At 67.6% G+C, this 41967-nt stretch carries 29 protein-coding genes; 17 read left to right on the top strand and 12 right to left on the bottom strand.

The annotated features are described in order from the left end of the window. The 3 genes from tssA to tssD form a co-directional block, all read left to right on the top strand. A partial coding sequence (gene tssA / locus DB30_RS27970) for a type VI secretion system protein TssA (RefSeq protein WP_052554561.1) occupies window positions 1-2432 on the top strand: 2432 nt, incomplete at its 5' end. Between the two features lie 327 nt (window positions 2433-2759). Then, window positions 2760-4502 carry a type VI secretion system contractile sheath domain-containing protein gene (locus DB30_RS27965; protein WP_052554559.1) on the top strand — a complete coding sequence of 581 codons (1743 nt, stop codon included), beginning with the start codon at window positions 2760-2762 and terminating at the stop codon, window positions 4500-4502. A 99-nt stretch (window positions 4503-4601) separates the two neighbouring features. Then, complete coding sequence (gene tssD, locus DB30_RS27960; RefSeq protein ID WP_052554556.1) at window positions 4602-5096, top strand: type VI secretion system tube protein TssD; 495 nt, start codon at window positions 4602-4604, stop codon at window positions 5094-5096. Window positions 5097-5175: 79 nt separating this feature from the next. On the opposite strand, the gene DB30_RS27955 is transcribed toward tssD, so the two are convergent. Continuing rightward, on the bottom strand, window positions 5176-6717 hold the full coding sequence (locus DB30_RS27955; protein ID WP_052554553.1) for a hypothetical protein: 1542 nt from the start codon (window positions 6715-6717) through the stop codon (window positions 5176-5178). A gap of 20 nt (window positions 6718-6737) precedes the next feature. Here DB30_RS27955 and DB30_RS27950 point away from each other — a divergent pair, with 20 nt between their 5' ends. From DB30_RS27950 to DB30_RS27940, 3 genes are all read left to right on the top strand, one after another. Then, on the top strand, window positions 6738-7715 hold the full coding sequence (locus DB30_RS27950) for an AEC family transporter (protein ID WP_052554550.1): 978 nt from the start codon (window positions 6738-6740) through the stop codon (window positions 7713-7715). A 73-nt stretch (window positions 7716-7788) separates the two neighbouring features. Continuing rightward, window positions 7789-8334: an aspartyl/asparaginyl beta-hydroxylase domain-containing protein gene (locus DB30_RS27945; protein ID WP_052554547.1), complete on the top strand. Its 546-nt coding sequence runs from the start codon at window positions 7789-7791 to the stop codon at window positions 8332-8334. 39 nt (window positions 8335-8373) lie between these two features. Then, window positions 8374-9456 carry a hypothetical protein gene (locus DB30_RS27940; protein WP_146660934.1) on the top strand — a complete coding sequence of 361 codons (1083 nt, stop codon included), beginning with the start codon at window positions 8374-8376 and terminating at the stop codon, window positions 9454-9456. A 4-nt stretch (window positions 9457-9460) separates the two neighbouring features. Here the strand turns inward: DB30_RS27940 and DB30_RS27935 are convergent, their stop codons facing one another. Continuing rightward, window positions 9461-10411: a TauD/TfdA family dioxygenase gene (locus DB30_RS27935; RefSeq protein WP_146660932.1), complete on the bottom strand. Its 951-nt coding sequence runs from the start codon at window positions 10409-10411 to the stop codon at window positions 9461-9463. A 22-nt stretch (window positions 10412-10433) separates the two neighbouring features. Then, a complete protein-coding gene (locus DB30_RS27930) occupies window positions 10434-12224 on the bottom strand; it encodes an ABC transporter ATP-binding protein (protein WP_052554540.1) in 1791 nt (596 codons plus the stop codon). Window positions 12225-12540: 316 nt separating this feature from the next. Between DB30_RS27930 and DB30_RS27925 the strand changes: the two genes are divergently transcribed. From DB30_RS27925 to DB30_RS27895, 7 genes are all read left to right on the top strand, one after another. Next, the gene (locus tag DB30_RS27925) at window positions 12541-12861 is read left to right on the top strand and encodes a hypothetical protein (RefSeq protein WP_052554538.1); all 321 of its coding nucleotides are present in this window, start codon (window positions 12541-12543) and stop codon (window positions 12859-12861) included. Window positions 12862-12936: 75 nt separating this feature from the next. Further along, window positions 12937-13761 (top strand): MbnB/TglH/ChrH family RiPP precursor modification enzyme, encoded by an 825-nt coding sequence (locus DB30_RS27920; protein ID WP_052554536.1) that lies wholly within the window; start codon window positions 12937-12939, stop codon window positions 13759-13761. Window positions 13762-13763: 2 nt separating this feature from the next. Continuing rightward, the gene (locus DB30_RS27915) at window positions 13764-14459 is read left to right on the top strand and encodes a hypothetical protein (RefSeq protein ID WP_052554533.1); all 696 of its coding nucleotides are present in this window, start codon (window positions 13764-13766) and stop codon (window positions 14457-14459) included. 2 nt (window positions 14460-14461) lie between these two features. Then, on the top strand, window positions 14462-15328 hold the full coding sequence (locus DB30_RS27910; protein ID WP_052554531.1) for a cupin-like domain-containing protein: 867 nt from the start codon (window positions 14462-14464) through the stop codon (window positions 15326-15328). Further along, window positions 15325-16311, top strand: coding sequence for a sulfotransferase (locus DB30_RS27905; protein WP_052554528.1), 987 nt, complete (start codon window positions 15325-15327; stop codon window positions 16309-16311). Before DB30_RS27910 ends, DB30_RS27905 begins: the two co-directional genes overlap by 4 nt. Further along, window positions 16253-17260, top strand: a complete 1008-nt coding sequence (locus tag DB30_RS27900) for an NmrA family NAD(P)-binding protein (protein ID WP_477181446.1) — start codon at window positions 16253-16255, stop codon at window positions 17258-17260. The genes DB30_RS27905 and DB30_RS27900 overlap by 59 nt, the downstream gene beginning before the upstream one ends. Before the next feature lie 15 nt (window positions 17261-17275). Beyond that, window positions 17276-18412 (top strand): FAD-binding oxidoreductase, encoded by a 1137-nt coding sequence (locus DB30_RS27895; RefSeq protein WP_052554524.1) that lies wholly within the window; start codon window positions 17276-17278, stop codon window positions 18410-18412. Between the two features lie 80 nt (window positions 18413-18492). Here the strand turns inward: DB30_RS27895 and DB30_RS27890 are convergent, their stop codons facing one another. Beyond that, the gene (locus DB30_RS27890; protein WP_052554522.1) at window positions 18493-26931 is read right to left on the bottom strand and encodes an RHS repeat domain-containing protein; all 8439 of its coding nucleotides are present in this window, start codon (window positions 26929-26931) and stop codon (window positions 18493-18495) included. A gap of 127 nt (window positions 26932-27058) precedes the next feature. Further along, window positions 27059-27970 (bottom strand): hypothetical protein, encoded by a 912-nt coding sequence (locus DB30_RS27885; protein WP_146660928.1) that lies wholly within the window; start codon window positions 27968-27970, stop codon window positions 27059-27061. A 234-nt stretch (window positions 27971-28204) separates the two neighbouring features. Here DB30_RS27885 and DB30_RS27880 point away from each other — a divergent pair, with 234 nt between their 5' ends. Further along, entirely contained in the window at window positions 28205-29647 is a 1443-nt protein-coding gene (locus tag DB30_RS27880; RefSeq protein ID WP_052554518.1) for a sigma 54-dependent Fis family transcriptional regulator, read from the top strand. Window positions 29648-29785: 138 nt separating this feature from the next. Here the strand turns inward: DB30_RS27880 and DB30_RS27875 are convergent, their stop codons facing one another. Continuing rightward, window positions 29786-30889, bottom strand: a complete 1104-nt coding sequence (locus DB30_RS27875; RefSeq protein ID WP_052554515.1) for a sialidase family protein — start codon at window positions 30887-30889, stop codon at window positions 29786-29788. Window positions 30890-31369: 480 nt separating this feature from the next. Between DB30_RS27875 and DB30_RS27870 the strand changes: the two genes are divergently transcribed. After that, window positions 31370-33886: a pyruvate formate lyase family protein gene (locus DB30_RS27870; protein WP_165703984.1), complete on the top strand. Its 2517-nt coding sequence runs from the start codon at window positions 31370-31372 to the stop codon at window positions 33884-33886. After that, window positions 33883-34809: a glycyl-radical enzyme activating protein gene (locus DB30_RS27865; protein WP_052554511.1), complete on the top strand. Its 927-nt coding sequence runs from the start codon at window positions 33883-33885 to the stop codon at window positions 34807-34809. Before DB30_RS27870 ends, DB30_RS27865 begins: the two co-directional genes overlap by 4 nt. A gap of 119 nt (window positions 34810-34928) precedes the next feature. Here the strand turns inward: DB30_RS27865 and DB30_RS27860 are convergent, their stop codons facing one another. From DB30_RS27860 to DB30_RS27835, 6 genes are all read right to left on the bottom strand, one after another. Further along, window positions 34929-36821 carry an exo-alpha-sialidase gene (locus tag DB30_RS27860; RefSeq protein ID WP_052554509.1) on the bottom strand — a complete coding sequence of 631 codons (1893 nt, stop codon included), beginning with the start codon at window positions 36819-36821 and terminating at the stop codon, window positions 34929-34931. Between the two features lie 147 nt (window positions 36822-36968). Then, the gene (locus tag DB30_RS27855; RefSeq protein WP_052554507.1) at window positions 36969-37547 is read right to left on the bottom strand and encodes a CobW family GTP-binding protein; all 579 of its coding nucleotides are present in this window, start codon (window positions 37545-37547) and stop codon (window positions 36969-36971) included. Beyond that, the gene (locus DB30_RS27850) at window positions 37544-37957 is read right to left on the bottom strand and encodes a MerC domain-containing protein (RefSeq protein WP_165703983.1); all 414 of its coding nucleotides are present in this window, start codon (window positions 37955-37957) and stop codon (window positions 37544-37546) included. Before DB30_RS27850 ends, DB30_RS27855 begins: the two co-directional genes overlap by 4 nt. Before the next feature lie 515 nt (window positions 37958-38472). Continuing rightward, window positions 38473-39240, bottom strand: a complete 768-nt coding sequence (locus DB30_RS27845) for a phosphotransferase (protein ID WP_052554504.1) — start codon at window positions 39238-39240, stop codon at window positions 38473-38475. 2 nt (window positions 39241-39242) lie between these two features. Then, on the bottom strand, window positions 39243-40127 hold the full coding sequence (locus DB30_RS27840; protein WP_052554503.1) for a GNAT family protein: 885 nt from the start codon (window positions 40125-40127) through the stop codon (window positions 39243-39245). Continuing rightward, window positions 40124-41326: a DegT/DnrJ/EryC1/StrS family aminotransferase gene (locus DB30_RS27835; protein ID WP_052554501.1), complete on the bottom strand. Its 1203-nt coding sequence runs from the start codon at window positions 41324-41326 to the stop codon at window positions 40124-40126. Before DB30_RS27835 ends, DB30_RS27840 begins: the two co-directional genes overlap by 4 nt. A 101-nt stretch (window positions 41327-41427) precedes the next feature. On the opposite strand from DB30_RS27835, the gene DB30_RS27830 reads away from it, so the two are divergent. Next, window positions 41428-41967 (top strand): YncE family protein, encoded by a 540-nt coding sequence (locus DB30_RS27830; protein ID WP_052554496.1) that lies wholly within the window; start codon window positions 41428-41430, stop codon window positions 41965-41967.

The following is a 41967-nucleotide window of genomic DNA, read 5'->3' as shown; positions in this document are numbered from 1 at the left end:
TCCCCGCACCCGAGCCGGCAGCCGTCGAGCCCCCCGCACCCGCAGCCGTCGAGCCCCCCGCACCCGCAGCAGTCGAGCCCACCCCGCCGCCACCAGCCGTCGAGCAACCCAAGAGCGAGTGGGCCACCCGCGCCGCCAAGTGGCTCACGCCGATCCCCGGACCCAAGCCAGCCGGCGAGGACACGCGCTACGATCTCGAGCACTCAGCGGTCCGCGTCGAAGTAGAGAAGCTCGAGTCGGTGACCTCGGGTCCGCCCGATTGGATGCTGGTCAAGCGCAGCTGTGATCAGCTGCTGCGCGAGAAGACCAAGGACTTGACGCTTGCGTCGTACCTCGCGCGGGCGCTCTACGAGCTCGACGGCCTCGACGGTCTGGTCACCGGCTTCGCCTTGATCGCCGAGCTGTCCAACAGCTTCTGGGACGGGATGCATCCGCCCAAGAAAAAGGAGCGACGCCGGGCCAACGCGGTCACCTGGCTGTTCGAACCGGTCGAGCGCGCGCTCGCAGACATGCAGCCAACCGCGAAAGATGCCCGCGCGCTGTATGAGCTCGACAAGGTCGCCAAGCACCTGTTTGGGGTGATCGGCGACAAGTATCAAACCCACGCGCCGGCGACCCGGGGCATTCGCGACGCGCTGGCCCGCGCGAAGATGTCGGCACCCGAGCCGCCGCCGGAGCCCAAGCCCGAGCCCAAAGCGGAGCCCCAACCACAGCCGGCCGCGGGCGCTACGAGCACCAGCCAAGCGAGCGCGAGCCCAGCCCCGGCCCCACAACAACAACAAGCTGCTTCAGCGCCCGCCGAGCCCGAGCGACCCAGCTTCGACGCGGCCGCGCTCGCGGCCAAGTGGACCGCACCGATCCCCGGCAGCAACCCCGTTGGTGAAGACGCGCGCTACGAGCCTGCGCACGAGAGCGTCCGCACCGAAGTTGGCAAGCTCGAGTCGGTGACCGGCGGCGAGGTCGACTGGGACATGGTCAAGCGCGAGGCGACGACGATCCTGGTCGAGAAGAACAAGGACTTGCTGATCGCCTCGTACCTCGCTCGGGCGCTGCACGTGCAGGGCGGGTTCAAGGGGTTGGTTCAGGGCATGGCGCTGCTGTCCGAGACCTGTGAGCGCTACTGGGACGGCATGCAGCCGCCCAAGAAAAAGGAGAAGCGCCGGGCGAACGCGCTCAGCTGGCTGTTTGACCAGCTCGAGCGCGAGCTCGGCGACTACAAGCCCGAGGCCAAAGAGGCCGCCGACATCGAGCTGCTCGAGCTGGCCAACAAGCACCTGCTCGGGGTCATCGGGCAAAAATTCGAGACCCACTCACCCGGCACCCGAGGGCTGCGCGATGCGATCTCGCGCCTGAAGATGTCGGTGCCGAAGCCAGAGCCCAAGCCAGAGCCGAAGCCCGAACCCAAGCCCGAACCCAAGCCCGAGCCAGCTCAGACCCAAGCCGCCGCGCCGCCGCCCGCAGCTGCGCCCGCCCCCGCGGCTGCGCCCAGCTCTGGCGCCGCGATCAGTGCACCCGCGACCCAGGCCGCGCCGGCCAGCGCCGCGCAGATCGTCGACTATCTGCGCAAGGTTGGTGACGATTTCGTGTCAGCGGCGGCCAAGCTGCGCGAGGCCAACCTCGCCGATCCGCTGCCCTACAGGATCATGCGGATCGCGTTGTTCTTGCACATCAGCAACCCGCCGCCGTCCGGGCCCGATGGCAACCTCAAGCTGCCGCCGCCGCCGCCCGACGTGCTCAAGCGTCTGGATCTGATGCGCGCCAACGCCAAGTGGGCCGGGATCATCGAAGAGTGCGAGGGCTCGCTCAAGCGGTTCCGGTTCAGCATCGATCTGCATCAACGCTCGGCGCAGGCGCTCGCCGGTCTTGGTCACGCCGAGGCCCAAGAGGCGGTCGTGGATGGCGTGCGCTCGCTGCTCGGCCGAATGCCCACGCTGTTGGGCCTTGGCTTTCGCGACGGCACGCCCTTGTGCGGCCCGGAGGCGCGGGCGTGGATCAACGATGAGGTCCTAGCCGACAGCGGTGGGGGTGGCGGTGGGGGACCGGGCGGTCTGCCCGAGGCGATCCAAGAACGGATCGCCGAAGCCAAGAAGACCGCGGCAGGCGGCAAGTTTGCCGAGGCCGCCGCGGACATGCAAAAGGCGATCGACGAGGCCGGGACCGCACGCAATCGGTTCTTGGCGCGGATGGCCCTGGCCGAGATGGCCTCCGCTGGCGCGGGGCGGGTGGCCTTGGGGCTGTACTCCGGTCTCGCGCGCGAGGCAGAGGCGCTCGGGATCGACCAGTGGGAGCCCGAGCTCGCGGCGCGCTGCCTGCAAGGACTGTGTCGTGCCCAAGCCGACGCTGCCAAGGCGAAGCCGCCGGTGAGCATCAACCCCGCGTTCGAGCGCTTGTGTCGGATCGATCCCGCCACTGCAGCCAGCCTCAAGGAGTGACCCCGTGAAGGTGCTGTGACTGCGGTGGGTGGGTGATCGGCCCCATCTGCTCCAACAGGCCGCCGTGACCCCACACAAGCGGGTTTGTGGAGGGGGCAGCTTGGGCGAGGTGTGGGGCAGGGACTCGCTTCCTCATTTCGCGCAGCGCAGCCGAGGACATTTCCAAGTGGAGTGTTGACCGCTTTTTCGCTACGCTGCGAGCGGTGCCAACGACTGCGTTGCGGGTGGACTGAACCTTCGATCGATCTGTGATCGATCGAACTTCCGATTGCACTCCCAGATGGTTTGGGACTGCCCCTTCGCTTCGAACCCTCGCCCAATCTTCTCATGACCAGCTCTGACGCTCGCGAGTCATCCCATGTCCACTGGCTGCTGCTCGGGTCGTTGTCGACCGCTGGCGGTGGCGGTCCGAGCGGGCGTCGGTTCGCGCTCGACACGGACAGCTTCGCCGAGGCGTTCCGCGCCGCGCAGTTGAGCGCCAAGGTCGACATCGGTCCTGCGCTGGGTAGCGCGGGCGCCCACGAGGTCGAGCTCCGCTTCGAGCAACTCAAGCAGTACAGCATGAAGCACGTGCTCGCCTCGGTGCCCGTGCTCGAGCCGCTGCGCAAGCTCGCCGATGATCTTGGTGGCCCGTCGTCACGGCGTCCATCCAACGAGGCCGCGATCGCCAAGGTCGTCGAGCTCGTGGGTGACGGCCCGCTCGCCGCCGAGCTGCGCAAGGCCTTCGCTGGCGCGGCGTCCGAAGCCTCAGCGGCAACCGAGTCCGCGCCAGCGCCCGCACCAAGCAACCAGCAGGGCAACCAGAGCGAGGGCGCCAACGAAGCGCTGGTCGACGAGCTGCTCGAGCAGCACGAGACCAAGAAGGTCGACACCAAGCGCGCCGTGGATTCCTTCATCGCAGCGGTTCGCGGCAAGAAGCCCAGCACCGGCGGGACCCCGCAGCCCGCCAACCGTCGCGCGCGCGAGCTGGTCGAGACCGCGGTGTTCGGCGCGGTCTCGGCGATCCTCACCGACGACGCCGTGACCCAGCCCGAGGCCCTGTGGCGTGGGCTGCAGCTCGTGGTCAAGCAGGCGCCCAAGCGCGCGGCGATGCTCGTGGAGATCGTCGACGTTGGCCCCGACGGGATCGAGGCCGCGCTCCGCGAGTGCCTGGACGACGAGCCAATGAACCGGCCCGACGCCTTCTTCTGCTTCGACCGCATCGAAGATCCAGCGCGCCTGGCCGAGCTGGCCTCGGCCGCCGAAGACATGCACGCGCCGATCGTGGTCGGTGTTGGACCGGCGGTGTTCGGCGTCAAAGAGCCCGAGCAGGTCATGCAGGCGCTGCGCGACGCCAAGCCCGACGCGGCCGCGGCCATGGTCGAGGGCTGGGCCGAGCTACGTGCCGACGAGGTGTCACGCTGGCTGAGCGTCACCACGAACGACGTGGTGGTCGCCAGCGAGGGCGCAGGTGCGGCGCGGCGAACCGTGCTCGGCAGCTCCGTGTTCGCGGTCGCGGCGATGATCGCGGCCAGCTACCGTCATACTGGTGGGTTCGCTCGCATCACGGGCAAAGACGGGTCACTCAAATCGCCGGGTCTTCATGAGGTCGCATCCGGCCGCGAAGCCGGATCTGCGATTCCGACCGCCGCGTTCTTTTCGATCCGCGCTCAGGGCGAGCTCGCCGATGTGGGTGTGATTGGCCTCGGTAGTGGACGGAATACGGACATGATCGCGCTCTCGAACGTGCCAACGGTCCGAGGATCGAAAGATGCAGTGCCTTTGCCTGCACAGATCCTGACCGGGCGGCTGGTGCGCTTTGCCCGTTGGGTGTGCGATCAGGTCCCTGCGGGCCAAACCCGCGAAGAGGTCGTGAAGCTGTTCAAAGACGCTGCGACAGTGTTCTTGTTTCCAGGTCTGAGCGGGGCAGAAGGCGGGGGCGCGCAGCTTCACGCAGGCGTCGTCGATCAGGATGGAGACGCAGGTGGGACACCAGCCATCAGGTTGGTGGCGAACGTGCACCCACGCCTGGCCGGCATTCCCTTCGAGGTTGGCTTCGACCTCCCTCTTGGGGTGGCGCTCGCCGATTGAGCGACGTTGAGCTTGACATCATACGCATTGCAGACCTAACGTCTCCGCGCATCGGGAGACGACGACCGAAACCGGGAAGTAGCGAATAGGAACCGAAAAATGGCTGAGACAGTACACCTCTACCTGAAGTCAAACGGCAGCGATATCCAAGGACAGTCCACCCAGACGAGCCTCGGTCGTGCGGACTCGATCGAGTGCCTCTATTTCGAGGACTCCGTTCGGACGGCGCGCGAGAAGGGCTCCGGCCTGGCAACTGGGCGCCGGACCTACGAGCCGATCCGCATCCTCAAGCGGATCGACAAGTGCTCGCCTTTGCTGGCGAAGTCGTTGTGCAACAATGAGAAGGTCGACGGGATCTTCAAGTTCTTCCGGCCCAACGAAGACACCGGCGAGACCGAGCACTTCTTCACCGTGGAGTTCGAGAAGGGGCGGCTCGGCAGCATCAAGCGTGTCTCGCCGAACGTCATCGATCCCGCGGCCGGTGCAGATCCACCAACCGAAGAGGTCACCTTCGTGTTTCACACGATCACGTGGACCTTCGAGGATGGCGGCATCCAGCACAGGGATACCTGGTCACAAGGCGGCGACGGCTGAGCTCTACCGCTCAACTGCGAACACAAAGAGGTCACCTTCGGGTGGCCTCTTTCATTTAATTTGTCCGTCGCTGGGCCACTCACTCATCCTCGAATGGCCAGCCCATCGGATCCGTGACGAACAGCTGACCTGGGCGGCGACCGAACCACCACGCGCCGTAGAGCTCCCACGCCGCACCCAGCACGACCAGCAGCGGAAACCAGGGTCGCTTGGCCCCGCCGCCAAACACGATCGCCACCAGCACGAGCGGCAGCCAGTCGACGGCGAAGCGATACGAGAACTGCAGCTGCCCGCTATTTTGGTAGAGCAGCGAGGGCAGGGCGACCGCGAGCGCGCTGAGCAGCAGCCCCCAGCGCTGTGGGCAGCGCTCGCGCGCCATCCCCAGCGCGACCACCCACGGCGCGCCCAGCAGCAGGTTCGAGCCGTGTATCGACACCCGCGGGCCAAGCCCGTCCCACGGTCCGTCGCGCCACACCGGCATCAGCGAGAACAGGCAGCGGAGGTTGCGGCCGAAGTACTCGGTCGAGAACATCCCGACCTCTTGCATGCGCTGCTGCCAGCGGATGTCGAGGAAGCGGTGACCGAACTCCATTGGATCTTCGAAGCGCGCGTAGTTGTGGGCCATGAGCGCCGCGCCGATCACCACGAGCGGCGCGGCGAAGCGCAGGGCCGCCACACCGCGCGCGCGACCGCTGGTCTCGCGCCACCACTCGCCCACGAACAACGGCAAGGCGAACGCCAGGTGTGGACGGCACGACACCGCCAGCGCCAGGAACAGCCCAGCCAGCGCGGGCCGCCGACAATTCCAGCTCATCGAGATGTACAGACACAGACACAGCGCCCCGCAGATCTGCGCGGTGAACCATACCCGCCCGTGCGCGCCCACGAAGGCCGCCGGGCTAGCGAAGGTCCACGCCGCGATCGCCCACAGGTGCTCGCGCCCGGGCCCGCGGCCCCAGCCGTTCGCGGTGCCGCGCTCGCGGTCGAACAACCGCAACAACACCACGGGGATCAACGCCGCGAAGATGCAGGTCAACAGCACGTCGCGGGTTGCGAGCCCGCGCAGCGCGACGACGGGCAGCATCGCCAGCGCCGGCCCCGGCGGGAAGCTGACGTACCAGGTCTCGTCGCGCGAGACGATGTCGCGGCGGTTCACTTCGCGCAGCTCGTGGTCGACACCCAGCAGCAACCACGCCTCTGTTCCGGTGCGCGCGAGTGCCTGGCAGTCGCGGGTCTTGCAGGGGAACCCGCGCAGCTGGGTGCCGTCGCGCAGCTCGAGGGTCCACACCCGCGCCCAGTCGTCGTAGCTGTGGTGCTTGCACTTCTTGGCGCGGCGCAGCTCTGGCGTGCAGTAGCCGGCTGGCTTGCCTTCGTGGCTGAGCTGGCCGTCTAGCCACGAGCTGGCCAGGTGCACGTAGTGGTTGTCGTGGCTGGGCTTGGCGAGGCGCTCGGGCCCGGCCAGGAAGCACAAGCCCACCAGCGCGATCAAGAATGCAGCGAGCGGGCCGAGATATTTGCGGTCGAGCAGCTTGGTTACGAGCTGCGTGCTCGCGCCGAGCCCTCCGGTAGGCGGCTTGGTCTTGGGTTGCCCGCCCGCAGGCAACTCGGGTCGCTCGCGCACCGCGGTGGTTTTAGCTGGTTGTGTGGCGCTCTGGTAGCTTGGCGATCGTGCTCGCGGCCGCCTCGCCTCTGCTCCTCGCGCTCGCGGCGGGGTTTGTGTTCGGGCTGACAAAGCTGTTCGAGCGGCCCGAGCACGCGATCGCGGCGCTCAATCGCTTCTGTCTGTACCTGGCGTTCCCGGCCCTGATCTTCGCCAACGTGTACACCGCCGAGTTTGCGATGCGCGAGCTGGCCGGCTTCACGGCGGCGACGATCGTGCCAACGCTGGTCTTGCTGCTGCTGCTCGGCGCGAGCACCCGGCGGCTCGAGCCCCACGCGCGCGGGGCGATGGGGCTGGGCGCGGGCCTGGGCAACATCGCGTACTTGGGCATCCCCTCGTGCGCCGCTGTGCTCGGACCGCAGGTGGTCGGGCTGGCGTCGCTGTCGGCTGCGCTGCACATCGTGGTGACGATCCCGCTGGGGACCTGGCTGCTGCTGCGCTGGGGTCCGCGGGCGAGCACCCAGACGCGGGCGCGGCCGCTGTCCGGGCCGCTGGCGCGGGCGCTTCGACAGCCGCTGGTGTGGGCGCCGATCCTCGCGCTGCTCGCTCGCGCTGCGCCCGAGGCATGGCTCGTGCCGGTCATTGGGCCCATGCAGTGGATCGGAGGCGCCGCCAGCCCGGTCGCGCTGTTCATGATCGGCCTGTACTTGCACGCGCAGCGCCGCGAGCTGCTGCGCCTGCGCTGGACCGACGCGATGATGATCGCCGCGAAGCTCTTCGTGTTGCCAGCGCTGGCGCTCGCGTGTGTGCTCGCGTGTCTGGAGCTCGACGCGATCAGCCTCGAGGCGGGGAAGGTCGTGCTGATTCAGGCCAGCATGCCCACGGCGATCACCACCTTTGCGCTGGCCGAGGAGTATGGGATCGGACGCGAGACGATCGTGCGGGGGATAGTCGGGAGCACGATCGTGTTCATGCTGAGCTTTCCGTTGCTGGCGCCGCTGTTGCTGGCGCGGCTGTGACCACGCGTGATCCAAACGTGGGCCGGAATATGCTGTACACGCCAAACAGAACGTGGCATGAGGTGGGTGCGCCGTGAGCTACGATCCAAATCCGTACGCCTTCACTGACATGCTGGCGCAGCGCTGGACCGACATTCGGGACGAGTACCTGGGCTTGGATCAGCAGCTGCTTGGCCAGCAAAACCTGGCCTCTGTCAAAGGCTGGCGGGGGGTGGCGCTGTACTTCCTCGGGGGCAAGAAGCTCCAGAATTGTCTGCATGCGCCGCTGACCACGAAGATCGCCGAGGAGGTCCCGTTCATGACCTCGGCTGGTTTCGCGGTGCTCGACGACGGAGCTCACTATGCGCCCCATATCGACAAATATCCGCCGCACTTCGAGGCGCTCCTCGACGCGCGCTGGGGCGCCTCGCTCACGGAGCTTCGCCGGGTTCATCTGCCCCTCATCGCCGCGCCGGGCAGCCGCATGCGAGTGGGCGAGGAAACCCGGGAGTTCGTGCCAGGCGAGGTGTTGATATTCCAGAATAGCGCCATGACGCACGAGGTCTTCAACGACAGCGGAAAGCCGCGCGTGATCATGCTGATAGACTTTCTCACCCGCGCCCCCCATCGCGCGGGCTGACTCTGGACCCTCGACGAGCGCTCGTGATAGTAGATGACGGTGGACACGGTGGACGACTCGCGGCTTGGAGCTCTGCTCGCCATCGCGCTCGGGCCCCTGCGCGAGGCGGGGCTAATTGACGAAGCGCAGCGCGCAAACCTCGTCACCCACGCGAAGGGCTTCCCGCCGGCGTCCCGTCACAAGCTGTTCTTCGAATTCGAGCTGGTCGATGGGGCGCTCGAGCTGGCCGGTTATGGACACGGCTTCCGGCCCCAGGCGCTGGCCCAGCTGCTCGCCGACGGGTCCAGCTTTGCAACCAGCAAGCTCGGTCGAGACGTGCTCGCTACATTGTGCACGGATCCCTTCGACCCGACAGGGCAGCGTTCGCGACGCTCGCAAGATGGCGAGATCGAGTGGTTCGAGTACGATGTCGATGGGGCTACCATCGCTGAGCGGCCTGGCTTGTTCTTCGCGCTGCCGCCCCACTTGCGCCGGCTCTACAATTCGGGCCAGCTGCGCGAGCTGCTCGACGAGCTCGCCGCCCGCGTGCCGTCACTGCACAACCGCGGCGAGCTCGACGACCCCCGCAGCTTCGAGGGCTTCCTCGATCAGCTCGGCGCGCGCGAGTTTGCCGTCGACAACCCGTTGCGGACCTATCGGATCGGTCTGAGCGAGAACCGTGCGCCGGGTTGGCTGCGGCTGGTGATCGGCGGGCTCCGAGTGGAGAGCCTCGACGAGCTAGCTGCCCGCGCCCTCGAAGGCCCCTACCTCGGCGAAGTTCCCCGACGCACCGCGGCGCTGTTTACTGGCGACGAGCGCAGCAAGCTCTCGGGCTCGGTCGACGTGGTCCACGGGCGGCTGAGGGCCATCGATCTCGAGGGCCCCTACCTGTTTCATATTCGCGATACAGCCAGGCGGATCGAGCTTGGTCGGCGGTTCTGCGCGCGCCTGCGTGATGACGGGGTGCTCGCGCCGGATATCGCTGAGGTGATCAGCGAGCTGCTCGTGCGCGAGATCCCTGTGGGTCGGACTGCCGGCGATGCCCCACGTGATCCGGCGCGCTTGCTGCTCAATCACTTCAAGTTTGGTGTGGCCGGGCGTCACCGCGGTCGAGTGAAGCTCTACTTCGAGCTCCTGGTGTAGGGCCTCAGGACCAGGCCCACAACAGCGACCGAACGGGGGCCCGGTCTGGCGGTCGCAGCCAGTCGGCGTAGCCGAAGCACGCGTCGATCTCCCGCGCACCCACGAACGCGCGGCGACCATGCAAGACAGACCAATTGTCGGCGATCAGGACGTCGCCCGGGCGCCAGCGGTGCGCCACCGCGAGGCGCTCGCCGTGATCGCGCAGCACCGCGTGGCGCAGGCTGTCGTCAACGACCGAGCCATCGGCGAAGCGCAGCCACGTGTGCTTGCCCGGCCGGGTCCGGTCGGGGGTCGGGGGAAAGCCCACGCTGGTCGCGAACGCCCGGCCCCGAGCCCGCGGGACGATCGCCGGGCCTTGGTAGCGAAACCACAAGGTCGCGTCGCGGCCGATGCGATAGCGCAGCTGCTCGCGGCCGCCCCGAGCCGCGAACAGCTCGATCATCGCGTCGAGCTTGGCGGCGAGCTGGCTTGGGTCCTCGATGCCGAACATCCGTTGCCAGCCGATCGCAGGCACCTCGTTGTCGTGGGTCAGGTCCTGAGCTTCGAAGTCCGCCCGGGCTTGGGGCGCGAGCGCGTCGAGCAGCGCGACGCCGTCAACGAGCGTCGTCTCGCCGGCGCGCGTCGGAGCCTCGGTACAGTGAAACGCGGCGAGGTCGGGGCGGAAGGGGGTATAGGCATACTCGCAGTGCGGTGCGATCTCTCGCTCGCCTGGGTCGACGGTCTGGACGGCGTCGCTGATCCCGGTTCGCGGCCGGCGACCCCCGTGGATCATCGGCGCGTCGAACAGGCCGCGACACAGGGCCTCAAACCCCACGCGGTCGGCCGCGGGGGCACGAACGAGCACCCACCCCTTCGCCTCGATGGCTGCGCGCAGGCGCCCACAGTCGAGGCTGTCGAGCGCCAAGCTGGCGACCTCGAACACGCGATCCTCGAGCCGTTGTTCTAGTGTTGCCATGCCAGGGTCTTCACGCGCTCGGTCACGACGCGATGCGCTCGGTCTCCGCGGCCGCCTGCCGAGCGACGAGCTTGGCGTAGGTGCCCCCGAGCTCCATGAGCGCGTCGTGCTTGCCCTGCTCCACGACCCGACCGTGGTCGAGCACGACGATGCGATCGGCCTCGCGGATCGTGCTGAGCCGATGGGCGATGACGATGGTGGTGCGACCCCGCTGCAGCTGCTCGAGCGCGGCCTGAACCGCGTACTCACTCTCGCTGTCGAGGGCTGAGGTCGCCTCGTCGAGCAGCAGGACCCTTGGATCGCGGAGGATCGCGCGGGCGATCGCCACGCGCTGACGCTGACCGCCGCTGAGCTTGACCCCGCGCTCGCCCACGACCGTGGCGTAGCCCTCGGGGAACTCGCAGATGAAGTCGTGAGCGTTGGCCGCGTGGGCGGCTGCCTCGACCTCGTCGTCGGCGGCGTCGAGCCGACCGTAGCGAATGTTCTCGCGGATCGAGCCGGTGAACAGCACCGGGTCCTGCGAGACCTCGGCCATGGCCCCGCGCAGCGACGCCAAGCTGAGCTCGCGCAGATCGAGACCGTCGAAGTAGATCTGGCCCGCCTGCGGATCCCAGAACCGAAGCAGCAAGCGGCCGATCGTGGTCTTGCCAGACCCGCTCGAACCAACCAGCGCGCAGACCTCTCCGGGAGCGATCTTCAGGTCGAAGTCGCTGATGACCTCTGTGTCGCGGTCGTCATAGCTGAAGCTCACTTGCGAAAAATGGAGAGCCCCGTGGGGTTGGGCCAGCTCGACCGCGTCTGGACGATCCGCGACGCTGGGCTGAAGGTCGAGGATCTCGAACAGCCGCGACGTCGCGCCAACCGCTTGATTGTAGCTAGCGATGACGCCGGTCAAATTGCCGACGGCGCCCGCGACCGTGAGCGTGAACATGAAGAACTTTCCGAGCTGGGGGGGCGTGAGCGTGGCCTCGATGACCATATGGCCGCCAAGCCAGAAGATCCCCGCGACCGTGCCGAAGGCCATGACGCTGGACACCGACAAGAACCAGCTGCGCACCCAGGTCTTCTTGACGTAGAGGCCGAACGCCCGCTCGAGTTGCTCCGCGTAGCGGCTGGCCTCGTGGCGCTCGCGGGTGAAGGCTTGGACCGTACCGATCGCGCCCAGGCCCTCTTGCAGACGCCCCGAGGCGCTCGCTAGCTCGTCCTGGGCGGCCTGCGCGAGGCGGCGAATGACCCGGCTCCACAGCCGCGCGACGATGACCATGGGTGGAATGATCAGCAGCACGGTCCCCGTCAGCACCGGGCTGACCACCAGCAACATGATCACGCCGCCGACCAAGGTCAGCAAGTTGCGCAGCGCGACGTTGAGATCCGCACCGATCAGGCTCTGCAGCCGCGAGGCGTCGTCGGACAGGCGCGAGAGCAGCTCGCCCGTGCGGCGCTCGTGAAAGTAGGCCTGGGGCATGGCCAGCAGGTGGCGATGGAGCTCCAGGCGGAGGTCCGTGACGACGCGCTCGCCCACCCAGCTCATCAAGTAGTGGCGGATGAACAAGAACACCGCTTGGATCAAGAATGCGGCGACGAGGATCGCTGTGTTGCGATCGAGCGCGGCCGCGTCCTGCTGGGCGAAGGCATCACCAAGCAGCTCGCCAAAGAACCAGGGGACCACCAGCCCCGCGAGCACGGTGATGACCAGCGCGATGGCGGCGACGAGCAGGCGCGCTCGGTAGCGCCGCGCATAGCCGAACAGTCGTCGGAACTGACGCAGGGGAGCCCTGCGCTTGATCTGCCCGCGCTCGCTGGAGTTGGCCATGGGCAGGGGAGCCTATCAGCTGGCCCGACGATCAGCGACTGGACCAATGGCCGGCGGGTGGTCCGATGGCCAATGTTCCCACTGTTGGGATTGCATACATAAACGGCCTCATTCTCTGTTCTGCTTGGAAGAGCGTGGGCGAAAGGCCATGTGCGACGAGGTAGGCACACCGTGGGGATTGCGTCTGGTACGCCTCGCGGAGTGGAAATATTTGTACATCTTGAAACCAAACAGTCGTTGACCCAAAGTCGGCATTGATGATAGCTATGGATGGCCGTCGGAGGTGGTTTCCGACTGCTAGTTAGGAACCAACAGAATGAACAGCAACATCGACTCCTCCACGCTCTACGACTCGCTGCGCGCCCTCGGTCCGATCGAGGCCGAAGAAGTGCCCGATAGCCTCGCGCGTCAGGTCTCTGACAAGAGCGTCAATGTCACGAAAGTCAAACAGGCCATCGCGGTCTATGCGAAGCTCGCCAACGAGGGGACCCTCGAACAATTCAACGCCGCCGTCGAGAAGGGTGGCATGGCGTACGCGCTGAGTGTGGCGTCTTCCACCCAAGAGGTGAAGGCACCCAAGAGCTGCTGTGGCCACACCTGGGAAGGCACCTGTACACCCGCCTCACCCTCCGCCTAGTTCGTCGCGAACTTTGGGCCGACTTTCTTCGGGGGCCGGCCCAACGTAGTTGATCATATAGATGACTCGGCACCGATGAGTCCCCGCATTGCCTTGACCTACCGCACGCATCTCCAGCGCGTGATAGAGCTTGGCGCGCGCGAGGGGCTTGTCGACGCAATCGAGATTGTGCCCAGCGGCTACATGCTCGCGGGCAACTACCGTCTGCTACGCGAGCGGCTGGCCGAGATCGGGCTCCCGTACAGCTTTCACTTCGTCGAGGGATCGCTCGCCAGCGCGGACTTCATCGACAACAACCCGTGCGCGGCCATGGCTGCGCTGCTTGAGGAATTCGAGCCGATCCACGTCTCAGATCACCTGACCTGCGCGCGGATCGGTAGTGACGATCTCGAGATGAACCTGCCGATCTTGATGACGGACGCCAGCATGGCGGTCTGTGTCGAGAACTTGGCGCACTTTCGCAAGGCGCTGGCCTGCGAATGCCCGGTGCTGATCGAGCATGTTCCGTGCTACTTCCGCTTCAAGGCGTCGACCTGGCGACCGGAGCGGTTCTTCGCCGCGGTCGTGGAGCAAAGCGGCTGTGGTGTGCTGCTCGATCTTCACAACCTTTATTGTGATGAGCTCAACCAGGCCGACGATTGCGCCAGCGGCGAGGCGTTCATCGACGCGCTACCCGAGGGCTGCGTGACCGAGATCCACCTCGCTGGCGGTCGGCGCTTGCCGGGCGCCGACTATGTCGACGCCCACGACAGCGAGGTCCCACCGCGGGTGTTCGAGCTGCTCGAGTACGCCTTGCGGCACAGCGCGCCCAAGCTGCTCGTGCTCGAGCGTGAGCATCGGTTTGACGCGCCTGAGCGAGTGGTCGCGGATCTGCGTCGCATTCGGGAGTTGATCCAGTAGTCATGCGCGAGCCTCCGCCACATCTTCGCGCCGACCGCGAGGCGCTGGCCGGCTTCCAGCGTGAGCTGCTGCTGCGTCTACGTTGCTCGAGCCCGAACGACCCGTGGTGGCGCGAGCAGCTGATCGACCCCGTCTCTCCGCAGCTGCTCGGGTACCTGCAGTCGGCCATGACGAGCACGTTCATGGAGCGGCTTGGCACCTACTTTCCTCGCTTCGTCCGCCACGCTGATCTCGACGCGGCCCAGGTCGAGCAGCTCCACGCTCAGATCCGCGTCGCCGTGGCCTGCGGCTCGCCACAGCACGCGCTCGAGCGCTTCTTTGCGGGCGTGCTCGAGCTCATCGCCAGCTTCGCGGCGCCCGACGCTTGGGCGGACTTGCTGCGACTCGAGCGCGCGGAGTATCTGTGGCGTGTGGAGCGATCGCTGACCCCGCCCGAGCTGGTCGCGGCGCTGCGGGCCGCCGCGCCGCCGCGCTTCGATGCCCGGGGCGTCGACGATCGCGAAGGCTTTGGCTTCATCCGCCTCGACACGACCATGATCGACCTGTGGTCTGGGCCCGCACACGGCCCCAGCGAGGCCGTGCGTTGGGGACCGCCCCGCACCGCGCTGAGCTATTGGTCGCACCTCTACAAGACCGTACGTGTGGTTCCGTTTCAGACCACCCGCGAGCTCGCGATCCGTCTCGCGTTCGAGAGCTAGTCATGTTCGAGGCGTCGCGAGCAGGATCAGTCATCGACGCGCCGGGCCTGGACGCGGCGGGGCTGCGTCACTACCTCGAGGCCAGCCAGCCCGTGCGGATCCCTGGGGTCGCGGCGGGCTGGCCAGCGCTCCAGCGCTGGAGCCCCGAGCATCTGCTGGGGCTCGCGCTTCGCAGTCCCAGCGCCAACGTGCCGGTGCGGCGAACCCCGCGAGACCGGCTCGAGCTCGACATCAAAGACGTACACGCGGGCCACATGGAGCTCGCCCGCTTCATGACCGAGGTGCTCTTGACCCCCGACGAAGACGAGCTCTACATGGCCGGCGTGACGGTCAGTGGGTTCGCGCCATTCGCCGCCGAGTTCGAGCGTCCGTCAGTCCTCGCCGGGTTCCCCTGCGTCGGTCCTTCGCTGTTTGCGGGTCGAAACACCCGCTGCCTCGGCCACTACCACGCGCGCACGCAGGCCGTGCTCGTCCAGGTCCAGGGCCGCAAGCAGGTCTTGCTGTACTCCCCGGATCAGTGCTCGGAGCTTGGCCTGATCTCCGCTCACCAGCAGGGCTTCACGCGCAGTCGAATCAACTTTCACGCCGACCCCACTCTGGACGAGGCGCTGGTGCGACGGTTTCCAGGTCTGCGCCGCGCGCGGGTGTTGGCCGTGTGGCTCGAACCCGGCGACGCGCTGTTCATCCCGCTCCACTGGCTTCACGTCCCGTGGGGTCCCGACTGGAGCGTGTCGCTGACCTGGTGGTGGCGGGCCGCGCTGCAGCACTGGAGCTTGCCCAAGCTAGGCGCGCGCACGGCCGTCGGGGTCGCGACCGAGTATGCGCGTCGCAAGCTCAGGCGCGTCGTTGCACCGGGGGCCCACGAATGAGCGTCGATGAGCGGCCCTGCCTGATCCACGTTGGCTTCCCCCGGGCCGGGAGCACGGCGCTGCAACAAAATTTGTGGCTGCGCGTCCCCGACACGGTCTACCTGGGCAAGCCGCTGCCGAGCTTCAGCCTGCCGATGCGCCGCCTGTTTTACTGCTTGCTCAACCTCGAGCGCTGGGAGTGGCAGCAGCAGCGCCCGCAGATCGTCGCCGATCTACTCGAGCCGTTGCTGCGACGGCCGGGCGCGCGGCTGCTGCTCTCCGACGAGGAGCTGTGCACCGGTCCGCTCAACGGCCGGGTCGATCGCTACGAGGTCGCCCGCCGGCTCGCTGAGCTGTTCCCCCACGCCCAGATCCTGCTGATCGTTCGCAACCAGCTCGACCTGGTGCCGTCGTGCTACAGCCAGCTCGCCGCGATCGGCCAGGTCGACGGGCGCCACTACCGAGCCTGGCTCGACGAGCAGCTCGCGCGACCGCACCGCTTTCTACACCTGTTTCGGATCCACGCCGCGGTCCGCCTGTGGTCCGAGCACTTTGGCGCCGCGCGGGTGCATGTGCGCACCCACGAGCAGCTGCGAGCCAACCCCCGGGCGTTCGTCGAGTCTCTCGCGCCGCTGCTGGGCGTCGAGCCGGGCGCGCTGCAGTCGGTCGAGGTCACGCAGCGGCGCAACGCTTCGGTGCGTCGGCGGTGGTTGCTGGTCCAGCAGGCCCTCGCCCAGGCCCCGTGGCTGCCCGATCCCCGCGAGAGTGAGATCACCTTCATTCGTGAGACCGTGCGCAGCTTCATCGCTGGCGGCCCCGGTCTCGATACCGAAGCGAGCACCGAGCAGCGGCGGCAGCTCGTCGAATACTATGGTCAAGACAACACCCGGGCAGCCCTGACTCAGGATCTGCCCCTGCGACGGCTGGATTACCCATTTGTCCACGATGCCGCGCCAGCCCAGGCATCGGACTCAGACCCGGGCTCAGACTTCGCCCGGCCCTAGAGGAGGCTCCAACATGATTCTCGTGACCGCAGCGCTCAGCATCATTGGACGTGAAACCATCTTCGAACTCAATCGTCGCGGCGAGCGTTGTCGCGTGCTGATTCCCCGAGTCGAGAAGCAAGAAGAGCTCGAGACTTTTTTTGCCCACAAGCAGATGGACCGGGGCCTGATCGAGTTTGCGATCGGCGACTTGGGCGTGGCCCAGAGCTTGCCGGCGGCCGTCGATGGCGTCGACGCCATCGCGCTGATCTATCCAGCCCTGGACTTCGAGGTCTCCCAGCTCGAGGGCCTGGCCGCGGCCGTGGCCTCGACCTGCGCTGATCAGCCGTTGCGTCACATCGTGCACTTGTCTGCGATCGGCGCCGACGTTGACGCGCCGACCCGACTCGGCCGGCTGATGGGCCGCGCCGAGCACTGCGTCGCCGGCATCGGGATGCCCTTCACTCACGTCCGGCCTCACATGTTCCTGCTCATGCAGAACGTTCGGTCGTTCGCCGCCGAGATCCAGCGCGACCGCGTCTTGCGTCTGCCCCTCGGTCACGCGCGAACCAGCTGGATCGACGCGCGAGACATCGCGCGGGTCATCGCCGCGCTCATCGTCAAGCCCGGCAACAACGATGGGGTCACGCTGACCGGACCCGAGGCCCTCACCGGTCAAGACATCGCCGACATGATCGGCTTGGCTGCTGGCTACAGCGTGACCTTCGAGGACCTGCCTCCCGAGAAGGCCCACGGGCGACTGCTCTCCAACGGGATGCAGTCGTGGCTGGTCGCCGACAGCCTGACCATGTTCGAGGCCTTCCGGGCCGGCGTCGCCGCTGGGGTGAGCCCAATGGTCGAACAACTCACGGGCAGCCGGGGCACGCGCTTCAACGACTTCGCGTTCGAGTACGCCTGGGCGTTTCGCCAGGGTGAGGATGCAGGTCAGCTCTCGGGCTGGCTCAACTGAGGCGCCCCGCTCCCCATGCCATCGGTCATTCGTGACGAGCACACCGTGCTCAGGGACTACAGCGACTTTCACCAAAGCGCGGAGGTCTTTCGTTCGACCACGCCAGCCTCGGACGCTGAGCTGGCGGAGGTCTTGCGCTTCGCAGCGGACCACGAGCTCGACGTCCGCGTGCAGGGTCGTCATCACTCGATGAACGGGTCGTCGCTGCCAAGGTCGGGCGAGCTGCTCATCTACACCTCGGGGTTGAACCACTATCGCTGCGAGCGTGTCGACACGATCACCGTGGGCGCTGGCGCGGTCGTCTTCGATGTCGACCAAATGCTGCGGAGCTGGGGCTTTGCCCTGAGGTTGGTCAATGATGGCGGGCGCCCGACGGCGACCGCGGCCGGGTTTGTGTCCGCGGGCGGGATCGGCAACGAGACCTGGATATACGGCGGGTTCTGGGAGACCGTGAAGCAGGTCAAGGTCTACACCGTGGCAGGTGAGCTGCTCACGCTGGCCCCCGGCGACCCGCTGTTTCGCTGGCTGTTCGGCTCGATGGGTCAGCTGGGTGTCATCGCGGAGGTCACCTTGCGCGTCGAGCCTCTCGAGGAGGGCGACAAGCCCGAGTACCCGCTGGGGCCCGAGTACCCGCTGGGGCCCAAGTACCCGCTGGGGCCCGAGTACCCGCTGGGCCGGGCCGGCGTGGTGGCCCACGAGCCCCACGAGTGGGAGAAAAACTTTTGGCTGACGCTGTTCGTGCCCGATGACGACGCGCCCGAGGCCCGCGCGCTGCTAGATGGGCTCGCCGCGGCGTACCCCACCGCTTGGAAGCGTCGAAACAATTACCTGTACCCGATTCAATTCCACACCTTCAATCCTCCGCTGATCTACCCCAAGGACGAGAGCTTTAGCGCGGTGGGCGTGTGGGGGCAGTCTCCCGACGGCAAGACCTTCGACTTCGCCAAGCTCGCAGAGATGGAGCGAAGGTTCGATATGGTCGTGCGCAAGAAGCCCGACTGGCGGCGGTACATCCAGTCCGAGATGACCTTTGGCGAGCGCGACTGGCCGAGTACGTTTGGCGACCAAGTCTACGCCGACTTCGCCGCGCGCAAGCATGAGCTCGATCCGCAGCACAGGTTGAACCCCGGCGTGGTGTTCCCGCGTCGGTGAGGTCTTGCGGCTCCTCGGCTCGAGCGCAGCCGGGCTGGGTGGCGAGGCCATCCAGCCCGGCTTGTCGAGCGCTTGTCGGGCTACGAGCGGTGTTGGTCGAGCCCGTTGAACATCATGGTGACCTCGGCACAGATCACCAAGTTGCTGCCGATCGCCACGATCGCGCCCTGCAGCCGGGGTTTCGCCAGCCCAAAGCCCTCACCCAGGGCGCTTCCAACGGCGCCCGAGACCGCGCCCCAGGCACCATTCCCAATTAGTCCCAGCACAGTCGGCTTGTCGGGACCGAACCCGCTGGTGATCAGGTAGTTGATGTCCGAGCTGCCCACGCCGACCAAGCCCTTGCCGGCGACGACCGCGAGCGACTGCTTGATCAGTGAGTCACCAACGACCTTGCGAATCAGGCCCTTGCTCAGCGGCATGTCGACCAACGACGCCATGCCGCCCGTGATCGCCCCACCGAGCCCGCCAACGACCATCGCCCGGATCAGGTCCTTGCGGGAGCCGCTGTCGGACCAATCGAAGTTGTTGCGGGGGTTGATCATCTGCAGGGCGCCGCTCTCACCCGCACCCATGAACACGCCGCCGCCAGCCCGCGCGCCGATGTGCGTGACGGTCCGGGTGACGGTCTCGGCCCTGCCCATCGCGGCTGCCGGAGCGCCAACGGGCTCGGGGATGCTGTCTAGGGAGGAGGTCGATGTGTTGCTGTTGGTGCCGTAGTCGGGCTGTGTGGCCTCGGTGCGCTCTGGCGTTGCCTGCGGCGACTCTTCCTTGGGGATGAGCTGGGCGAGCTCGTCGACTTCGCTCTCGATCTCGCCCTCGCCGAGGATCGCGTCGGTGAACACCACGGCCTCGTCGACCTCTTCGACGCCCTCGGCGCAGGCCATGATGCTCTCGACCGCACCCGCCGCGAGGTCGCTGAGCCCAGCGGTGGCGACCGAGAGCCCGAAGCCAACCGCGAACACCACGCTCATCGCCATCAGTCCAAACCACGCGGCCTCACCGGTCGGGTCCGTGTTGCTGATCGGCTGGTTGCCAACGAACACATAGGGGCTCGGGAACTGATGCTGAGGATCGACGCCGTGGAACTGGCGCAGCACCGGGTCGTAGAGCCGAGCCGGGAACGCGTAGTAGCCGGTCTCGGGGTCGAGCTCTTGGCCCATGAAGCGGGGCAACAAGACGCCGGTGTCCCCGGACGAGGCGACCAGGCTGCCAAACGCCGAGTAGGCGAAGCTGGCGATCGGGGCGCCCTGATCGTCGATCAGGTGGCGAACGCTCTGAAGCGCGTCCTTGATCGGGTAGCAGACGCGCTCACCGATCGTGGCGAGCAGACCGGTAGCCCCGTGGACCGCCGCGCTCCAGCGACCATCCTCCCAGACCGCGAGCGGCCGGGTCGAGAGCCCACCAAAGTACAGCCGGGTCGACGCGTCAGCGCCGAGGGTCTGCTTGATCAACCGCTGACTGGCCGCGCCGTAGCCGATCAGCGCGGCGCCGCCGGGCCCGGAGAAGCCCGAGGCCTGGAGGAGGACCGGGTCGTAGTCGGTGATCGTCGCGCCGAACGAGGTCAGGTTGCCGAAGCGGTCGTGGCCGATCGCCGTTGCTGGTTGACTCCCGATCTGCACGCTCTGGATCTGATCCGAGTCGGGCGCCCGGGTGGCCTGCATGGTCACGCCATCGAGCTCGGCCCCAAGGATGTTGCCGTTGAGATCGGTGCTCGACAGCGACTCGGACCACGCGAGCGCCCCGCTGGCGGTCGCGCTCTCGAGCTGCTTGCGGGGGTCGTAGGTGAAGGCGAGGCTGGTGACCCCGGCGCTCAGCGGCGCGGCGCTGGTGTCGGTCCGGGCGTGGACCGTGCTGTCGGGGTTGTAGACGTAGGCCTGCTCCCAGCACGGGGCCCCGCCGTTGATCCCGACCGTGGTCGTGGCCAGCCACCCTTGCGAGCTGTAGCTGTTGGCCACGTCCAGGACCCCGTCACCGATCCGCTCGCTGATCAGATCACCGTTGGGGGCGTAGCCGTAGCTGGCCAGATCCGCGGCGCCGGCCGTGCGACCGACGCAGCGCAGGCGGCCGTTGTCGTCGTAGCGGTAGTGAACCTCGGTGATCGGCGAGCCCTCGGGGTAGCCGACGCAGACGACCTCGTCGGTGTTGTTGTAGGCGTAGCGGAAGCTGGCGCTCGGCAGGCTGGCCTGGTCGTCGATGGTCTGGGTCATCAACGTGGTCCGCCCCCGACCGTCGTAGGTGTAGGACTCGGTCACGCTGATCGGTGACGCCAATGGGTCGATGGTGGTCGCGGCCGCGGTCACGGTCGTGACGGCTTGGCACTGCCCGAGCATCCACGTGTCGTTGCCGTCGCCGTCGTAGGTGAAGCTACGGGTGACCACCCGGTTCGGGTCAGCGAGCGGCCAGCTTGGATCGTCGATCACCCCGGGGAGCGCGTCGCGGGTGGCGTCGATCCGGCCGCACTCGAGCGCGCGCCCGAGCCCGTCGTAGACGACATAGGCGACGGTGTTCGCGTCGCCGAGCCCGGCGACGCGAACCCGACCCGAGGGATCGCGGAGCGTCCAGCCGGCGGCGATGCCCGGCGCCTGCGAGGCCACCTGTTCGCCCAAGGTGTTGCTGAACACGGTGTTGTCGAATTGATTGGGTGTCGACGCGCGAGTCTTGCCGACCACGTGTCCTTGCTGTTCCAGCCACTCTTGCTGGGACATCGTCTGGGTCAGGATCTCGGCGGAGGCGCCAGCGAGCTCGGCGGCGACCTGGCGGCGATCAAAGGCCCGCCAGCGCTTGGTCGCGTTGCCGAGCGGCCCCGTCGAGAGCTCCTCGTAGTAGCTCCCGGCGGCGAGCTCGACCCCACCGAGGTTGATCGCTGGGTTGCAGCCGTACTGGTTCCAGGTGGTCTGCCGGGTCGACGGCGGCTGATCGACAGCGTGGATCGCCGTGCTGGCCCCGGGTTGACCGGTCTCGAGCTTGCGCCCCTTCGGCGCGAGCTCGTAGCGGTTCCCGGTGTAGGGGTAGCCGCCGTCGTCAGACGGGGTGTAGCCATTGATCGGCTGGCCCCGGTAGTAGTTGGCGACGGTCCCGGTCAGCACCCAGCTGTCGGCCATCGCAGCCAAGAACGCCTGGCGATCCACGAAGCCGTCGAGGTAGGCGAGGATCGGCAGGTCGGCCGGCTTCTCGAAGCTCGCAGGCGCGAACTTGGTCGACGCGACGGTCCGGCCAAGGGCATCGGTGATGCTGGCGGCGACCGAGGCGTCGTCGCCATGCAGGGTCTGCGATTGCAGCGTGACCCCGTTGCCGTCGCTGTAGTCGAGGCTGACCCGCGGACCCCCGCCGACCCCGAGGTAGCGCAGCGCGAGCGGACCCGAGGCGACCAAGGTGATGTCCGCGGGAACCCCCGAGCTCCACGGGCTGCTGTAGATCAGCTGGTTGCCAGCGAAGAACAACAGCTGCCCGTCGCTGAAGACCAGCATCCAGTCGCTCGCCAGGGTCGCGGGGTGGGCGACGGGCTGCGGACTCCAGCCGGGCCCCGCGGCGGTCCAGCCGATCCCGGGATCCCAGCCGATCGAGTAGTCGGCGGCGAAGCTGAGCGACACCGACTTGCTCTGAGCCTCGCTGCGGGGCTGGATCCCGACCACCACCGCGGCGCTGGTGAGGCTGGGATCGCCGACGAAGCGCAGCAACCCGCCGCTGTCGGTCGTCAGCAGGCCTGGCTGCTGAACCCAGGCGCCCGGATCATTGGGCGTCCAACGAGCCTGCCACTCGGCGCCGCGACAGAAGTCGTCGCAGGTCCCATAGTCGGCGAACACGACCTTCAGATCGGCATTGGGGGCGCGGGTCGAGAATTGGCCGTCGCTAGAATTGGTCCGGGACAGCGCCTTGCCGCCGGCCCTGCGCAGCAAGCCGCGCTCGTCGATCGAGCCGGTGACCTGGCGGAACTCGTCGTAGAGCGAGCGGTTCGTGAAGCCGGTCATCGTCATCCCGCTGACGGTCTGGTTGTAGCGCGGCTCGTAGGCCTGGGCCGAGAAGCTCGAGCCCAGCGGGATCAGGTAGACGCTGTCGATCAGGATCTCGGCGTCGTTGGCGTTGCTCGCGGTGACCGTGATCGACGTTGGGCGATCATCGGCGGCGAAGCGCAGGCCGATCGTACGGAACGCCCAGGTCCCGTCGGTCGCGCTGATCGGGACGGGGTCGGGGGCCACGCCGCCGCCGGTGTAGCGGATCGTCCAGGTGGTGTCGGCGCTGGGCGTAAAGCTGGCCGGCGTCTTGACGGCGAAGCCAAGCACGTAGGCGCTGGCGCTCGGCAGGACCGCGACCTCGGTGGTCACGCTGGCGGCTGCGGGCAGCCCCAGCGACTGGCTGCCGAAGTAGGCGTCCCCGCTGACCTCGCGGGTCCCGGCCAGGGTCCAGCCGGTCGTGACCTCGTAGGCCTCGAACCCGAGGTAGGCCCATTGCTTGGCGGCCAGCGAGCCGTTGTCGAGGCCGGCGACGGGTAGGGAGCCGGTTTGGTCGTAGAGCACCGACTGCGCCACGTTCATGGCGTCGAGGCTCTCGGTGCTCGAGCCCCGATCGTTGCGCACGGTCACGCACTCGGTCCGGCGCCAGCCTTCGATCGAGCTGTTCGGCTGGTAGCTGGGGAACGGGAACTGGACCCGGGCAGGATCGCCGAGCCAGGAAAAGCTGGCCTGCTTGGCCGGCACCACCACGCTCGCGCCCAGCTGCGAGGCCCAGAGCTTCCAGGTCGACGCGCTCGCGGCGGTGACCAGGCTGGCCTGACCGGCCCGCTGCCACGCGGTCGTAGTTTGGATCGGCTGCGCGCGCAGGTTGAGGGTCCGAAACACGCCCTGGCTGACCGCGTCGTCGAGCTGGATCGCCAGGTAGCTGCGGGTGGTCTGGGTCTCGAGGACCCCGGACGAGCCCACGCCCGACGTGGACGTGCTCAGCGGCGTGGTCGAGAACGGGGCGTCGAAGCCGTCGGTGCAAAAGCTGTTGGTCCGCGCCGAGCTGACGCCGTCTTTGACCAAGCTGCCGCCGGCCTGGACCGCGAAGCCACCCCGCAGTGGGCGCGAGGGGATCGCGGCGTTGCTCGGATCCGGCGCGATCGCCTGGTACACGTCCCAATCGAGCTCGACGGCCGACAGCTGCCGGCCCTGATCGTCGTGGGCCTCGAGCGCCAGCATCATCCCGTCGAGGGCCGACGCGCCGAGGGTCTCGCCGACGACTTGCTCGACCCCATTGAGGTAGCGGACGGTGACGAATCCGTAGGGCGCATCGCCGCTGGCTGGGAGCTCGGTCGCTGGATCGAGCTCGACCGTTGCGACCCCTGGGGCGACGACCGAGCGGTAGTACTTGATCCACTGGCCGCTGGGATCACACGCCGCGGTCTCGGGGTCGACGCGGATCGCAGTGGCGAGCGGGTCGCCAAATCCGTTGTCGGTCTCGAAGGTCGAGACTTGGTAGTGGCGGATCTTGCCGTCGAGCTGGTTGCCGACGTAGCGGTACAGCGTGTAGCTCGACGCCTGCGTGAAGGAGACCGCGCTGTCGGGGATCAGCAGCAAGGTCGCGGGGCCGGCTGGGGTGACCCCGGGTTGGCCGTGGTCGGGGTCGGTGCCGGTGATCATTCGCATCCCCGCGCCGATGTCGGTCTCGGCGAGCGCCTGACCGTTACCGAGCACGAACGCCGCCGTTGGAGCTCGGGCTCCGGTCGCGGTGTTCGTGGCGTTGAACGCGATGAACGCCGGGCCCTGATTGACGGTCGCGTTGGTGTCTAGCGCCACGCCGCTGCCGATCAGGTCGCCCAGGTTCTCGCTCGGGCCAGCCTGGATCACGGCGCTCCAGTCGGCCGCGTCGTCGCGGTAGTAGAGGTACTCACCGATCGTCAGGTAGTCGCTGGTCCCGGCCGAGGGCCACGCGTCGGTGCTGCCGAACGACGCGCTGCTGGGGATCGCCCGGGCTCCAAGCCACGAGCCGACCTCGCCCGCGTCGTAGCCGACGACGCGAGCCCCGTCGGGCGCGACGTGTTCACTGGCGTCGACGTAGACCTGGATTGCGTAGTCGGGCCCGTAGGCGAAGCGCTGGTTCCAGCCCGAGGCCGGCGCGGCGATGACCAGGGCCTCGTTGAGGAACCAATTGAGCCCGTCGAAGCGCCACATCCTGCCGCCGACGGCGACCATGGTGTCGTCGATCAGCTGCGGGATCCAGTTGATCTGAACCGAGTCCGTGGCGCTGAAGCTGCTGACTTGTATCTGGTAGTTGGCGTCCCACTGCAACATCGACACGCCATAGCTGAGGCTGGTCGATCCGGAGCTGACGAGCTGGCCGACCACGACCACCGAGCTGCCGGGGATCAGCACCGCCTTGCTGGGATCGTTGAGGTTGCTGAGGCTCCCGCTGCCGCCGGATCGCCAGTTCAGCTGCGCGTCGAGGTAGGTGAGCGCGTAGCGACCTTGGGCGTCGAGGGTCAGGTAGTACTCGGCCTGGGCCACGAGCTGGGCGCCGTCGCCGATCGTGCTCGTGAAGATCGACCACTCGCGGGTCGACCAGCGCCACGTCACGCGATCGTAGGCGTAGCTCTGCAGCGCCGGGGCGTAGTGAACCATCAAGAAGGTCGCGCCCGCGGACAGGGTCGCCGGTCCGTAGCTGGTCGAGTAGCTCAGACACGGGGTGCTGGGTCCGGTCTCGACCCCGGAGATCTCGGCGGGCGTCCAGTTGCCGGTCGTGCGCGGATCTTTGTTGAACACATAGACCTTGCGCTGGCCCGCGCTGACGTAGGAGATCGCGACAAAGTCGGACCCGGTCACGACCTCGAGCGAGTCGAGGTCAAAGCCTGAGGACTCGGTTGCGAGGATCGGACCCCACGCGGGCGTCCACGCGTCCCAGCGGCCCTGCCAGGTGTGGATCGCCAGCGAGGCGCGGTTGCCCAGCAGGTCGAACCACATGCTCACGGCGTAGTCATCACCAAACCAGGTCCGCGGGGTGACGGCGGTGCCGAACTCGGCGGGAGGCACGACCTCGAGCGCCCGGTCGCACAGATCCAGCTGCTGCTCGGTGTAGCGCCAGCGCGCCGTCCCGCCGGTCGTCGAGGTCGCCGAGGCCAGGGCGCCGGGGCTGTACCCGGGCTCGTCGGTGGCGTCGAGGTAGTAGTTGAAGCAAACCGGCGGCTGCGCGACGCCAAGCTCGTTGGTCAGGGTCACCGCGGTCAGGTAGCGCTTGTAGAAGTCACCCGGATCGCCGTCGGTTGGGTTGGGGTTGACGTTGGCGACCGCGCTGGCCGAGCCGTTGCCAGGTCGGGGCGCGTAGCTGAGCGCGACCGCATACAGCGGCGCGCCCTCGGGGTCCGCGACCTCGATCGACGCCAGGTACTGGGTCTCGTAGCGATCCTGCCAGCCGTTGGCGGCGTTGCCGGGGGTCGGCCTGTGGGGATCCGCGTATTCGCGGGGGGCACCCACGCCGCTGGCCCAGAGCTTGTCGTTGTACACGAACACCGCCCGCCGCCCGAACACGTCGGTGATGCTGGTCAGGTAGCAGGCCTTGGTGTAGGGCTGGCCGCCGCTACAGACCAGCTGTTCGACGACAGGTCGGACGCCGCTGCTTGGGTCGACCGGCCACTGCTCGTTGTAGGCATATTGGATCCGATCGCCCCACAGGTTGGTCTTGCTGGCCAGGTTCCAGGCGCGGGCGCGCTGCTGCTGGCCGACCGGCTGCGACGAGGCGCCCGACCACTGGGCCACGCCCGACTCCGAAGTCCAGACCACCGCCCACTCGATGCTGTTGCCGACCGAGCTCGCGAAGCCCCCAACCCCTGGCCCCGTGAGCCCGCCGTAGGACGAGCTCTGGCCCGAGTCGTCGATCACCACCCAGCGCTCCCAGGTTGGGTAGTAGAGCACCTTGCTGAACTGAAATTGAACCAGCTGGTAGGCCTCGCCTCCGTCGAACGCGGTCCAGCCGGTCGCCGTTGGCTGAAGCAGGAACTCGCGCTGCTCGACCTCGTCGAGGATCCGCAGCCAGCCCTCGGGCTCGGTCGCGGCGGCCACGGTCGCGCTTGGATCCACGGCCAGCCCGTGCTGGCCAAAGGCCGCGACCACAGACTGCGGGACCACCTGCCCGGGCGCGAGGCCGCCGGCCTCGGCGGCGCTCAGCTCGAACAGCAAGGGTTGCTCGGGCTCGCGGATCAGCGGGTTGCTGCCGCCGTTGCGGACCAGCGCGTAGTGGCGATTGCCGTTGGCCTCGGCCGGGCTGCCCTGGAGCTCGATCGAGTCGCCGGGGCAGCTCCAACCCAGCCCCACGACGCTGGTCGGCGCGCCCCGGTTGAAGGTCATCGCGTCGTGATGGACGTTGCTCTGGTACAGCAGCGAGACCTTGACGTCGGTGGTCTCGGTCCGACCCGGCATGGTGAACAGGGGCTGCTCGAGGTTCACGTCGCCGCGAAACAGGTTGACGCTGTCCTTGACGCCGCCCGCGGTGGTGGCGTTGAACTGGAACGAGCGGATGGAGGGAACCGAGGGGGACGAGGCTTGCTTTGACATTGGAGCACCGAGCGCGAGATGAACGGAGGAAGCCCGCGAGCTCGCGGCGCGACAATTCGCGCCACGAACTCACGCGACGAAGAACAGACAGTCGAGTTCGAATGTGATGATTGGAGCGCCGACCAGATTATACGTAGATTCCGATCACGGTCATGTCGATACCGCTGATTGCGTCGTCCTGGTCGTGGTTTGGCGTGCCCTTGTCGGTCATGAGGGCCATCGGGCCGGGCACGATCACGTCGGTCCCCGACACGTAAGGATGGCCGTTGCCGCCCTGCTGCCCGATCTGGATGGTGGCGATGTCGTGGGCCTTGCCGCTGGAGTAGCCGACCGTGAAGCCGTTCAAGATCGCGGCGCAGTCGATCAGCCTCGTGCCCGAGGGGAGCGCGTCGGCGAAGGCAACAGCTACGTTCGCGCTGGTTTGCTTGTTGCTGATGGTCTTGATCGCAAACCCCGGCGCGCTGACGCCCGACAGCAACGCGCCGCCGGCCAGCTGCACGTTGGCCACGTGATGGCGCTTGTTGTCGACCATCTCACCGCTGAGCGCGACGTTGGTCCCGCTCAGGGCCGCCGACATGCTGATCTGCATCACCTGGTTGTCACTCTCGCTGTAGTTGGCCTCGAAGCCGCCAAGCACGGGCGCCGAGGCGTAGACGGTCGGGGGGATCGAGCTTGGCTGGTACGAGCTTCCGCTGGCCTCCAGCACGCCGGTGCCAAGGCTGACGAGCCCCGAGTTCGAGCCGGTCCAGCCGAGCACGGTATAGTCGAGGTACGAGGTCTCGGGGTCGGCTTGGTTGCCGCCGTTGTCGTACATCTTGCCGGTCAACGCGAGCGGGACCACACCCGCCGAGCCGGTCCCAAGGGTGGCCGAGACCTGCATCCAGGCCACGTTGTGACCCTTGCCTTTGGTGAACGAGAGCGAGTAGCCGCACAGGCCAAACATCACCGGTGTGACCGGCTCGCCAAAGTCGAAATTGACCGTCGAGTTGGAGGTGAGGTCCGAGAGTTTAATGCGTTTCCAGTATGCTTTGAGTGCCATGATTTGTATTCCTGAGGTTCGGGATTGAGGCAGACCTGCGGTTCGGAATGAACACGACTGGGTCATGCGCACTTCGACGTAGTGCAGCGCTCGTGCCAGCCCCGGCCGGGCTCAAAGCGGCCGATGACGCCGCTGATCCGCGATCGAGAGGGGTGCGTGCACGTTGGTCGCACGTGCACCGCACGTGCACCGCACGTCGACAGTCGGGCCCTCGCCGTGTAGCGTTGAGCTTCGGTGGAGACCGTCACTGTCAGCACGGATCGACACGCGACTCAGACGATCGCGCGGGTGCGCGAATTTCCGGCCCTGGTGGTGGTCTGGAGCCGGGATGAGCCCGAGCGGATCGGCGAGGTGCTGCTCCCGGATCCCCAGCTCGAGCCCAAGTCTGGCTGGGTGTTTGGCCGGGGGCCGGGCGGCGACGAGCGCCTGGCGTTGATCCGCCAGCGGCCCGGCAACAATCTGGTTGGGGGGCCGCTGACCAGCTCGCGGATCTCGCGGGTGCAGCTGCGGATCCGCGCGGGCGCGGCTGACTCGCTGACGATCGAGAACCTTGGCCGCCGCACGCTGGAGATCGACGGACGCGTCGCCAAGCGGCCAACGCCGGTCCGCGCGGGGGCCGTCGTCGAGCTCCGGGGCGAGCTATTGTTGCTGGTCGCGCAGCGCCCCGCCGAGCTCGCTGCGATCGATCTGCCAAGCGAGCTGCTGCCCAGCTTCGGCCGCGCCGACGCGTTCGGCATGGTCGGCGAGAGTCCGCCAGCGTGGAACTTGCGCGGGCAGATCTGGTTTGCGGCCCAGCGCGACGTCCACGTGCTGGTTGGGGGCCCGAGCGGGGTCGGCAAGGAGCTGGTCGCCCAGGCCGTTCACGCGCTGTCCGAGCGGCGTGGCCACGCCTTGGTCTCTCGCAACGCCGCGACCTTTCCAGACGGACTGATCGACGCCGAGCTGTTCGGCAACATCCGCGACTACCCCAACCCGGGGATGCCCGCGCGCGCGGGCTTGATCGGCGCCGCCGACAACAGCTCGCTGTTCCTCGACGAGATCGGCGAGCTCAGCCACGAGCTCCAGGCCCACCTTCTGCGGGTGCTCGACAGCGGCGAGTACCAACGGCTAGGCGACGCCCGAGCCCAGCGCGCCGACCTGCGCCTGATCGCCGCGACCAACCGCCGCTTCGAGCAGCTCAAGCACGACCTCGCGGCTCGCTTTCGGCTGCAGATCGAGGTCCCGGGCCTGCCCGAGCGGCGCGAGGACATTGCCCTGCTGGTCGTCGAGCTGCTGCGGCGCGTCGCCAGCAATGATCCCAGCGCCGCGCAAAAGTTGTTTGACCAGGGCGACCCCGCCCACGCCTGGCCGGCGATCGAGGCGGCCACGATCCGCGAGCTGCTTGGGCGCAGCTATCACACCCACGTCCGCGAGCTCGACGGCCTGCTGTGGACCGCGCTGATGCGCAGCGTCGTCGAGGGTCGCAGCGCGCTGCAGCTGGATCCGCGGGCGGATGCCGAGCCCGCGCCACGCCCCGAGGTCGAGCCCGCGAGCCTGACCACCGAGCAAATCTCGGCCGCGCTCGAGCAGGCCGGCGGGGTGCAAGACCGAGCGTGGCGGCTTCTGGGCCTGCGCAACCGGTTTCAGTTGATGCGGCTGCTCAAGAAGCACCAGCTCGACAAGCGGGTCCCGCCGTGATCGGTGGGGGCGCCCGCAGTCGTCGACGAGGGCGAGATCGATGCGATGTCGGCAATCATCTTTTCAGCAGCGATCTCATATCCTGATGTCTGTTGGGCTGGGGCCGCGATGAACATAATACAGGACGCGACTCGGGCCTCAGCCCGGATCTAGCTCGACGAGCTCGACGTCGTAGATGGTCGCGCGGATGCTGGTCCCGCTCACGTAGTAGACGAACATCACACGCCCGTCGTCGAGCTCGAGGATCGAGGGATAGCCGACATCGCTGAATTGTGGCGGAACAATCGAGATCATCTCACTCCAGCTCTGCCCCTCGTCCATCGAGTACATGAAGTTCACCGCGGTCTGGGTCATCGTGTCGTCGACCCAGCGAAACGCGGACACGAGCAACCCGCTGTCGAGCCGGGCCAGATCCGGGGCCTGGCCGATGAAGTCAAAAGGCACATACTCGGACCAGCTCAGGCCACCGTCCTCGCTAACGGCTTGGCGCATGTCTGCGGCGTTGTCGGGACTGTCGCCCTCGGCCACGCGCACGTGCATGAGCAAGCGCTGGTCGTCGAGGGCCAAGATCGAGGGCTCTTGCAGCCACGCATCCGCGGCCGGGTCGAGCGACAGGGCTGCCTCGGACCAGCTCTGACCGTGGGTCTCGCTCGTGGCCAGGATGACTTGCGAGCGCGGTGAGTCCGGGTTGCCCGGCACCCACGGCGGTCCGCCATAGAGCGGCGCGACGACCCGGCCGTCGAGCTCGACGACCGGGCTCGAGCAGGCTCGGACAGTGATCGGCACGCCACCAGCGTCTTCCCACACCCCCTCCGACCCGATACCAGCGTCGGGATAGTCCATCTGGCCTGCGATGATCGAGGGCGGGCCGAAGCTCGCGCCGTCATCGTGGGATTCGCCATAGAACACTTGGTAGACCGATAGGGGACCGTTGAGCGTGGGCTGAAACTGGTAGCGAAAGTAGTTGAGCGAGACCGTGCCGTCGGCCAGGGTGGTGATCGAGGGATCCCGATCGTCGATGTCCGGCTCGTCCCACAACAGCTCGGGCTCGGACCAGCCGTGGCCATCGGGCTGGCCAAACTGCTTGACCAGCTGGCCGCTCGTGTCGACGGCGTGCATGCCCGCTTCACGGTAGACCAGCAACAATCGGCCGTCGGCGAGGCGGGTGATATCGGGGAACGCAAGGTGTTCACCAGCGATGGTCTCACGGATAGCGAAGGGACCCTCGGACACGGTGAACACCGCGTCGAGCTCGCTCAGCTGCGGGGCTACGTCCGGTGGCAGGCCGAGGATCTCAACCGCTTCGGTACCTCTGTCCGCGGCGATCTCAGGCTCAGCTGGCTCGGCGCAGGCGCAGGTACAAGTACAAGATAGGATCCAGTGGAGGGGGCGAGGCCGCGAGCGCATGGACAACCTTGGTCAGTGCGCGGGTAAAAGCCCAACAATGGCAACGTTCCGCTGCATGAGCTGGCTGGTATGTACTGTTTCACCTGGGCTGACCGATGGCGTGGCACATGTGGCGTATGTGGCGCATGGGTCACGGTGGGTAATCGGTGCCGCTGTCGCGGGCCATCGAGTCGCGATCGTGAGCGGACTTCAGCGCCGCCTGCTCGCTGTGGCACTCGACGATAAAGCGCAACTCTAGCGGGCGGGCTCGTGCTCCGGCCGACCCATAGTGCACGCATGCAACCAGCGAAGTTGGCATCAGCCCCGAGCGGCGCCTTGGCCACGCGTGCGCTCGAGCCTTTGCCCCGGCTCGAGCGTCTGCGTGAGGCGATCTTGGCGGCGCAGTACGGTCTGTGCACGCAGAAGGCCGAGTTGATGACCGAGGCGATGCAGGTTGAAGCGCCCATGTCACGCCTCGCCAAGCACCTCGCGCCGCTGCACTTCGCCGCCCTGCGCAAGGCCCTCGAGGACAACCTCGCAGCCGGCGCCCCCGTCGAGCGTTGGCGGCTGATCATGTCCAAGCGCCTGCAGGAGCTGTGGCTGCGCCTCGACCGACGTGCGCAGACTCAACCGGTGATCGTGAGCTTCGCCAAGGCGCTCGCCCACACGCTGGCCCACGCCGAGCTCGAGATCCACGCCAACGAGCTGCTCGTCGGCAACCCCACCCGCCACCGGGTCGGCGCGGCGCTGCATCCAGACTACGGCGGCATGCTGCTGTTGCCGGAGCTCGACCAGCTCGACGTGCGACCGATCAATCCGCTGCGCACGACCCCCCGGCAGCGCTGGTGCCTCGAGCATGAGATCTTTCCGTTTTGGTTCTCGCGCTCGGTGATGGCTCGGGGGCCGCTGTTCGCCAAGGACATCGAGCTGCAGAACAAGCTGACCGAGGGGCGGCGCTTCGTGTTGACGCAATTCGCCGGCATCTCGCACGTGACCCCGGACTTTCCCCGGGTGCTCGAGCTCGGCTTCGTCGGGATCCGCGGACAGCTGCGCGAGGCTCGTCGGGGCGCGGGCGCGGACGTGCAGGCCGGGTTCTACGAAGCCGGTGAGATCGTCGCCAGCGCGGTCATCGAGTTCGGCGCGCGCTGGGCCAGGCACTGCGCCGACGAGGCGCGCCGACTCGAGCGCTCGGATCCTGTGCGCGCGGCCGAGCTGCGCGAGCTCGCCAAGATCCTCGCCCGCGTCCCCGCGTATCCGGCTCGCAACTTCCACGAGGCACTGCAGAGCGTGATCATGACTTGGGTTGCGATCCACCAAGAGAGCTTCCAGCACGGCGTGTCATTCGGGCGGGTCGACCAGTACCTGTGGCCCTTCTACGATCGGGACCTGGCGATCGGCCGGATCGATCGAGCCCGCGCCGTCGAGCTGCTTGGCTGCGTGCTCGCCAAGGCCTCGGAGCAGCTGCCGCTGTTCAACGCGATGGCCACGGAGTTCTTCTCGGGCTTGTCCTCGGCCTCGGGCCTGACCCTTGGTGGCACCAAGGCCGACGGGGCCGACGCGAGCAACGAGCTGACCGAGCTGTGGCTCCTGGCCTACGACCGCGTACGCCTGCGCCAGCCAAACATTCACCTGCGACTGCACGAGCGCAGCCCCAAGCCATTGCGCGAGCTCGCCTGCGAGATCATCGGCAAAGGCGGCGGCCAGCCGGCGCTGTTCAACGAGGCCCAGATCATCCCGGCGCTGCGTGATCTTGGGGTCTCCGAGGCCGACGCGCGCAATTTTTCGATCGTCGGATGCGTCGAGTGGGGGGTGCCCTACTCGTCGTTCCCCGCCGCCGGAGCCGGCTTCATCTCGCTGCCCGCGGTGCTCGACGAGGTCCTCCGCGAGCCCGCGCTGCGCCAGCATGCTTCGCGCGCGGACCTGATGGCCAAGATCTGGTCGGCGTTCCGCCAGCGCCTGGCCGCGACCGTGGGCGAGGCCGTGGCCGGAAACGACGCGATCGAGCGCGCCCACGCCCAGTGCCGACCGACGCCGCTGCTCTCGATCCTCGTCGATGGCTGCATCGAGGCCGGCCGCGACGTGACCGAAGGCGGGGCGCGCTACGACTCCACGGGCATGCAGGGGGTCGGCCTCGCCGACGTCGCCGACTCGCTGACCGCGATCGAGGAGCTGGTCGTCGAGCAAGGTCGGCTGAGCCTGGCCGAGTTGATGCGCGCGGTCGATCTCGACTTTCGCGATCACGAGCAGCTTCGCAGCCGCCTGCTCGACAAGGTGTCCAAGTACGGCCAGGACCACGGACGACCAGAGCGCTGGGCCGGCGAGGTCGCGCGCGCCTACGCCAAGGAGGTCCGGCGTCATCACAACCCTCGCGGTGGACCCTACGCGCCGGGCTTTTGGTCGATGACCACCCACGTTGGCTTTGGCGCTCGGCTCGGCGCCCTGCCCAGCGGTCGCGCGGCCGGGCGGCCCCTGGCCAACGGCGTCTCCCCGGCCAACGGCGCCGACTCGCTGGGCCCGACCGCCTCGCTGCTCGCGGTCACTGGGGTCGGGGGCGTCCATGTTGGCAACGGCCTCGCGCTCAACGAGAGCCTGGATCCGCAGCTCGCGGGCGGGCCCTCGGGCGCGACGATCGTCGACGCGCTCACCTGCGGCTACTTCGCGGCCGGGGGCATGCAGATCCAATACAACGTGATCGACGTCGACGAGCTGATCGACGCCAAGCTCTACCCCGACCGCCACCGCGGCCTCGTCGTGCGGATCTCGGGCTACAGCGCCTACTTCAACGACCTCACACCCACGATGAAGGACGAGATCATCGCCCGCGCCTCTCACGGCCGCCCGGGGGTCTCGTGAGCAGCGAAGACGAAGCGGTCGTGTTCGACGTGCAGCGCTTCTCGGTCCACGACGGGCCGGGGATCCGTACGGTCGTGTTCTTCAAGGGTTGCGCGCTCGCGTGTCGGTGGTGTCAAAACCCCGAGAGCCGCCGCCCCCAGCCGGAGCTCTCGTACCACGTCGACCGGTGTCTACCGGGCTGTCGGCTGTGCGTGAGCCTGTGCCCCGAGGACGCGATCCTCGACCGCATGATCGATCGCGTGCGATGGGACGCCTGCACCCACTGCAGCGCGTGCGTGGACGTGTGCCCGAGCAACGCGCTGGTCATGGTCGGCGAGCGATGGACGGTCGAACGGCTGCTCGACGCGGTGATCGCTGATCGGCACTTCTACGCGACGAGCGGCGGCGGCGTGACCCTGTCGGGCGGCGAGCCGGTCCTGGCCTCGGAATTTCTGCGCGGGTTCTTGCCACGCGCCAAGCAGGCCGGGCTCCACCTCGCGCTCGAGACCAGCGGCCACTATCCGTTTGCTCTGCTCGAGCCACTGTTGCCCGACCTCGACTTGATCTTGTTCGACATCAAGGCCGGCGGTCGCCAGCGACACCTCGAGCTGGTCGGTCACGACAGCGTCCAGATCCTCGCCAACCTCGAGCGCTTGCTGACGCGCGACGGTGGCCCCGAGCTCGAGATCCGCATGGCCGTGGTCCCCGGCCTCAACGACGGCGACGCGTCCCTCGATCGGATCTGCGCGACGCTCCGCGAGCTCGGGGTCGAGCAGCTCACGCTGCTGCCCTACAATCACCTGTGGGAGGCCAAGCTGCCCCGGCTCGACACCGAGCAGGTCGCGCTTGGCATCGCGCCGCCCAGTGAGGGCTACTACAGGGCGCTCGAGCAGCGCTTCGCCGACCGCGGCGTGACGGGGTTGGTCGGCGAAGCGCTGCCATGAGCGCTTGCAGGCGTGCCATCGATTCTCGTGATCGGACGGCGCGATGGTGACTGTGAAGACCTGACCAGCCTGGTCTCGAGGCGAGACCGCTGGCCTGATCCAGCACTGTCACGCACGCTTCACAGCGGCAACTTCAAAGCGGTGCTGACGGCGTCCCATTCGTCCTGGGCCAGCGCCACCACCACGCCCGTGGGGCTTTGACTCGAGGCCGGCACCTGTGGCTTGGACCAGCTCCAGTGCTGGCCGTCGGACGACGAGAAATAGCCCAGCAACCCGTTGCCGCCTTGCCATGTGTAGGTGGCGTCGGAGGCCTGATAGAACACGTGGATCTTGCCGTTGTACACGACCGCTCCGGGCGAGCCGTTGGAGGCCAGTTGAGCTGCGTAGGGATTGTTGTTGGGCAGGCAGTTTGGAAAGAGGGTTTCAGACCAGGACGAGTTTCCGTCGAAGGTCTTGTAGAACAGGGCTCCCGGGTCACTGCTCTGGTAGAACACGTAGATCTTGCCGTTGAACACGACCGCCGACGGTGACTCCTGCATGTACACGCCGGGCACCGTGACGTTCTTGGTCCAATTCTTTCCGTCGAAGGTTGACCAATACATATCAGTCGATCCTGCGCTGTTGGAATTGTGAAACAGATAGATCTTGTTGTTGAACACGACCGAGGACGGGGCAGTGCTCAGAGACTGGCCGGTCCCGCCCAGCGACTGGGACCACGAGCTTCCATCATAGCGGCTGTACCACAGCCCGTTGCTGCCACCTCGGTAGAAGACATAGAGGTTGCCCTGGTACGCGATCGCGTTCGGCGTGTCACGCAGGCCTGCGTCGGGCACCTGGATGCTGCCCGACCACTCGACCCCGTCCGATGATTCGCTGTAGTAGAGACTTTCGTTGTCCGCGCCCTTGTAGAAGGCATACAGGCGGCCGTTGTACACGACGGGCCCCGGCGAGCGCGACATGACCGAAGAATGTGCCGCGGGCGCCATCGAGGTCCACTGGCTGCCATTGTACGTGTTGCACCACAGGACCCCGGACTCCGCGACCCCCTGGGCCAAGTAGTAGATCTGGCTCTTGCCGCCGGGTGGAGTGAACACGATTGGCGCGGGCGAGTCGGTCAGCTGCAAGGGCGCCGCCTGGATGCCGCTCAGCCAGCTGCTTCCATTGCTGGACTTGGTGTACCACAGCGTTCCGTCGAGCAGCATGTACAGGAGATAGACGCTGTCGTTGTAGCAGACCGCCGAGGGGGTCCCCACGATACCTGGCTGGCCAGACACCTGGGTGTCCGAGCTTCCCCAATTGCTCCCATCAGTTGACTTGACGTAGTAGATCTTGCCGTTGGGTGCCGAGCCCGAGCAGCCCTGATAGAACACACGCAGATTGGATTCGAACACGGTCGCCGACGGCGAGCACGACAGAGCGATCGTGCCGAGGATAATCGCGCTGATGCCCGACCAGCTGTCGCCGTCGGTAGACGAGCACTGGTGGAGGTCCTTGCCTTGCCGGTAGAACACGTGAAGGCTGCCGTTGAGAACCGCCGCCGATGGCGAGTCGTTCAAGCTGGCGCCGGGCACCTGCCTAGCGGCGCTCCAGCTGCTGCCATCAGTGGACGTAATGTACCAGAGGGTCCCGTTGTTTTCCGCGCCCTGAAAAAACACGTAGATCGTGTTGTTGAACACGACGGCGCCGGGGCCCGCTGACATCGTCACGTCGGGTATCACATTACCATCGGTCCAGGTGCTCCCGTCCCATCGGCCGTACATGAGCTGGCCGGTGCTTCCGTTTTGATAGAAGACAAAGAAGTTTCCGGTCGTGGGCAACTGTACCGCGGACGGGGGATTGGCATATTTTTGATTGGCCCGAATCACGTCGACGAGCCGGGAAAACACGGCACCCACGACGTCTTTGACGAGGCTGAATACGAGGGCCACGGGATCGAAGCTGTCCACGGCGATGGTGAACATCTTGACCTCGAGGTTGGCGGCGGCTTCGGGGATCTTGGTCGGGTCTGTCATCAGGGGTGCCCTTATACACGAAGCGCGGAGGGCTCGTCATGAGAATGTGTAATCGTTAGATTCGCGCTCGAGGGCCGACGAGCGAGACGGGGATCGTGCCAACCTGCGACACTCGATGGTTACTGAAACGTTTGGACGGATTGCTGATCATGTTGGGCTGCGCGATACATTCGTGTCACTCGCACGGAAAGACTTGCATTGTAGACACGGCGGAAGGTGCGCAAGTGTGCATGTATTCACCGTGAGCTCACCCTTCGTCAAGACCACGAAGTCCGCGACCCGGACCTGGTCCGTAGCAAGCTCCCAAGCTTGGCCAGTGAGCTGGGTAAACTCGCTCGGGTCGACGCACACGACGATCGCCGACAGCTCGACGAAGTCGCGCAGCCGTGGGTGCAAGCAAGCGCGCGCGACCGGGGCGGGATCGGACACCCCGCTGGTCTCGATGAGGATGTGGCGAGGTCGCGAGGGCCGCCGAATCATCGTGAGCAGCGCGTCCAGCAGGTCCCCCTGGATTGAACAGCAGATACAGCCGCCCTGCAGGGCGACCTCTCCCTCGCCAGCGTCGGGGCCCCCCACGAGCTGGGCGTCGACGTTGACGGCCCCGTAGTCGTTCACGATCACGTCGAGGGGCTCGGGCGTGGCTCGCAGCAGCGCGTTGAGCAGCGTGGTCTTGCCCGACCCAAGGAAGCCGCTGAGGATCGTGATCTTGGTGCGCTCTGGCGTCATGCCTGGCGGTCTGGATTACACAGCCGTGCGGCGCGGATGTTCGACAGGTGGCCGACGACGAGGGTGGATCCGGCGACGATGGCGAGCGTGGTGCCGAGGCCGAGCGCGCCCGTCTCCTCGACGTAGCGGGCAAGCAGTAGGCCGCAGATGCCAAGGCCGAAGGCGAGCGCGACCGCGAACGACCGATGCCGCCGCCAGCCGATCACCAAGGCCACGCCCGCGAACAGCAAGGCCACGCCCGTCAAGGTCCACTCCGCTTCGTGGCTCAGCATCCCACCCAGACCCAGGGCGATGAAGAGCCCGGGTAGCAAGCTCGAGACCGCACAGTGGATCGCACAGGTCGCGCTTGCGACCGCCCCCAGGCGATCGACTCCTCCCCCATGGGTTGGGCTAGGCGAGGCCCCACTCACGACCAGGCCTCCCCGCTCGTCTGGATGATCATGCACATGCAATGTGATTGCATTTTCACGGGATGCCTACCATCGCTCGGAGCCTGCGTCCATGAAAAATCGAGGGGCGGACACGACACGGCCCAGACCAGGCCGTGAGGGTCGAACCGTCGCTTGGGCTCAGGGGAGGCGCCTGCGGTGCGCCGCTTGGCCGGTGCGCCGCCACAGATCCATCGCAACGTGCGAGAGCGTGGAGAGGCGATCACGCATGCTCGGCCGCGTGGTGTACTGGAAAGCCCGGCCACGACGCCTGGCCGGAGCTCGTCGCCGAGCGGCCGGGCGCCCAGGCGTTTCGGCTGCTCGGTGGTCTTGTCGCGCTGGTGGATCAGCTCGACACCGCCGCCGCGTTGGCGCGGGTCGAGCAGCACTGTGAGACCAGCAAAGACCCGCAGCTGTGCGCCCGCCGGGACACGCTTCGCTCGCTGCCCCGGTCGCCCCCATGATCACGACTGCGCTCGACGGCGCGCGGCTCCGCGTCACGCGTGGTCGCGAGCGGCTCCCGACCGTGCTTCGTGGGTCCCAAGCGGGAGCAGCAGCATGGCGAGGGCTGGCAAGTCGATGATCCCGCGGACTCGATCGCCCTGGACGATGACGTTGTCGAAGTAGAGATCGGCGTGAACGACCCCGCGCTCGAGCGGCGGCTCTCGACCCTCCGCGTCGGTGAAGCGGACGTGGGACGCGGCCCAGATCCGCTCGAGGCGGGCGGCCGTGGCCGGACCGTCAGTGTGCGCGGGCAAGGCTGCGATTCGGGCGAGGGTGTTCGCGCCGAGCTCGCGCACGAACTCGAGGTCCGCCCGAGGCTTTTGGCCCTGGGGAACGAAGCCGCTGAGCGTGCGCTGCATGCTGGCGAACAAGCGACCGATCTGCTCGACGATGTTGGTGTCGATGGCCTCGCGGGCCAGGGTCTGCCCGGGGATGAACTCGAGCACGGCGTAGTGGCGGGCGTGGGCCTCTGACCAGCCGATCGCCTCACCAGCGCGGTCGCGGATCACCCGCGGGCACGGAAACGCGGCCTCGCCGAGGCGCTCGAGGGTGGAGAACTCGAAGCGCAGGGCGTCGGCGCTGCGCTGCGGCGGGTAGAGACGGAGCAAGCACTCGCCGGTGCTCGTGCGCACGACGTAGTTGGTGTTGATGATCCCCGCGACGAGGGGCTCGACGGCCGTGATCTCGCCGAGGTCGTATCCGGAGGTCAAAGCGGCGATCGCCAGGCGATCGAGCTCGATGAAGGCGTGCAGTCGGGACATGGTCAGTTCTCGAAGGGAGTGGGGAGGCGGAGGAAGGTGTGCAGCTCGGCGCCCCAGCGGCGCTTGTGATCGGTGAGGGAGCGCTGGTGAGAGAAGCCAAGGTCGACGCGCTCGACCCCGCGAAGGGTCAGGAGGTGCAAGGCGGCGTCGAGCATGGGGTAGTTGGGACCGAGCTCGCGGGCAGGCGCGCTCCAGCCGTTGAGATAGTAGGCAGCTTGGCGGCCGTTGATGACGAACAGTCCGACACTGAGGAGCTCAGGGCCAAGCCAGGTGCCGACGGCCAAAAAATTGGGGTTGGGCTTGGCGGGGATCATGCCCTCGATGAGCGCCGGGGGGCTCAGGTACGGGGCCTCGACGCGGGTCTGCGTGGCGTGTACGAGTTCGATGGCGGCGCCTCGCTCTTGCGGCCCGAGCAGACCCACGCGCAGCCCAGGACGACGCAGGGCCTTGCGCAGGGCCGTACGCACGGCGCCGTCGTAGCTCGAGCGGAGGTCGGGACAGGCCTTGCCCAGCAGCTTGATCGCGGTCTGGCTGCGGTGTTCGGCCCAGCTCGGACAGACGGCCTCGGCGGGACTGATCGGCGGCGTGACGAGGCGCAAGCAGGGCTCGTCGAGGGTGTCGCTGAGTCGCGCGAGGGCGGCGAGCTGGCGGCGGACCGGGGCGGGTTGGCCGGACTTGGCTTCGTAGACTCCGCCGTAGCCGATGTGCCCGCAGCAAAAGCCTTCGCGGGCGAGGGGGCCCCCGCGCAGGATCGGCGCCCACAGCTGCGCGCGGCCGTCGAGGGTGACCGCGTGGTGTTCGAAGCGGCCCCCGAACACGGCAGCCACGTGATCGCCCCAAGCCTGACTGGCGTAGGGGGACCAGCGCAGGTCGACGGACGCGCTCATGGTTGAGCCTCTCGGGTCGCAGGACCGGGGATCGAGAGTGAGGCGAGCGCTCCGACCACGCGGCGGCGCTGGCTTGGGGTCAGCCACCCGCGCGTGGGCAAGAGCAGGAGCTTGGGCCACAGGGCGTCGGCCTCGGGCACAGGTCCGCGGGCGTAGGGGCGGTAGCGCGAGCTGTGGTGCAGGGGCAGGTACAGCCAGCTGCTCTCGACCCCAGCCGCGGCGAGCTGGGTGGCGAGCGCGTGGCGGTGCGCGGGCTCGACCTCGACGGCGAAGTAGAGCTGGGGGAGGGCCGGGTCGTGGGGGCGGGGGCGCGCACAAGCTGGCAGGGCGTCGGCGAGCTCGGCGGACACGCGCCGGGCGGCGTCGAGCTCGTGCCCTTCACCGAGGCGGGCGAGCACCCGCGTGGCCGTTGTCGGGTCCATGTCGGCGCGGGCGGGCGCCGCGGGAGGGTGCTCCAGAGCCTCGCGCACGTCGGTGAACCATGGCCGGCGGCGAGCGTCCCCGGCCAGCGAAGTCTGGCGCCAGCGAGCGTCGAGCTCCGCGCGGGCGCGCTCGACCAGCGGAGCCAAGCTCGCGTCGTGGATCACCAAGGCTCCCCCAGCGCCGGCGCAGATCGGCTTGTGACGGCCAAAGCTGAGCACGCCCAGGCTCCCTCGGCTGGCCGCAGGTCCGCGCGGGTCATCCGTGGATCCGCGCCCGTCAAATGCCTGGGCGGCGTCATCGATCACGCAGATACCCCGGGCCCGGGCCCAGGCGTCGAGGGCCTCGAGCTCGATCTTGGCTCTGAGCACGGAGGCCGCGACGATCGCCAAGCTGCGCTCGCCGGTCGCGGCCGCGAACGCTGGCAGGTCGGGGACGGGGCGGTCCGGGGCGAGGTCGCACAGCACCGGTCGCAGGCCCGCGTCGAGCACGGCCTCGATGACCTGCGGGCAGGCGAAGCTGGGGACGACGACCTCGTCGCGGCCGTCTGTGTCGGCGAGGGCGAGGGCGCGCAGGCCCACGGCCAGCGCAGCGCGGCCGCACGCGGTCGGGACGATCGACTCCGGAGGGCGAGCGAGGATCCGCCCGAGCTCACCGCACAGGGCCGCGATCGGCCCGCGGATCTCCGGGGCCCCAGGCGCCAGGTCGAGGGCGAGCGCGGGGGGCTGGCAAAGGGGCACCAGGAGCTCCCGCGGGTGGGGGTTGTAGCGCGTATCCACGAAGGGTCGCCACGGATCCGGCCAACGGACACCTCTACTACGATCATGGCGCCACCATCACCCGGTCGGACGCCGACGGGGCCAACCCGGTCGACATCGTCGTGGGTGACAACGTCTACGGCCTGGCCGTGGACTCGAGCGCCGGCTACGTGTTCTGGTCGGAGTTCTTCCTCGACCAGGTCATGCGCGCCGATCTCGACGGCAACAACGTGGTGGAGGTCGGCGTGGCCGGCAGCCCCTCGGGGTTGGCCGCCGACCCGGTCAACCAGAAGCTGTACTTCATCACCTACAACAACACCCAGCTGTATCGGGTCAACTACGACGGCAGCGACCAAGAGGTCATCGTTCCGAACCTGGGCGGACAAGGGGTCGCGGTCGCGGTCGATCCCGCGGGCGGCCTGGTGTACTACTCGAACCGGGCCGACAACCTCTTCGTCGCCGAGCTCGATGGGGCCAACCCCAGCGTGCTGCTCAACGGGCAATCGGTCATCCAGGGCCTCGACATCGACACGGAGGCGGGGCTGATCTACTGGGTTGCACGGTCCGCGGGCATGATCCGCAGCGCCAACCTCGCTGACGGTAGCAACGTCCAGGACGTCACCATGAGCAACGGCAACGGCTGGGGGTTGGCCTTCATGTAG

This window comes from Enhygromyxa salina (assembly GCF_000737335.2).
GTDB lineage: Bacteria > Myxococcota_A > Polyangia > Nannocystales > Nannocystaceae > Plesiocystis > Plesiocystis salina_C.
The sequence above is the reverse complement of the archived record's forward strand: the minus strand, read 5'-3'. Positions and strand labels throughout refer to the sequence as shown.

Coding starts and splice junctions, on each gene's coding strand:
- DB30_RS27910 (WP_052554531.1), top strand. CDS start 14,462: ATGTTCGAGGCGTCGCGAGCAGGATCAGTCATCGACGCGCCGGGCCTG.
- DB30_RS27920 (WP_052554536.1), top strand. CDS start 12,937: ATGAGTCCCCGCATTGCCTTGACCTACCGCACGCATCTCCAGCGCGTG.
- DB30_RS27965 (WP_052554559.1), top strand. CDS start 2,760: ATGACCAGCTCTGACGCTCGCGAGTCATCCCATGTCCACTGGCTGCTG.
- DB30_RS27885 (WP_146660928.1), bottom strand. CDS start 27,970: ATGGCACTCAAAGCATACTGGAAACGCATTAAACTCTCGGACCTCACC.
- DB30_RS27930 (WP_052554540.1), bottom strand. CDS start 12,224: ATGGCCAACTCCAGCGAGCGCGGGCAGATCAAGCGCAGGGCTCCCCTG.
- DB30_RS27855 (WP_052554507.1), bottom strand. CDS start 37,547: ATGACGCCAGAGCGCACCAAGATCACGATCCTCAGCGGCTTCCTTGGG.
- DB30_RS27900 (WP_477181446.1), top strand. CDS start 16,253: ATGCCGCGCCAGCCCAGGCATCGGACTCAGACCCGGGCTCAGACTTCG.
- DB30_RS27890 (WP_052554522.1), bottom strand. CDS start 26,931: ATGTCAAAGCAAGCCTCGTCCCCCTCGGTTCCCTCCATCCGCTCGTTC.
- DB30_RS27895 (WP_052554524.1), top strand. CDS start 17,276: ATGCCATCGGTCATTCGTGACGAGCACACCGTGCTCAGGGACTACAGC.
- DB30_RS27915 (WP_052554533.1), top strand. CDS start 13,764: ATGCGCGAGCCTCCGCCACATCTTCGCGCCGACCGCGAGGCGCTGGCC.
- DB30_RS27840 (WP_052554503.1), bottom strand. CDS start 40,127: ATGAGCGCGTCCGTCGACCTGCGCTGGTCCCCCTACGCCAGTCAGGCT.
- DB30_RS27845 (WP_052554504.1), bottom strand. CDS start 39,240: ATGTCCCGACTGCACGCCTTCATCGAGCTCGATCGCCTGGCGATCGCC.
- DB30_RS27925 (WP_052554538.1), top strand. CDS start 12,541: ATGAACAGCAACATCGACTCCTCCACGCTCTACGACTCGCTGCGCGCC.
- tssD (WP_052554556.1), top strand. CDS start 4,602: ATGGCTGAGACAGTACACCTCTACCTGAAGTCAAACGGCAGCGATATC.
- DB30_RS27905 (WP_052554528.1), top strand. CDS start 15,325: ATGAGCGTCGATGAGCGGCCCTGCCTGATCCACGTTGGCTTCCCCCGG.
- DB30_RS27860 (WP_052554509.1), bottom strand. CDS start 36,821: ATGACAGACCCGACCAAGATCCCCGAAGCCGCCGCCAACCTCGAGGTC.
- DB30_RS27935 (WP_146660932.1), bottom strand. CDS start 10,411: ATGGCAACACTAGAACAACGGCTCGAGGATCGCGTGTTCGAGGTCGCC.